56 protein-coding genes and 1 pseudogene (1 of these 57 running past the window's edge) are annotated in these 57671 nt (G+C 37.5%); 44 read left to right on the top strand and 13 right to left on the bottom strand.

What is annotated here, in order from left to right:
- Positions 1 to 783, top strand: partial view of a hydroxyacid dehydrogenase gene (locus JOC48_RS03725; RefSeq protein WP_338024225.1) — the 3' portion only. It extends 210 nt beyond the left edge of the window; only the last 783 of its 993 coding nucleotides appear in the window; its start codon lies off the left edge, out of view; the stop codon is at positions 781 to 783.
- 89 nt (positions 784 to 872) lie between these two features.
- On the opposite strand, the gene JOC48_RS03720 is transcribed toward JOC48_RS03725, so the two are convergent.
- Positions 873 to 1322 carry an Lrp/AsnC family transcriptional regulator gene (locus tag JOC48_RS03720; RefSeq protein WP_204497716.1) on the bottom strand — a complete coding sequence of 150 codons (450 nt, stop codon included), beginning with the start codon at positions 1320 to 1322 and terminating at the stop codon, positions 873 to 875.
- Positions 1323 to 1628: 306 nt separating this feature from the next.
- Between JOC48_RS03720 and JOC48_RS03715 the strand changes: the two genes are divergently transcribed.
- The 3 genes from JOC48_RS03715 to JOC48_RS03705 all read left to right on the top strand — a co-directional run bounded on the left by JOC48_RS03715 (position 1629) and on the right by JOC48_RS03705 (position 3734).
- Entirely contained in the window at positions 1629 to 2228 is a 600-nt protein-coding gene (locus JOC48_RS03715) for a chromate transporter (protein WP_204497715.1), read from the top strand.
- Entirely contained in the window at positions 2225 to 2755 is a 531-nt protein-coding gene (locus JOC48_RS03710) for a chromate transporter (RefSeq protein ID WP_204497714.1), read from the top strand. Before JOC48_RS03715 ends, JOC48_RS03710 begins: the two co-directional genes overlap by 4 nt.
- Before the next feature lie 238 nt (positions 2756 to 2993).
- Positions 2994 to 3734 (top strand): SurA N-terminal domain-containing protein, encoded by a 741-nt coding sequence (locus JOC48_RS03705; protein ID WP_204497713.1) that lies wholly within the window; start codon positions 2994 to 2996, stop codon positions 3732 to 3734.
- A 277-nt stretch (positions 3735 to 4011) separates the two neighbouring features.
- Here JOC48_RS03705 and JOC48_RS03700 read toward each other — a convergent pair whose 3' ends face one another.
- From JOC48_RS03700 to pxpB, 4 genes are all read right to left on the bottom strand, one after another.
- On the bottom strand, positions 4012 to 4644 hold the full coding sequence (locus JOC48_RS03700) for a hypothetical protein (RefSeq protein WP_204497712.1): 633 nt from the start codon (positions 4642 to 4644) through the stop codon (positions 4012 to 4014).
- A 320-nt stretch (positions 4645 to 4964) separates the two neighbouring features.
- Positions 4965 to 5723, bottom strand: a complete 759-nt coding sequence (locus tag JOC48_RS03695; RefSeq protein WP_204497711.1) for a 5-oxoprolinase subunit PxpA — start codon at positions 5721 to 5723, stop codon at positions 4965 to 4967.
- Positions 5720 to 6688, bottom strand: a complete 969-nt coding sequence (locus JOC48_RS03690; RefSeq protein ID WP_204497710.1) for a 5-oxoprolinase subunit C family protein — start codon at positions 6686 to 6688, stop codon at positions 5720 to 5722. The genes JOC48_RS03695 and JOC48_RS03690 overlap by 4 nt, the downstream gene beginning before the upstream one ends.
- Positions 6670 to 7404 carry a 5-oxoprolinase subunit PxpB gene (gene pxpB, locus JOC48_RS03685; protein ID WP_239584174.1) on the bottom strand — a complete coding sequence of 245 codons (735 nt, stop codon included), beginning with the start codon at positions 7402 to 7404 and terminating at the stop codon, positions 6670 to 6672. Before pxpB ends, JOC48_RS03690 begins: the two co-directional genes overlap by 19 nt.
- A gap of 243 nt (positions 7405 to 7647) precedes the next feature.
- On the opposite strand from pxpB, the gene JOC48_RS03680 reads away from it, so the two are divergent.
- The gene (locus JOC48_RS03680) at positions 7648 to 8496 is read left to right on the top strand and encodes a hypothetical protein (protein WP_204497709.1); all 849 of its coding nucleotides are present in this window, start codon (positions 7648 to 7650) and stop codon (positions 8494 to 8496) included.
- 40 nt (positions 8497 to 8536) lie between these two features.
- Here the strand turns inward: JOC48_RS03680 and JOC48_RS03675 are convergent, their stop codons facing one another.
- On the bottom strand, positions 8537 to 9577 hold the full coding sequence (locus tag JOC48_RS03675) for an aromatic acid exporter family protein (RefSeq protein ID WP_204497708.1): 1041 nt from the start codon (positions 9575 to 9577) through the stop codon (positions 8537 to 8539).
- A gap of 299 nt (positions 9578 to 9876) precedes the next feature.
- On the opposite strand from JOC48_RS03675, the gene JOC48_RS03670 reads away from it, so the two are divergent.
- Entirely contained in the window at positions 9877 to 10320 is a 444-nt protein-coding gene (locus tag JOC48_RS03670) for an IDEAL domain-containing protein (RefSeq protein WP_204497707.1), read from the top strand.
- A 205-nt stretch (positions 10321 to 10525) separates the two neighbouring features.
- On the top strand, positions 10526 to 11521 hold the full coding sequence (locus JOC48_RS03665; RefSeq protein ID WP_204497706.1) for a Gfo/Idh/MocA family protein: 996 nt from the start codon (positions 10526 to 10528) through the stop codon (positions 11519 to 11521).
- A gap of 220 nt (positions 11522 to 11741) precedes the next feature.
- Here the strand turns inward: JOC48_RS03665 and JOC48_RS03660 are convergent, their stop codons facing one another.
- The gene (locus JOC48_RS03660; RefSeq protein WP_204497705.1) at positions 11742 to 12356 is read right to left on the bottom strand and encodes a class D sortase; all 615 of its coding nucleotides are present in this window, start codon (positions 12354 to 12356) and stop codon (positions 11742 to 11744) included.
- A 117-nt stretch (positions 12357 to 12473) separates the two neighbouring features.
- Positions 12474 to 13007 (bottom strand): phosphatase PAP2 family protein, encoded by a 534-nt coding sequence (locus tag JOC48_RS03655; RefSeq protein WP_204497704.1) that lies wholly within the window; start codon positions 13005 to 13007, stop codon positions 12474 to 12476.
- A 114-nt stretch (positions 13008 to 13121) separates the two neighbouring features.
- On the opposite strand from JOC48_RS03655, the gene JOC48_RS03650 reads away from it, so the two are divergent.
- The 5 genes from JOC48_RS03650 (at position 13122) to JOC48_RS03630 (ending at position 17975) form a co-directional block, all read left to right on the top strand.
- Complete coding sequence (locus tag JOC48_RS03650; protein ID WP_204497703.1) at positions 13122 to 13604, top strand: VanZ family protein; 483 nt, start codon at positions 13122 to 13124, stop codon at positions 13602 to 13604.
- 115 nt (positions 13605 to 13719) lie between these two features.
- Positions 13720 to 13857: a hypothetical protein gene (locus tag JOC48_RS03645; RefSeq protein WP_204497702.1), complete on the top strand. Its 138-nt coding sequence runs from the start codon at positions 13720 to 13722 to the stop codon at positions 13855 to 13857.
- Positions 13858 to 14196: 339 nt separating this feature from the next.
- Complete coding sequence (locus JOC48_RS03640; protein WP_204497701.1) at positions 14197 to 16728, top strand: phosphodiester glycosidase family protein; 2532 nt, start codon at positions 14197 to 14199, stop codon at positions 16726 to 16728.
- Positions 16729 to 16891: 163 nt separating this feature from the next.
- On the top strand, positions 16892 to 17443 hold the full coding sequence (locus JOC48_RS03635) for a hypothetical protein (protein ID WP_204497700.1): 552 nt from the start codon (positions 16892 to 16894) through the stop codon (positions 17441 to 17443).
- A gap of 58 nt (positions 17444 to 17501) precedes the next feature.
- The gene (locus tag JOC48_RS03630; protein ID WP_204497699.1) at positions 17502 to 17975 is read left to right on the top strand and encodes a hypothetical protein; all 474 of its coding nucleotides are present in this window, start codon (positions 17502 to 17504) and stop codon (positions 17973 to 17975) included.
- A gap of 40 nt (positions 17976 to 18015) precedes the next feature.
- Here JOC48_RS03630 and JOC48_RS03625 read toward each other — a convergent pair whose 3' ends face one another.
- The gene (locus JOC48_RS03625) at positions 18016 to 18924 is read right to left on the bottom strand and encodes an accessory Sec system S-layer assembly protein (RefSeq protein ID WP_204497698.1); all 909 of its coding nucleotides are present in this window, start codon (positions 18922 to 18924) and stop codon (positions 18016 to 18018) included.
- A gap of 32 nt (positions 18925 to 18956) precedes the next feature.
- Complete coding sequence (gene secA2, locus JOC48_RS03620; protein WP_204497697.1) at positions 18957 to 21332, bottom strand: accessory Sec system translocase SecA2; 2376 nt, start codon at positions 21330 to 21332, stop codon at positions 18957 to 18959.
- Positions 21333 to 21694: 362 nt separating this feature from the next.
- Here secA2 and JOC48_RS03615 point away from each other — a divergent pair, with 362 nt between their 5' ends.
- The 4 genes from JOC48_RS03615 to JOC48_RS03600 all read left to right on the top strand — a co-directional run bounded on the left by JOC48_RS03615 (position 21695) and on the right by JOC48_RS03600 (position 28370).
- Complete coding sequence (locus JOC48_RS03615; RefSeq protein ID WP_204497696.1) at positions 21695 to 23932, top strand: polysaccharide pyruvyl transferase family protein; 2238 nt, start codon at positions 21695 to 21697, stop codon at positions 23930 to 23932.
- Between the two features lie 26 nt (positions 23933 to 23958).
- Positions 23959 to 25410 carry a murein biosynthesis integral membrane protein MurJ gene (gene murJ, locus JOC48_RS03610; RefSeq protein ID WP_239584173.1) on the top strand — a complete coding sequence of 484 codons (1452 nt, stop codon included), beginning with the start codon at positions 23959 to 23961 and terminating at the stop codon, positions 25408 to 25410.
- 169 nt (positions 25411 to 25579) lie between these two features.
- Positions 25580 to 26752, top strand: a complete 1173-nt coding sequence (locus tag JOC48_RS03605) for an N-acetylmuramoyl-L-alanine amidase family protein (protein ID WP_204497695.1) — start codon at positions 25580 to 25582, stop codon at positions 26750 to 26752.
- 238 nt (positions 26753 to 26990) lie between these two features.
- Entirely contained in the window at positions 26991 to 28370 is a 1380-nt protein-coding gene (locus JOC48_RS03600) for an N-acetylglucosaminidase (RefSeq protein WP_204497694.1), read from the top strand.
- A gap of 60 nt (positions 28371 to 28430) precedes the next feature.
- On the opposite strand, the gene JOC48_RS03595 is transcribed toward JOC48_RS03600, so the two are convergent.
- Complete coding sequence (locus tag JOC48_RS03595; RefSeq protein WP_204497693.1) at positions 28431 to 29075, bottom strand: YigZ family protein; 645 nt, start codon at positions 29073 to 29075, stop codon at positions 28431 to 28433.
- Positions 29076 to 29558: 483 nt separating this feature from the next.
- On the opposite strand from JOC48_RS03595, the gene JOC48_RS03590 reads away from it, so the two are divergent.
- From JOC48_RS03590 to JOC48_RS03505, 17 genes and pseudogenes are all read left to right on the top strand, one after another.
- Entirely contained in the window at positions 29559 to 30701 is a 1143-nt protein-coding gene (locus JOC48_RS03590) for a sensor histidine kinase (RefSeq protein ID WP_204497692.1), read from the top strand.
- Positions 30702 to 30805: 104 nt separating this feature from the next.
- Positions 30806 to 31486 (top strand): response regulator, encoded by a 681-nt coding sequence (locus JOC48_RS03585; protein ID WP_204497691.1) that lies wholly within the window; start codon positions 30806 to 30808, stop codon positions 31484 to 31486.
- Positions 31487 to 31776: 290 nt separating this feature from the next.
- Positions 31777 to 32622 carry a DegV family protein gene (locus JOC48_RS03580; RefSeq protein WP_204497690.1) on the top strand — a complete coding sequence of 282 codons (846 nt, stop codon included), beginning with the start codon at positions 31777 to 31779 and terminating at the stop codon, positions 32620 to 32622.
- Between the two features lie 82 nt (positions 32623 to 32704).
- On the top strand, positions 32705 to 34165 hold the full coding sequence (locus tag JOC48_RS03575) for an ATP-dependent helicase ComFA (RefSeq protein ID WP_239584172.1): 1461 nt from the start codon (positions 32705 to 32707) through the stop codon (positions 34163 to 34165).
- Positions 34162 to 34842, top strand: coding sequence for a ComF family protein (locus JOC48_RS03570; RefSeq protein WP_204497689.1), 681 nt, complete (start codon positions 34162 to 34164; stop codon positions 34840 to 34842). The genes JOC48_RS03575 and JOC48_RS03570 overlap by 4 nt, the downstream gene beginning before the upstream one ends.
- 107 nt (positions 34843 to 34949) lie before the next feature.
- A complete protein-coding gene (locus tag JOC48_RS03565; RefSeq protein WP_204497688.1) occupies positions 34950 to 35366 on the top strand; it encodes a TIGR03826 family flagellar region protein in 417 nt (138 codons plus the stop codon).
- 66 nt (positions 35367 to 35432) lie between these two features.
- Positions 35433 to 35699, top strand: coding sequence for a flagellar biosynthesis anti-sigma factor FlgM (flgM, locus tag JOC48_RS03560; RefSeq protein ID WP_204497687.1), 267 nt, complete (start codon positions 35433 to 35435; stop codon positions 35697 to 35699).
- Between the two features lie 15 nt (positions 35700 to 35714).
- Entirely contained in the window at positions 35715 to 36203 is a 489-nt protein-coding gene (locus JOC48_RS03555) for a flagellar protein FlgN (RefSeq protein WP_204497686.1), read from the top strand.
- A 17-nt stretch (positions 36204 to 36220) separates the two neighbouring features.
- A complete protein-coding gene (flgK, locus tag JOC48_RS03550; RefSeq protein ID WP_204497685.1) occupies positions 36221 to 37807 on the top strand; it encodes a flagellar hook-associated protein FlgK in 1587 nt (528 codons plus the stop codon).
- 10 nt (positions 37808 to 37817) lie between these two features.
- Positions 37818 to 38729, top strand: a complete 912-nt coding sequence (gene flgL, locus JOC48_RS03545; protein WP_204497684.1) for a flagellar hook-associated protein FlgL — start codon at positions 37818 to 37820, stop codon at positions 38727 to 38729.
- 72 nt (positions 38730 to 38801) lie between these two features.
- Positions 38802 to 39392 carry a DUF6470 family protein gene (locus tag JOC48_RS03540; protein WP_204497683.1) on the top strand — a complete coding sequence of 197 codons (591 nt, stop codon included), beginning with the start codon at positions 38802 to 38804 and terminating at the stop codon, positions 39390 to 39392.
- A gap of 12 nt (positions 39393 to 39404) precedes the next feature.
- Positions 39405 to 39857 (top strand): flagellar assembly protein FliW, encoded by a 453-nt coding sequence (gene fliW, locus JOC48_RS03535; protein WP_204497682.1) that lies wholly within the window; start codon positions 39405 to 39407, stop codon positions 39855 to 39857.
- A gap of 2 nt (positions 39858 to 39859) precedes the next feature.
- Positions 39860 to 40090: a carbon storage regulator CsrA gene (gene csrA / locus JOC48_RS03530; RefSeq protein WP_204497681.1), complete on the top strand. Its 231-nt coding sequence runs from the start codon at positions 39860 to 39862 to the stop codon at positions 40088 to 40090.
- Between the two features lie 126 nt (positions 40091 to 40216).
- Positions 40217 to 40420: pseudogene (locus JOC48_RS03525) on the top strand (flagellin N-terminal helical domain-containing protein); the annotation flags it as partial.
- 286 nt (positions 40421 to 40706) lie between these two features.
- Entirely contained in the window at positions 40707 to 41765 is a 1059-nt protein-coding gene (locus JOC48_RS21465) for a flagellin N-terminal helical domain-containing protein (RefSeq protein ID WP_275580697.1), read from the top strand.
- Positions 41766 to 42088: 323 nt separating this feature from the next.
- Positions 42089 to 42223, top strand: a complete 135-nt coding sequence (locus JOC48_RS03510) for a flagellin (protein WP_420829206.1) — start codon at positions 42089 to 42091, stop codon at positions 42221 to 42223.
- A gap of 46 nt (positions 42224 to 42269) precedes the next feature.
- Positions 42270 to 42428, top strand: coding sequence for a hypothetical protein (locus JOC48_RS03505; protein WP_204497679.1), 159 nt, complete (start codon positions 42270 to 42272; stop codon positions 42426 to 42428).
- Positions 42429 to 42662: 234 nt separating this feature from the next.
- Here the strand turns inward: JOC48_RS03505 and JOC48_RS03500 are convergent, their stop codons facing one another.
- On the bottom strand, positions 42663 to 43601 hold the full coding sequence (locus tag JOC48_RS03500; RefSeq protein ID WP_204497678.1) for an endonuclease: 939 nt from the start codon (positions 43599 to 43601) through the stop codon (positions 42663 to 42665).
- A 213-nt stretch (positions 43602 to 43814) separates the two neighbouring features.
- Here JOC48_RS03500 and flaG point away from each other — a divergent pair, with 213 nt between their 5' ends.
- The 8 genes from flaG (at position 43815) to yfkAB (ending at position 50757) form a co-directional block, all read left to right on the top strand.
- On the top strand, positions 43815 to 44192 hold the full coding sequence (flaG, locus tag JOC48_RS03495; protein WP_204497677.1) for a flagellar protein FlaG: 378 nt from the start codon (positions 43815 to 43817) through the stop codon (positions 44190 to 44192).
- Between the two features lie 17 nt (positions 44193 to 44209).
- Positions 44210 to 45811, top strand: coding sequence for a flagellar hook-associated protein 2 (locus tag JOC48_RS03490; protein WP_204497676.1), 1602 nt, complete (start codon positions 44210 to 44212; stop codon positions 45809 to 45811).
- Positions 45812 to 46034: 223 nt separating this feature from the next.
- Positions 46035 to 47312, top strand: coding sequence for an MFS transporter (locus JOC48_RS03485; RefSeq protein WP_420829205.1), 1278 nt, complete (start codon positions 46035 to 46037; stop codon positions 47310 to 47312).
- A 143-nt stretch (positions 47313 to 47455) separates the two neighbouring features.
- Positions 47456 to 47854 carry a flagellar export chaperone FliS gene (gene fliS / locus JOC48_RS03480; protein WP_204497675.1) on the top strand — a complete coding sequence of 133 codons (399 nt, stop codon included), beginning with the start codon at positions 47456 to 47458 and terminating at the stop codon, positions 47852 to 47854.
- The gene (fliT, locus tag JOC48_RS03475) at positions 47854 to 48207 is read left to right on the top strand and encodes a flagellar protein FliT (RefSeq protein WP_204497674.1); all 354 of its coding nucleotides are present in this window, start codon (positions 47854 to 47856) and stop codon (positions 48205 to 48207) included. Before fliS ends, fliT begins: the two co-directional genes overlap by 1 nt.
- Before the next feature lie 9 nt (positions 48208 to 48216).
- The gene (locus JOC48_RS03470; RefSeq protein ID WP_204497673.1) at positions 48217 to 48600 is read left to right on the top strand and encodes a DUF8042 domain-containing protein; all 384 of its coding nucleotides are present in this window, start codon (positions 48217 to 48219) and stop codon (positions 48598 to 48600) included.
- A gap of 234 nt (positions 48601 to 48834) precedes the next feature.
- Positions 48835 to 49389: a ribosome hibernation-promoting factor, HPF/YfiA family gene (hpf, locus tag JOC48_RS03465; RefSeq protein WP_204497672.1), complete on the top strand. Its 555-nt coding sequence runs from the start codon at positions 48835 to 48837 to the stop codon at positions 49387 to 49389.
- A gap of 243 nt (positions 49390 to 49632) precedes the next feature.
- Entirely contained in the window at positions 49633 to 50757 is a 1125-nt protein-coding gene (gene yfkAB / locus JOC48_RS03460; RefSeq protein ID WP_204497671.1) for a radical SAM/CxCxxxxC motif protein YfkAB, read from the top strand.
- A gap of 525 nt (positions 50758 to 51282) precedes the next feature.
- Here yfkAB and JOC48_RS03455 read toward each other — a convergent pair.
- Entirely contained in the window at positions 51283 to 52350 is a 1068-nt protein-coding gene (locus tag JOC48_RS03455; protein ID WP_204497670.1) for a LysM peptidoglycan-binding domain-containing protein, read from the bottom strand.
- Between the two features lie 313 nt (positions 52351 to 52663).
- Here JOC48_RS03455 and JOC48_RS03450 point away from each other — a divergent pair, with 313 nt between their 5' ends.
- From JOC48_RS03450 to JOC48_RS03440, 3 genes are all read left to right on the top strand, one after another.
- On the top strand, positions 52664 to 55399 hold the full coding sequence (locus JOC48_RS03450) for a GTPase domain-containing protein (protein ID WP_204497669.1): 2736 nt from the start codon (positions 52664 to 52666) through the stop codon (positions 55397 to 55399).
- A gap of 214 nt (positions 55400 to 55613) precedes the next feature.
- Positions 55614 to 56483, top strand: coding sequence for a mechanosensitive ion channel family protein (locus JOC48_RS03445; protein ID WP_204497668.1), 870 nt, complete (start codon positions 55614 to 55616; stop codon positions 56481 to 56483).
- A 63-nt stretch (positions 56484 to 56546) separates the two neighbouring features.
- Complete coding sequence (locus JOC48_RS03440; RefSeq protein WP_239584171.1) at positions 56547 to 57497, top strand: DMT family transporter; 951 nt, start codon at positions 56547 to 56549, stop codon at positions 57495 to 57497.
- Positions 57498 to 57671 lie beyond the last annotated feature (174 nt).

The raw sequence follows: 57671 nt of genomic DNA, 5'->3' as shown, positions 1-57671 counted from the left end.
CCTAATTTGAAAGCGTTGTTTTATGCAGCTGGTTCAATTAAACAAGTTGCAACAGATGAGTCTTGGGATCGTAATATTATTATTACGAATGCTGCTGATGCGAATGCGATCCCTGTCGCAGAATTTACAATATCCCAAATTTTATTTTGTTTGAAAAATGGGTGGCAGTTTGTCCGAGGAATTCAACAGGCGAAAAGTTTTCCACCAAAGCCTTTTGATATAGTCGGGGGATATGGAAGTACAGTTGGTATTATTTCGTTAAGCATGGTTGGTCGTCATGTGATTCGGTTATTAAAAGCCTATGACATGAAGGTGCTTACGTACGATCCGTTTGTTACAGAAGAAGATGCCAATCAATTAGGTGTCACCCTTTGTTCGCTGGAGGATATTTTTAAGCAGTCTGATCTTGTCTCTCTTCATACTCCGCTACTTAAGGAAACGGTCGGTATGATAACTGGAGAGCATTTTGACTTGATGAAACAAAACGCAAGCTTTATCAATACGGCAAGAGGTGCAATTGTTCGAGAACAAGAAATGGTAGATGTCTTGAAGCGTCGAGACGATATTACCGCTGTGTTAGATGTAACTGATCCAGAACCACCTGAAAAAGATTCACCTCTATATACACTTTCAAATGTCGTGTTAACACCGCATTTAGCAGGAAGTGAAGGAACTGAATGTGGCAGAATGGGTGCTTATATGTTGGCGGAGTATGAACGATTTTTGAAAAGTGAACCGCTTCAATGGCAGGTCACAAGAGAGCAGTTTAAAGTGATGGCATAAGTGAAAAGGAATGATGATTGATTACAAGAAGAAAGTAATGGTTCGTGAAAGGAAAACCGGGAGAAGTTTCCCCGGTTTTTTTTATAATATTATAGCTTCAACCCCGTGCGACTTTTGAAACGACGAAGCAATATATGACTTTCAACACGAGAAATCCCTTTTAAAGCGTAAAGCTCCTCATTTATAAAGGTCTCTAATTGGTTGAAATCATTCACGAGTACATGCATGTGTAGGGTGCTTGGCCCGGTCATTTGGTAACAGCTAGCGACGGCAGGATGATTGACTAAATTCTCTGCGACTTCCACTAGAAATGCAGGCTCACAATCCACTTCAAAAAAAGCAGATACCTCTTTACCGACTTTTTCACTATTTACGACACATGTGAATTTTTCAATAATACCTTCTTCCATTAATTGATTCACACGCGAACGAACCGCAACTCTTGATAAATTTAATTCCTTTCCAATATCTGTGTAGGATAGCCTACCATCTTCTACAAGTAATTCAATAATTTTTTTATCTGTGTAATCTAATTTCATTATCTTATCCCTCCTTTCCTTTTATGAAAAATTAAAATATTATGAATACTATGTTTATTCTTTATTTTAACTCACTTTTCGTATATAATCATTAAAAGAATACAATTGTTAATGAAAAATAATCAAATAATTAACAAAAGTAATTATATTTAATATTTTTAAATAGTTAATTATATTAAAAGTGAATTTTTTCTAATTTTTGGTTGTTGGTAGATGGAACTGCGCATGTGAAGGTACTAAGATGTATAAGATAGCTATCAACGTGTATGGATGTACAATCGACTATATAATAAAGGGATGAATGGAATGAAAGAACATTGGCATATTTTTTTAGCCTTCTTCCGAGTAGGCATGCTGGGGTATGGTGGCGGTCCGTCGTCCATCCCATTGGTTAAAAAAGAAGTAGTAGAAAAGTATAAGTGGATGGATGATGAAGAATTTGCAAACATCCTCGCATTAGGTAACTCGTTACCAGGCCCGATTGCAACAAAGATGGCAGGTTATATCGGGTATCGAGTTTCAGGAATTGTCGGTATGATTAATGCAGTGTTAGCTACAATTGTTCCAACGATTGTTATTATGATTATTTTATTATCTTTTCTATCATCTATGAGTGAAGTAGCCTGGGTCAAAGGAATGACGTTAGCTGTTGTTCCTGTTGTTGGAGTGATGCTTGCAGTATTAACCTATGACTTCTTAAAAAAATCTAAAGGTGGCCTTGGTTGGACGGTTACGATTATCTTGGCAGTAGCTTCTTTACTACTTATTGAGTGGGCGGGAATGCATCCGGGAATATTAATTGCAGCTTTACTTATCTATGCGATAGCTAAACCGGATAAATCAGAGAAATCGGATAATCAAAATAACCAATCTCATGTTCCACAGAAAGAGGGGCAATCATCATGACTTATTGGGAAATTTTTCTTGCATTTTTTATACCTGGGATAGTAGGCTATGGCGGTGGTCCTGCTTCGATTCCGTTAGTGGAAAAGGAAGTAGTCGATCGATATGGATGGCTGACAGTTAACGACTTTAGTGAAATGCTGGCAATGGCGAATGCATTACCAGGGCCAATAGCGACCAAAATGGCTGGATTTATTGGATACCAACAAGGTGGTATATTAGGTGCTGGTGTTGGCGTTTTTGCAACGGTTGCTCCTTCACTAATTTTAATGGTTGTTTTATTAAGTATTCTACTTAAATTTAAAGATTCACCACGAGTGAAAAATATGAGTATGTTAATTAGACCAACGATAGCTATTTTATTAGGAGTTATGGCTTTTGATTTTTTCCATACTTCTTACCTAGATGCTGGAGCTTGGCAGATGATAGGTATTGCGCTCGTCAGCTTTTTATTGATGGAAAGATTAAAGGTTCACCCGGCGTTTGTGATTATTGGAGCATTAGTATATGGTGGGATTTTTCTAGGGTGATGAATAGCGAATACGTATTTAAAAAGCAGGGAAACCTGCTTTTTTTGTTGCAAAACTTTTTTGTAAATCTCATCAGGCTCCTGTTTATTGTGTCACCGAACTGTAAATGAAATGTAAAATACATGGTTTAAGCCTAGAATAAGTGTGATTGTAGCTGATTACCTTTATTTGCTCGATTTGAAATGAAAGGACGAGCATGTTTAAATGTAGGGACAACAATCGAGAAAAGAGGGTTAACATGAAAAAACTTACAATCTTATTCATTGCAATTACATTAAGTTTGTTGCTTACTGCCTGTGGAGGCGAAGAAGAACAAGAACAGACAACTGATCCAGGTACGGAAGAAAGTCCTGAGCAAGGAACAGATGAAGGAGCAGAAGAACCCGCACCTGCGGTTGATGATAGCGAAACAGTAGATGAAAATGAAGTAGTTGCAACAGTTAATGGTGAAGAAATTAGTGGACAAGAGTACAACATGATGTACGCACAAACGAAAATGATGCTACAGCAATATGGACAAACAGAAAGTGATTCAGAACAATTAAAGGAACAAACATTAAATGAATTAATTAATCAAAAATTAATTCAACAAGATGCTAAAGAAAAAGGAATTGAAGTTCCAACAGAAGAAGTAGATTCGAATATTGAACAAATCAAGTCCCAGTATGAAACTGATGAGCAGTTTGAAGAAACGTTAGCAAGCCTTCAACTTACTGAGGATTCATTACGCGCACAAATTTCATTCGAAGTACTTTTACAAGAATATTTAGAACAAACAGTGACAGACGTGGAAGTAACAGATCAAGAAGTAGAAGAATATTACGAACAAATTGCTAGTCAAGGTGGAGAAGACGTACCAGAACTAGATGAAGTTAGAGATCAAATCGAAGAGGAGCTATTGAATCAGCAAAAGCAAAGTAAGATAGGTGAAATTGCTGAACAATTAAGAGAAGAAGGCTCTGTTGAAACATTAATTTAATTTTATAAAATAAGTAAATGGCCAGGATCTGAAAAAGGTCCTGGCTTTAATATCCTATAATAAGAGATGTGCTCCTTTTTTAATGCGAGTCCTGGATACATATAACATGTTAAGGTGGTAAAAAAAAGAAGTTGAAGCGTTGCCCGCGGAAAGCGAGTGTTTTTCCACAGCGGTGGTCAACCACTCTTATCGTCCGTCAATAAACTTCAAAGTATTGCGCATTAATCGTATACTGCGTATTATAGCTTTTTGCAATTGGAACAAGGTGCTAGTTTTCTTATGAAAACCGAAGCCGATAGATGGTTGTTGGGTGGACATATAGGCCATGAAGTAAGGAATTATAGTAACCGGAAATAAGGGTGAATTGAAGATAAGAAAGTCTTTTATTAACAGCTAGCTCGTAATAATGAAGTTTCTCTGCTTTGGGAATTTCTGGGTGTAAGTAGATACTGTTTATTAAACGACTACTGTTTGATTTAATCGCTCTTTCTTTATAATAATCTGGAATCTCTTGATAAATCATATAGTTTAAAATATATGCTTTATTAACGTGTACATGAGTTGCTATCACATCGATATCGATCCCATAAGTTTTGGTTAATGTATGAATATAATAATACTTAAATCTCCAATTCGTCTTTTCTTTATGAATTCCTTGATCAAGAATCTTAAGCATTCGATTTATGTTAGAAACAGATGGTCTTGGATGAAGAAAACAGGGGACAGGATGATGGTAGTTTGTTCTGATAAGCTGATTAAATCGTTTAAATCCACCAATTAAGTAATAGACGCCATTATAATATTCAACTGTTAGGAAAGATGGCTGCTGATCTGGCTTATGATATTGTTGTATTTCATCAATAAAATAGGAGGTGATTTGATTTACTGTTAAGAATTTTAAGTTAATCATAAAAGAAACACATCCTAATATACCCACAAATAGTATTTTTCTACCTATTAATAATTATGTAGTGTATGGGTTGTCCTATGTTTGAAAGTGCGGCAGCTGTTCCTCTTCATATAAAAATAACGGTTGACTGAGCGGAGATCAGTCAACCGTGTTTCCGCCCAAGGAGATTGTATAAACCCTTTGGATTACGGATACCCCACAATATAATCTATGAAAAAGGTGAACAAGGGTATCAACACTTGTCTTGTATTGATAAAAATGATTGTTTTGTCTATCAGCAAAACAACTAGAGAGGAAGGAACACCATAAGGCGGTCGACACTATGATAGATTCCCTAATTTAATTCCTGAAGAAATAAAGTGTTGATAAAGCTGCTTTGCGAAACCAACTGCTTTAGGGTTATCACCGTGAATACAGATTGTGTCCGCTTTTAACGGGATGGTTTTACCGTCCACTGTTGTTACCGTTTGATGCTTAATCATTTGATCAATTTGCGTCATTGCAGCTTCCTCGCTCGTCAAAACAGCATTCGGCTCGCTCCTTGGTGTCAAGGATCCATCTGCCTGATAAGTTCGGTCCGCAAATACTTCATGTGCAACAGGAATTCCAAGTTTTTCCCCTGCTTTTGTTAATTCACTGTTTGATAGACCAAACAAGGTTAAACTAGTATCTAAATGATAGATAGCTTCGGCGATAGCATTAGCAATTGTTTTATCCTTTGCTGCCATATTGTATAGTGCACCATGCGGTTTTACGTGATTCAATTTAGCCCCATTTGCCTGCACGAACCCGTTAAGTGCGCCGACCTGATAAACGATTAATTGGTAGACCTCACTTGGAGTCAATTTCATCTCTCTTCGCCCAAAACCATTCAAATCTGGTAAACCAGGATGTGCTCCTATTCGAACGTTATGTTTGATTGCCAGTTGAACAGTGGTGTCCATTGTTGCTGGATCACCTGCATGATATCCGCACGCAATATTAACAGATGACACATACTTGATTACTTCTTGGTCATTTCCTAATGAGTAGCTGCCATAGCTTTCTCCCATGTCACAATTTAGATCTGTTTGGATCATGAATCGATTGCCTCCCATCGTAATTTAGTAGCAGACCTTATTTGGTTAAGTTCTGTTTCCGTAGCGAGTAGACGACGATAAGCATCTGATAAGCTGCACTTTTTAAAAGTGAAGGCTTTACTTGGACGCAGTTGACTGAATAGAGGAAGGTCTGCTTGTATTACTTGTCCAATTTTCGGATAGCCTCCTGTTGGTTGACGATCTGCCATTAAAACAATCGGATGACCACTTGAAGGAACTTGAATGGTACCAAAGCTTACTCCTTCTGTAATAAGCTCTTGCTGTTTTTTAAAATGTAAGGATGGTCCAGTTAAACGATAGCCCATTCGATCTGACTGCGTCGATAATTGAAATAGTTCGTTTTCGAAGGTTTGTTTGCTTTCTTCGGTAAACCAGTCATACTGTTTTCCTTCAATAAAGTGGATAACCGTTGGATTTTGATCTAGATAGCTAAACAATTTCTTCGATAAATACCAGTTGAATGGACGTGATTTCATCGGTTGATGGATTGGAATGACATCTCCAGTTTGAAGCTTTCTCCCTTGAAACCCACCCAGTTCCACTTTCATGTCGGTACTTTTACTATGTAAAACCTCCGGAATTTTAAGTCCACCCTTGACCGCTAAGTAACAGTGAATCCCTGTTTTAGCTGTCCGCAATTGAAGCGTATCTCCTTGGTTCACAGTAAGTGGTTTCCCGTTTGTAACAGGCTTTTCGTTTATAGAAGGTGACATATCTGCTCCTGAGAGGCAGATAATCATATCTTCTTCAAATTCAATACTAGGTCCAAGAAAGCTCATTTCCAATACCGCTTCCGTTTCATGGTTGTTCAATGCGATATTAGCCAGACGCATTGCCCAATTATCCATTACACCATTCACAGAAAAACCGAATGATTGATAACCATATCTGCCTAAATCTTGAATGGTTGTAATAAAGCCTTCCTCTATGATTCGTAATCCCATGTGACATCCTCCTGTTTCTGGTTAAAAAAGTCTTCTCTAGAAATGGAGTAAAACTGAACACGATCCCCTGGCTGCAGTAAGGTAGGGGATGGATTTTCTAATTGTAATAGCTTCACGGGCGTTCGCCCTATGATTTGCCAACCGCCTGGTGTGGTGCTTGGATAAACCCCTGTCTGTGACCCTGCAATACCAACAGATCCTGCCGGTAGTTGAAGGCGTGGTGTTTTTTTTCTGGGTGTTGCGATACGGGGGTCCATTCCACCTAGAAAAGGAAAGCCAGGTGAAAATCCTAAAAAGTAAACATCATAGATTTTCGCTGTATGTATGTCAATCACTTGCTCTCTTGTAAGCTGATTGTGCGAGGCCACTATGTCTAGATCGAGGCCAAATTCCTCCTCGTAGCAAACTGGGATTTTAACCGTTTTTTTCCGACGTACATCCTTGGTTGACCTAGTTAAATAATGATCGATTACCGAAATGATTTGATCATAGGGATTCTCTTTCATTTTAACTGGATCAAAATGAATGGTGATAGTCGTATAGGCAGGTACAGCCTCAATGAAACCAGGGAAAGGGTTGTTAACTAGATTCTTTGAAAGTTGCAATATTCTGTTATTTAAATGCAGATCGATGGTATCACTGAATTCAACGATAAGTGCTGATTCACTGATCGGGATATAGCGAACAGACTGCATGATTTCACCCTCTTTATTCATGTCTTTTCTTCATTCTAACCTAATTCCTTCCGTACAGTCACGGATTAATGCTATCAAACAAGTAAAAGTGGGTGTTCAAAAAGTCTTAAATAATTATGATTTTATGTATAAAAAATAGTTGCTAGTAATAGACTAGTAGAAAAGAAAATCTAATAGAGGTGTTCAGATAGTACGGTAAAATGACACGAATTGGAACAAGCGCGAATAGAAATTATTCATCTATGCTTAGATTGGAGGAATCCGATGTTTAAATATTCTTTCTTTGTTATTGTAGCTTGCTTGGTTTTATTAACTGCATGTGGAATGAGTATTAATGGTTTTAATAATGATGATGGTCAGTTAAAAGAAATGGAACAGTTATCTCTGAGTACAAAGAAGCTTCAATCCGAGACCGCCCCGAACAAAAAACAAATAAAGAGCTCTCAGGTCCAAGCTTCTGCTGTGAACGAAAGTACAGTTTCGCAGCAACAATTGGTGAAATTGTTAGAACAGATTGGGACTGTAGAACGTGACGTTATCGATACAATTGAGGCAAATGGCTGGTATGAATCAATAGAGGAAATCGAACCATCTGTCGAGCAATTTGAAAAAGCAATTTATCCAATTGTAAAAGACTATTTCACAGAAGAATTTATAGCTAGAGAAATCATGGACAAGATGGAGGCTTTTTTCTGTTTTTGTGATGCACCAAGTCCTTTAGTAGGGAAGATGCATTTGGATATACATGAAGAAATAAGACAATCAGATGATCAAATAACAATAGTGGCTTACCAACCAGCAAATCAAATTAATAGCGGATCAAAATTTAATGTTATGTTGAAAGAGGTAGATGGCACGTGGAAAATTGCCTCTTTGGAGCAGCTATTTGGCTCACATGAAGAATCCTTCGAATTGACAGTGAACGATGTCATAGCGTTTTATAACCAGAAGGAAATGCAATTAAACTATCTTGATACAAGGAAAGAACCAGCTTCTGGTACCAATGTACATCTTTTTGAAATAGAAAATAGTGGGGAGTGGATTGCTGTAAACGCTAGTAACTGGTACACGATAGAAGGAAAACAATACATTGAGCAAGTATATGAGGGATAGGATGAAAAAATAGAATCAGAGGAATACGATCCAACTGATTCTATTTTTTCGCATCTATTAAAAGTGATTCTACTAAATTATAAATCGATAAAAGTTCATATAAAATAATAATTTCCGCAGAGAACAGGTTACTATTTTGGGTTGTTTCCTGTTTTGTTTCTGCTACATTTTTACTGGCCCAAAACTGATCCATCAGTTCATGCACCTGTTCGCGATGCTTATTTAATCGGAAATGGCTAGGCTGCTTCATTGTATCAGCCAGTGAGGATACAGCCTGAATCAACTTATTACACTGATCTTGTTCCCATGATACTGTATGTAAAGGCGTACCAATTAAATTACCAATATGATAATGGATCAGACGAAGCTTAGAAAGCTGATCTTGTTCCGTGTTATATACCTTTTGTTCCTCTTCATCAAAACGATGATATTTCGATTCCTCTTTTTGAAACTGGAGCAGCATTTCCGTATGATCTAACTCTTTTTTTAGCAGGGAAAAGGTTTGACGAATACGATCATGATTCTTTTTCTTCCCTTCACTAATAAAGATTTCTTTTGTAAGTGTGTCTAATTCTTCTCCCGTCATTTTTAATAACGATTGAATATTCGACATGATCGTTTTGGAATAATTCGGCGGCAACACAAACATATTTACTAATGTCGATACAAGTAAACCAATAGATGTTGTACCAAGTCGAATAAAGAAAGCAATAAAATAATTGCTGTGAATTACTTCTATCATCGCAACCGAAGTAAGTGTTGCAACGAGCAATCCATCGCGTAAGTTCAATTTAAAGCAAGTAATAATTGTGCATAGTGCAGCCGCTGTATAGGTGAAAGGGGAGTTGCCAAATAAAAAGATAAATAAAACGGCATAGGCAGACCCAATAGCAGTAGCCGGAAACCGTACAAGCCCTTTTTTGATGGAATCGGAAACGGTTGGCTCAATCGTAACAATTGCAGTGATAACCGCAAAAACGGCGGGCCAGTTCAGCCATTGGCAAATAATTGATGTTAAGAAGACAGCAATCCCTGTTTTAACTACTCGACCACCTACAAATTTGATTGGAAAACTTTTCACGTCTAGTCACCTTCAGATTTCATTCTATTACGAGTATAACGGATATAAGCTTAGGAAAACAGGATAATTTCATAACATTGCCAAATCATGAAAAATATTTTCATAAATATGGGTGTATTAATTATGTAAACGCTATCATAATCTGTTATTATAGGAACATAATATATTTTCAGTTATTTTAGAAAATATATTAACTTATGGGGAAGTCCCATCATATAATACATTAAATCAAAAAACTCGTTCCTACAGTCACCAGGAAAACAGGTAATTTATCATTCTTCCTCAAAGGGGGTGAAGGGATGCTTTCTGTTAAAATGTTAAAGCCATATTACGTGAAAGAAGAAGAAAAATGTATCCGAGTCGTATTGGCCTATCAATATTTTTCTTTATCATTAGATGATAAGGTGTACCAATTCGTTCCTTTAGAGTCAAGAGAAATTCGAATAAACAGAGAGACACAAAAGGTGGAAAACGAGCAAGATGTGTTTGTTTTTCAAAAAGGTAAAGAATACAGTCGTGTTGCATTATCTGAACTATTAAAGCTAGATGATTTTATTACTCATTTAAATTCCATCATTCATCCTTATTTAAACGGTGATACGACACCAATTAAAGAAGAACAAATTGATAAAGTAATCATGCAATTGGAAAAAGAAAATTTAAAGCGTCTAATTGATAGAGCGTTAGAAAACAATAATTACGAACAGTTTATGAAATATACAAATAAATTAAATGAGATGTAAGTAAAGGCTGGTTATGCAAAACAGCAGAAGCCTCTGGTTTCTGCTGTTTTGCATGGTCTGTTTTCGGCTTTCAGCATTGATAAGTTTGATTTATATGATGAACCAAAATTGTTAAAAGGATTTTCGTAATGGACAACGAAATAATTAAGGATCGGGAGGAGAAATTGATATAATTCTCCCTTAAAAAGTGAAGGTGGTGTAAGGATTGAGAAAAGTAAAATGGGGAGTATTAAGTACGGCTAATATTGGACTAGAACAGGTAATTCCTGCGATTGAACGATCTAATAACTGTGAAGTTGTAGCGATAGCAAGTCGAGGCGAAAAAGCAAAACAGACTGCAGAAGAGCTCGGCATTACAACTGCATACACGAGCTATGAAGGATTGTTACAGGATCCAGAAATTGAAGCCGTATACATACCTTTACCGAACAGTATGCATAAAGAATGGGTTATCAAAGCAGCGGAGCATGGAAAACATATATTGTGTGAAAAGCCTGCTGCGCTTAACCTTAGTGAATTAGAGGAAATGTTAGCGGCTTGTGAGCAACATGGCGTTACGTTTATGGAAGCATTCATGTACCAGTTTCATCCACAGCATGAAAAAGTAAAAGCACTGATTCAAGATGGTGAAATTGGAGAAGTGGCCTCCATGCGTGCGAGTTTTTCTTTTGTGTTAAACGATGGGGAAAATATTCGATTAATTCCAGAGCTTGGCGGCGGCTCCATGTATGATGTAGGCTGTTATACAATACATGTTATTCGTAATATTTTAGACGAAGAACCTGTAAACGTATATGCCAGTTCGAAAATTCACCCACAATTTAATGTTGAAACGAATACAGCAGGAGTACTTACATTTGCTAATGGTGTACAAGCAACGTTTGATTCTAGTTTTGAAGCAATGTCAAGGCAAACGTATCAAGTGGTCGGATCAAAAGGAAAGATTGATGTAAATGGCGCCTTTCGTCCGGATACGTTGGAGGGGGGAGCAGGTATCATTCAATTAACAAAGGAAAATGGCGAAGTAGAAGAATTTGCGGTGGAGGGAGATCAATATAAGCTCCAAGTTGAGCACTTTGCACAATGTGTGATAGAAAATAAACAGCCTAGCTATTCCAAGGAGAAAATTAGGAATCAAATGAAGGTATTTGATGCTTCCCTTCAATCAATGAATAATGGTTCAAATGTAGCGTTGAAATAAATTAAGTATAGCCGGGCAAATGGTGCTCCGTCCTAGTCTTTTGGTTTGTAAGCAGACATTGAATCCTGGTATTACTAAAACGAAAAAACTGCCTTGCTAGTTTGCAATGGCAGTTTTTTTAACACTATAGGAAAGTATAAAATTTTAGCAATGAAGTTAATCGACGTAGTAAAAATTTTAAGGAACTAAGTATAAGCGCAACTAGGCGATCGCCTGCGCCTTAAGGCTTGGCACTAGCCAAGTTTTCTTTATCTACGGGTTTTGCTGATATGACGTATCGATCCGGTGCATCACCAACATAGGAAAATGGATAACATGTGGTGAGTAGCATTACTTCTTCAGGTGCAGTTGATTTAATAACGGTGCGATCATCCGCATCTACAATTCGATAATCGACCATTTCATACGTGAATGTTCCATAAGGTAAATGTACGAGGAATTGATCACCAATTTGCACTTCGCCTAATTTCCGAAACACTGTATCACGATGTCCAGATAAGACAATTTGATCCTGTTGGGTCGGAAAAGCACTTCCTTTAAAGTGGCCGACGCCCTTTTCTAGCTCTTCTGGGTCAGTTCCTTCGATAATCGGTAGCTCTGCACCTATGCTAGGTATTTCTAAAATACCTATCGTCTCCCCGACCTTTGGATTAAAATTTTCTATCGTTTCAATAGGATCTTTCTTTTCTTTTGGACTGGAAGCCGGTTTTTCGATTAGTGATCGTGCTTCTGTAAGACTATTTTTTTCTGCTGCTTTGGCTTGTAAGAATTGATATCCACCAATTCCTGAAATGACTAATCCCAAAAGGATAAATCCAATGGCTAACTTATTCATGAAATCACCTAGTTCATAGCTTATTATTAAGACTATTATATTCTTGCTCAAACTATATCATGCTATCGGTGTCAACTCAATTGGAATACATGATATTTAGAGTTTTTTTACATTACCTCATGCTGAAATTTTGGCTTTGGCCTGCTTATTTAAAATCTGCATACCTATTTTATGTACAATTGCAACAATGATGATACCAAGAAACATGCCAGCTACTACATCAGCAGGATAATGATGTCCAACAAATACCCGAGAAATGACAACCAATACAGCTAACGATATAGCAAGTAATCTTAATTTAAGATCCGCAAACCTCAAACAGTAGATTGTAACAAATACTCCTGCAATCAGGGCCTGATCACTAGGAAAAGATGGAGATGGTTCCTTTGGCACAAGAATGTCTATATCGTGATCGACAAAAGGCCTTGGTCTATCAATCATCCATTTCAAAATCCGGTTAAGTCCTAAAGTTATTAGCAATGCTAGAAAACCAAGCAATCCTAGTTTTCGCTTGCTCGGAAGAAATGGAAGTACAATGATTGCTAAAATAAAAGCGATGTATCCCCAGGTTGAAAGTGTACTCATAATGAAATCTAACGTTGAGTTTAAACGAGCCAGACCATGAATTTGTTGGAAAATGTTGTAATCCATCTAAAAACCCCTCCACAGTGACGAAAAATAAGTTATGATAGAATTATAGCAAAAATTTTCACGAAAATTGCAATTAATTTAGGTTTACATAAATTGATTAAGGTGAGAGCTACTATGAAAATATTTTTATTGCGAATCCTTCCTATTATATGGATGGGGATTATTTTTTTTGCATCTTCACAACCATACCAAGAACAAGACATAAAACCATTTTTATCTAATACACTAGATTTGTCTTTTTTAATCCCTTATTTTGATTGGATTGAATTTCATTATCACCATTCAGAGGTAAGTATTACGGAATTAGGGATAAATGGTTTGATAGAATTTTTCATTCGAAAGGGTGCCCATGTAACAGTTTTTCTAGTGCTTATGGTACTCCTATACTTTGCTTGTTTAACCTTTAAGACGAAACGAAAGCCAAGTATAATAGCCCTTTTTTTAACCGTGGCTTATGCCATTTTTGATGAAATACACCAAGGGTTCACGCCCAATCGAACTCCATTTACCGGAGATGTGGTACTAGATTCTATTGGTGCTTTACTTGGATTGCTTTTCATATTAACCATTCCTGCTAAGTACAAGCAGCGTATTTAATTGCATTTACATTTTTTTCTATTAAAATATGATATAGTAATTAAATTAACGGATAAAAAATTGTTTCATAGGATATAGTGGGTTGGTTTTAGTTGACATAAATGGGGTGAAAACTTTGAAGGAACAAGAAATATATGAAACTGTGTTAAAGAAGCTAATTGACCAAACAGAACGATTACAAATAAATAATACAGAGGAACTAATCCAACAGTTGATACGAGAGTTACGCTATTATGAATTACCTAAAACGTGATGATTATTTGGGGGAAGCATGGAATATTCCATGCTTTTTCTGACTTTAGCCTATTTTATTTATATGTTAAGAACCGGCGATAAAGAATAGGACATTTGTCGAATAGGATTGAACTGTGAATTATTTTATACTATGAATATATCAAATGACAAAAATATACAAATAGTGAATTGATTTTGAAACTTTCTAAGGACAAATTAAGTCTAATAGATAGAGGCCATTTTAAAAATGGGAAGGGGATAACGAATGGACAAGTAATGAATTCAAAACGATGAAGCGACGGATGTGATTTGTAACTAGTCTAATAGCCTAATTGTAAAAAAAGAAAGGACTGTAAAAATGAAACAAAAACTTCTGAGAGTAACAGCAATTTATGGACTCGTTTTGATGTTGTTTTTTTCGTGTATTCCAATAGAAATTCATGCGCAAAATAAAAGCTTTACCGTTTCACCAGGTATCACCTATGAGCAAACAAATACTACATATGATGGGATGAAGGAACAGGTAAATGTACTTAAAATTGATTTAAATAACGAATACGCAGGGGTTGAATTAGGTATTCCAGATCCCCTCGATAAATTAATGAGGACGACTCAGCAGGCAAGGATTAATCACGAGGATGGTCATCGAATTGTAGGTGCTATCAATGCTTCTTTTTTTACATTTGACCGTAAGCTTCCTATGTATTTATTAGCGCGAAATAACCAAATCTTAAATACCGGTATCCTATCAACGAATAAAGATAGTTATGTCAGTGAACCAATTGCATTTGGTGTTGATGCAGAGGGGAAAGCGAAGATTGATCATTTTGAATTAGATATGTCTTTTTCTCATAATAACGAATCGTATGAGTTTTATAGTATTGATTATCCTAGATTTGAGCAAAAAATATATTTATATACGCCCAACTACGGTGGCGAAAAACTAGATACGAACGAATATGGTATGGAGTTCTTAATTGAAAATACGGGTCCTACTCCGTTCGATTCAATGGAGATTGGACAGCCGATTGAAGGAAAAGTAACAGATATTCGTAAGTATGGAGAATCTCGTCAGTTCACTATTCCTGATAATGGTTTTATTATTTCTGCTGGTGGTGGTGCACTAGCAAGTGAATTAACCTCTATTAAAATAGGTGATCCAATAACGATTAACACGGCTATTGATGATGGCTGGAAAAATGGCGAGTTTATGCTTGGTAGTGGACCAATGCTTGTTAATGATGGAAAGGTAGACTTATCGATAAATCCAGATAGCTCTCGGGCAAAAGAGGTTGCTCCAAGGTCCGCAGTAGCGATTGATAAAGATAAAAATCAAGTATTTTTCGTTACAGTAGATGGCCGTAGTTCGACTAGTAAAGGAATGAACTTGACTCAGTTTGCGAATTATTTAAAAAGCTTAGGTGTGGACCAGGCATTGAATTTAGACGGCGGAGGCTCAACTACAATGGCTCTTCGACCGTATGGTTATGAGTATGTAACAGTAATGAACAAGCCTTCTGATGGTTATGAACGTTCAGTATCTGCGAGTTTACAGGCTATTTCCTACGCGCCGACAGGGAGCCCGCACACATTATTAATGGAGCCTTTTGTAGCAGGTTCCGTTTTAAAGGGTGCCACCATAACATTGAACCCAGAAACTATCTATCTATTGGACAAGTATTATAATAATCTTTCCGTTGATCCAAGTAAATTTCAACTTCGGTTAACGAATGGAATTGGGAGCCTGACAAATCAAACCTATCGTGCAACTTCAGAAGGGAAAGCAACGATTGTTGTTAATTACGAAGGTGCTTCAACAACACAGACGATTCAAGTTGTTTCACAACCATCCACAGTCAAATTACTAACGGAAAGTACCGTTTATCACGAAGAGGATGTAGCAGAGTTGGATGTGCAAGCACTGGATTCAGCTGGTAAAGCAATTCAATTCAACAGTGATCAAGTAAAGTGGAGCACTCCATCAGAGCTGGAGCAAATATCTCCAGGTAAGTTCCGAGTAACGACATCTAAGAAGAAAACTGTTCAAGTATCAGCAGAGTTAGGTGGAAAAAAGGCAACGATGAAGCTTTATCTTAATCCTACCAGTCTTTTAATGGAAGACTTTGAAAATGTAAAGGATTGGGAAGCAAAAGGAACTAACGCATCAACAAGTGTTAGTGATTCTAAAGGATTTGAGCCAGCAGCAGTAGGAGATGGTTCATTGAAACTAGTTTACAACTACCATACTGGAACTGGTACGGCAGCAAACTATATTACTCCTAACAATCCAATTCCTGTACAAGGAATTCCAGAGTATATTGGTATGTGGGTATATGGAGATAGTAATAAAGGTTGGTTACGTGGTAAGTTAATCGACAGCAATGGTAAGGAGCATTATTTGAACTTTACGGAGTATAACGATCTTACTTGGCAAGGCTGGAAATATGTAAAAGCACCAGTACCTGATTCAGTAGTTGGACCACTTAAGTTAAACAGTATTTATTTGGTACAGACAGATTCAGCTTTGAAGACAAATGGAAGTATTTTTATTGATCAAGTCGAATCCATATATCAGGAAAGCTATCAGCCGACTTTACAGGTGGATCGAGTATACAAAACAGCATCGGCAAATAAGACGTGGACAGTTGAATTTAATACAAGAATTGATGAAACGACATTAACTAGTGATCATGTTTATGTTGTTGATGAAAATGGCTCGAAGGTAAAAGTGACTGTACAGCTTGATGCAACCCGACAAAAACTAATGGTAAAGCCAGCTAGTAATTATGCAAAGCATGACTTTTATAAGCTAGTAATCTCTAAAAATGTACAGTCATTATCAGGTCTTCCAATGCAGGCTGATAAAGAAATGATTTTCCAAGTAAAATAATCGTTATTGGTGATTCCTGGAAAGGGCTTTGTAGGTCGAAAATAGCATTTTAATGACTAGACTTGTCTGCTATAATTAAAAAGACAAGTCTAGTTGATGGGTTGAATGTATAATAAACTTCAACACTTGATATTGAACACATACTTTTAGGGGGAGTGTCCGAGTGAAAAAGCAAGCCTGTTTTTTCTTTATGCTTGTTATGCTCGCCTTACTGACAACTGGGTGCTTTAACAACGAAGAAAAGACTGTAACGAATGCATCTGAAAATCAAGAACCAAAATTAAGTTCTAAAACGATATCATTTACGAATGGTGATGAAAACGAAGAAACCAATGATGTTCGAAGAGAGTTATCCAGCGATAAATTAGTTGACTCGAAAGATGAAGACTCTGCTGATAGAGAATCTGTTATTTCTTCAACGGATGAAAATGAAAACAAGGATGAATCAAAAACAGATTCCGATACTACCGAAGCTGATTCAGAAAATTCATCAAACGAGATTCCTGATTACCAAGTCGATGTTCGAAATGGAATTTTGGCACAACAGCGGCTTGTAGAAGTAAAGCTATTAACTGAGAATCCACAACAATTCAACGTGTCTGTATTCAACAAATTGCTCGATTATAGGCAAGAAGTCGATTTGTTTGTTGGATTGGTAGATTCAATGGATGTTGATGAGATAGTGGGATCGATACAAGTAAAGCATAAGAAGTAAGGGAAGCGATTTTATTCTAGCTTACCCAAACTACATACCGATGGAAAGGGGCACAAAGATGAAAACACAGTGGAAGGTTGTTTGTTTCATCGTTACTATTTTTGTTACGGTTGGATTAAGTGGACAATATTCCGTCACGGCAGCAAGTGTCACGGAAGATTATGTTATAAAAGTGGATGATCAATTTTATTCTTATAACAAAGAAAAGCTAAACGAATCATTCTTAAATCATACGTATGGTGGTGGAAGTGCAAGCCTTTATCTTGATTTTAAAGATAAATTAGAATCAGGCGATTTTCATGCGATTATGAACGCAGATGGAAAATACATCAGCTATACTGCGATTGAAGATGCGTTTATAGCTGATCAAGATAATTTTTCTTTATCTGAGTATTTAAATTCAAGCGGCGCATTAAAAGCAAGTATGCCTTCAGAAATTACTGTCGTAACGACAAATTCAAGTGGATCGATAACAACAACTTCAGTTGAAATTGATAATGGATTAGTACCAGAGGTTATAAATATTTTTTAAATGATGCAAAAAAGCTATCGCAATGTGCGATAGCTTTTTATTATTGTACCGGATACACTCTCCATTTTTTTAAATCTGGATTTTCCTTTTGTAGCAATGACTGCGGGAAAATAAATGTCCAAGGCTTACTAGTATTTGCTTTCACTTCAAATTTTTCCAATTTGAAGTTACCTTGTGCAACTAAATCTCCGCTAGCATCTTCAATTTTTAACGGTATTTGTTCAAAATACACGTTCTTTTCGGAGCCATTCCTCATAAGGATGGTTACAGATAAATCTTTGTTTTCATTAAATTTAGCATCGATACCCATAAAATTCATTTCTCCAGGCTTTAAAGGAGCTGCATTTGCAACAAGCTTTTCTAGGCTTTTAACGGATTCATCTGCTAATGATTTTTTCCAAGAGTCTGCTAAATCCAATTGATTTTTGCGGCTCGTTGGTTTTAGTTCAAAGGCTAATGACCAATTGTCAGTTGCTATGTCTTCTTCCTTGATATATAAGTCTTTTGGTTTAAAAACAAATTGCCATGGTCGACTACTATTCGCTGGAATGACACCTGCCTTTGATAAATCAAACACCTTTCGTCCTAGTTTTTCATTATCAGGGCCAATTAGTAGAATTGGTGTATCTTTTAATTTGATGCTTTTACTTAATGTTTGACGAATAAAAGCTGTTACAACATAGTTTTTTCCTTGTTTTTCAATATCGATTCCAGCAAGTGATAATTGATTTGGCTTTAATAGCGAACATTCACTGTTATGGAAGGCATACACATACCTTTGTTCAGTTGGAACCTTCCAGTCAGGGTGAAAGGAAAGCTCTGTTTCTATTAATTCTCCATCTGTATCTAAGCTTTCGTTTTCTTCTTTTAGTATCTGATCTGCGTCGATAGCGTTATCTTCTCGCGCTTTATTCACTTTTTCTTTGCTTTTTCTTAAGAATGGAAACATATAACTCTCCCCTTCGTTTAACTATTGTTTCGTCATTTCACGCTCACTTTTGTTTTCTTTTTTTGATAAGCACGAATCAATTGCGAAACATTGTCACTAAACTCTCGCTCAATCTTGTTGTACATAATACTAAACAGTTCAAGTCCTTCCTTTTGATAGAGCTGAATTGGATCCTCCTGTTGATAATGACGCATGCCGACTCCTTCTTTAAGACGGTTCATCGTATCTAAGTGTGCAATCCAATTTTTATCAATCACAGATAATGTCAGTCCTTTTAGACTTTTTGCGATTTGCTCGTTATCCGAATAGGCTTGTACGTTTTCCAAATGCGCTTCTATGAGTGGTTCAATTCGTTCAAGTACATCTGCCTGGCTTTCAAAATTGGCACTCAGGTCAATCGGCTGATTCACGATCAATACCTGATTTAAATGGTTTTGCAGCATTTCAAGGTTCCAATCCTCCACAATAGAATCAGCTGGACAATATGTTTCTACTAAATTACTTGGAACATTTTTGATATGCTTGATTAATAGAGACAACACATCATCAGACTCTAAAATGGAATCTCTTAACTGATAGATTACTTGTCTTTGATCATTAATGACATTGTCTAGTTTCAAATTGAATTCTCTAATTTGGAAGTGACTACCTTCGCTAATTTTTTGTATCTTGTCAATAAACTTTTCAATATCCTTATTTTGAATGAGACCAGTGTTATCTGCCTTCAAGGAAGGAAGCTTCCGTTCAACATCTTCCTTAGCATATCGATTCATCATATCGTCTTCCATCGAAATAATAAATTGAGTCGAACCAGGATCACCTTGTCGACCAGATCTTCCTTTTAACTGATTATCGATTCGTCTACTTTCATGACGCTCTGTACCCAATACATGAAGTCCACCTAGTTCAGCTACGCCTTCTCCAAGCATAATGTCTGTTCCACGGCCAGCCATGTTCGTAGCTATCGTAATTTGATGTGGCTGACCAGCTAAGGATATTAAATTTGCTTCTTGTTCGACACTTTTTGCATTCAACAGCTGATAAGATAATTGTTCTTCATCTAAATATTCTGCAACTTGCTCCGATTGAAGAATCGATGTTGTACCAATTAGTATTGGTTGTCCTTTTGCATGTCTTTCCTTTACTTCGTTGACCATCCGCTTGTATTTTTGTTCCTTTGTTAAATACACCTGATCAGGCAAGTCTTTACGGATGATTTCTTTATTCGTCGGAATCGATACAACATCCATACCATAAATGTGTTGGAATTCACTTTCTTCTGTTTTTGCTGTACCAGTCATTCCGGATAAGATCGGATACATACGGAAATAGTTTTGAATTGTAATCGAAGCCTGTGCTTTATTTTCTTCGGTAACCTTTAGATTTTCTTTCGCTTCAATTGCCTGGTGTAAACCATCACTTAATGTACGACCTTCCATAATACGGCCTGTGTACATATCGACAAGCTTAATTTCCCCATTATCGACAATATAATCAACATCTCGTTGAAACATAACATGTGCGCGTAATGCTTGCATCATGTAGTGATTTAACGACTGATGCTCTAAATCAAACAGGTTGTCAATCCCAAATGTTTTTTCAATTTTATTGATGCCATCCTCGGATAGACTGACCGACTTAATTTCTCGATCATAGGTGTAATGGACATTTTCCTTAAACGATTTAATTACTTTCGCACATACATTATGCAGACTCTCACTCGGCATTGTTTTCCCTGCAATAATGAGAGGGGTTTTTGCTTCATCAATGAGTACACTATCGATTTCATCCACGATTGCATAATGGTAGGCACGTTGTACTTTTTGTTCAGCAGAATATGCCATGTTATCACGAAGGTAGTCAAAGCCAAATTCTGTACCAATTCCATACGTAATATCTGTTTTATAGGCTTGTTTCTTTTCAAGCGGATGAAGGTTTGGTACATTTAATCCGACTGTCAAACCTAAGAAGTGATGTATTTTTCCAATTAATTCGTGGTCACGTCGTGCTAAGTACTCGTTCACAGTGATGACATGAACACCTTTTCCTTCCAATGCACGTAAATAACTAGGCAAGGCTGCAACAAGTGTTTTTCCTTCCCCAGTAGGCATTTCGGAAATATTCCCTTCTAGAAGAACCAATCCACCAATTAACTGTACATCATACGGTCGCAGGCCTAACACACGTTTGGAGGCTTCGCGAACGACAGCAAATGCATCAACTTTTATATCGTCAATCGTTGCGCCATTTGCTAATTGGTCTTTAAAATCTATCGTTTGCATCTTTAATTCATCATCAGAATAGCTTTCATAAACTGTTTCTTTACTATTTATTTTATCAATAACCTTGGAATATTTTTTAAGAATACGATCTTCTTTTCGTTGATTCCACATTTCAACAACATTCATGTTGATTACTCCCCTTATTTCTAATGACTAACATATATAATATCTGACTACCCATTAGTATATCATGAATAAATCATACAGACACCCATATCTCGAAGGAACCATATAATAACAGTTTTTTAGACTAGAAAAACGTTAGAAAAATCGAATTTACTATCTTACAACATGAAAATGTAATAATATCAGGAAAAAAGGTTGTGTTTTCACTATCATAAAACGTGGTACAATAATATAATGGTATGATGAACAAATGGTTTATATTTCGACATGATTTGAGACAATGGTAATCCACAATTATTTTTAGTTCGTGTTTTGAAAAACCTCTTAATACATACACAATTGATGATAAAGGATTGAAGTTTATGACGATGGCGATTGGCATTGTCGGGAATTACGGAAACAACAACAAAGGTGATGAAGCTATCCTCCAAGGAATTATTTTGCAGCTTGAAAAGCAATTCCGTGTGAGTCCAAAAGACATTGTTGTGTTTTCCAATCATCCTGAGCAAACAAGGAAAATGTATGGGGTCCAGACAGCCCCTCTATACTACAAGAAAAATAATAATTATTTAACGCTAGTAACAACGATGAGAAAGAACTTTTCTGTGATTAAAAAGTTGGATTTACTTATCGTTGGTGGTGGTGGAATTTTAATGGACTTATATGGAAGAGAAGCTTTTCTTTTTGGCATGTATGGCTGGCTCGGAAAGCTGACAAATACACCAGTAGTTATTTATGGTGTTGGAGCTGGTCCGATTCTTTCAAAGCAAGGGGAAGTGTTACTGCGTTCCTTAGCTCATATTGCAAAGCTAATCACGGTGCGAGATCCAGAATCAAAAAAATTATTGCAATCGATTGGTGTAAAGTCACCGATTCATGTGATTGGGGATCCAGCGTTTCAAGTGCCAATGCCCGACAATGTGATCAAAAACAATCGTCCACTAAAAATTGGAGTGACTGCCGTTCCTTTCTACCATGGGAGTTATTGGCCAGAGGAAAATTTACAGCTCTATCATAACTATATCAATGGGATGGCCCAAAACTTAGATGCATTAATAAAGGCGTATCCAGAGGTGGAGATAAACTTTTTTGCTACGAAATATCCACAGGACTTGCAGGTAACAGAGGAAATCAGGAAACTAATGGAGCACAAAGATCGTTGTTCCATTCATGAGCAAGTCATGCAGCCCAACGAAATCGTTGCTTTTTCAGCGGAGCAGGATATTATTATTGGCACGAGGCTACATTCCCTCATTTTATCATTAGTATCGGATACACCGGTGATTGCTGTATCGTATCATCATAAAGTGCTTGACTTTATGACGATGATTGGCTGTCAGTCCTATGTCATCCCAATTGATGTACTTCATGACCAAACAGATTTATTTCTGAAATCATTTCGAGAGATGGATGAGAATTGGGAACAGACGACTGTTAGCTTTAAGCATATTGCAGACGACATGAAGAAAAAGGCTGAAAAAGGGATGGAGCTCGTTAAGCAACGGACAAGCATGGAAAAGGCAACAAAAGTTTTGGTATTGAGTAATATGTATCCATCTCAGCATTCCAAAACGTTTGGGATTTTTGTGAAAAATCAAGTGGAGCTTTTGCAGGAGAAAGGTTTGGACGTAGATGTTGTAGCTATTACCGATCCTAGAAAAGGGAAAGGAAATGTCATCCGAAAATATCTCGGCTTTTTTCTGAGAAATATGTTCCGGTTCATTAGCAAAGGGAAAAGGTATGATGCGGTTCATGCTCATTACATTTTTCCAACGGGACTTATAGGACTTTTATACAAACGAATCTTAAATAAGAAGCTGATCGTGACGTCACACGGTGGTGATATTGATCAAATGATTCGGAAGAGCTCATGGTCAAGAAAGATGACAGATACCATTTTAGATGCATCCGATCACGTTATTGCAGTAGGGGACCGACTAAAGGAAGATATACATACAGGCTTTGACATTCCAAATGAAAAAATCTCTGTTATTAATATGGGGGTTAATCGTCATGTATTTCGTCCGATTGATCAGTCCGTTGCAAGAGATCAGCTAAAAATGAACCAGACGGATAAAATGTTGTTGTTTGTCGGAAATTTAATTGAAGCAAAAGGATTATTGGATCTTGTAGAAGCGTTTCAAATCGCTAAGCAAAAAGTGCCCCATTTAACATTGCATCTAATGGGTGAAGCAAAGGATGCCGGCTTTTTTGAAAAATTGAAGCGTGCAACAGCAGCGGATGATGCGATTACTATACATGAAGCATTGTCACAATCAGATGTAGCAATCTGGATGGGTGCGGCGGATATTTTCGTATTACCGTCCCATATTGAAGGATTTGGTCTTGTGGCTTTAGAAGCAATGGCATGTGAACGCCCTGTTATCGGAACCGACATTGGTGGGCTTACCTATTTGTTGGGTGAAGAATGTGGATTAAAGGTGAAGCCACATCATCCAGCTGATTTAGCTGAAAAAATAATGGCATTGATAAATGATGAACAACAACAGCAAACCTATGTAAACAATGCGTTGAAAAAGGTAGAGCAATTCGATCAAGATGTTTTAGTTGATCATGTGATTGATCTGTACCAGAGATAGGTCTTTGCGAAGAAAGAGGAGATAGTTTGCGGATCATAAAAATAATCGGGGTAGTAGCTGCGATAAATATGCTTGCTAGGCTTCTTGGTTTTTTGAGAGAGGTTGTAATCGGGTATCAATATGGCACGAGCTACCAAGCAGATAGCATTATTACTGCGTTTACGATACCAAATTTTATCTATCTCGTAGTAGGTGGAGCGATTACCACTGCGTTTATTTCTGTATATAGTAAACTTGGTGAAGGTCGAAGTACAGCATTCATGCAAACGATCTTTAGCCTTTTATGTGTAGTAATTGGTAGTGTGACGTTATCATTTATGGTGTTTCCAGACTATTGGATGGCGGTGTTTTTCTCAGGGATGCCAGCACATTCCTTTCAATTAACGAGTAAGCTGTTTCTTTGGATGGCTCCATCGACATTTTTCCTCGTGATAGGAATGTGGTTAAGTGGAGTACTAAACGTACATGAACGGTATCAATTAACGGCTGTATCCACACTGCTATTTAATGGCATGTTTGTTGCGGCTGGTGTCGTGTTATATCCTTGGTTAGATGCTTTTTCTTATGGAATAGGAGCGACAGTTGGTTCGATTGCGATGGTTGTTTTGTTACTCGTTTCAATTTGGAGATCGAAGCTAGTATCTCTGTCTTTCAGCTACAAGAAAATGCCAGAAATGAAACGTTTCTTTAAGCTGGCCTTACCGATTTTATTTGGAGGGGCGACGATTCAGTTTTATTTCTTTATTCAGCGTATCTTTGCCACGAACTTAGAGAATGGTGCCATTGCTGCGTTAAACTATGCTTCGAAAATGACCCAGTTTCCGCAGGCGGTGCTGATGACTGCCGTTACAACGGTGATTTACCCGATGTTAGCTAAAACCGCTACGAACGATAATCCTGGAAAACTGGAAGACCATTATCAAAAGGGAATCCGGTGGCTATGCATCTTGCTATTACCAGCAACCGGGTTTGTGTACTTTTATGCAAAGGAAATTATTGCCTTTATTTTTGAATATGGAAACTTTACAGCGGATTCTACCAATTTCACGTATCCACTATTGCAAATATTTGCCTGGTCCATGTTTGGATTAGCCGTCAATATGTATGTGACTCGCTTTTTCTATGCATTAGAAAATGCTTATTTACCAGTCTTGATAAACGTATTATCTGTGTTTGGGGTAAATATCCTTGTTATCTATCTGTTTTTGGATGAGATGGGAGCACGTGCCATTGCTTTAGGGACAACGGTAAGTACTATTTTTAATATGGTCTGTATGGTCATCTTAGCTAAACAAATGTACCATTTTCGATTATTCCAGCGAAAGCAAGGCTTAAAATTGCTCAGTTATGGCATTGCTGTACTACTTGTGATTGGGCTCGTTGCTTCCATCCAGTTTGTCGACGGCCTCACTTATTTACTAATTGGCGGAATCACCACTGCACTAGCAATATTAATCGGCTTTAAAAGCTTGAAGTAAAGGCTTGATTACCAAGCCCTTTTATGTGCACATATGAGCAAGGGGTCTGACCCCTTAATGATTAGGAATAAAAAAATTGAGTCTTCCTATCTATTTTTGCCATAATTTGTAGAAATGAATAATAACTTCGTGCTATTCTATGTTTAGTAGATTTTACGGAGGTATTGCTATGGCAAATATAAAAAGTCTTGCCGGCTTTTTGTTCATGCTTTTTCTATTATTTTTGTCACCTGTTTCATTTAGTGCTGATAGCTCGAAGTCGATTGCTTCCTATGAATCTGTAGAACCAACAAAGGTATGGACCGTTGAGTTCAATACAGAGATGGACAGTGAATCGATTAATAATGAAACAATTTATGTAATAGACAGCAATGAAAACAAAGTGGCTACAAGTATCTATTTAACCGAAGATAAAAGAAAAGCAAAGGTGAACCCTCCAGCTAACGGCTATAAGCAGGAGGAAAACTATCAATTAGTCGTTACAAACGATGTTTATTCAACAAACAAGGTATTAATCAAACAAGGATATTCGATTGACTTTACGATTAAGGCCGCTGACATTGCGTCGGATAATTCAGTTGTTTTTAATGGGACAGTAACTGCTGACATTTTAAATGTAAGAAGTGGTCCTAGTACGAATACAGAAGTACTTGGTAAGCTTAAGTACGGTGACGAAGTAGCCATTTATGAGGTGGATGGTCACTGGGTTCAAATTCATCATGATGGCAAAGTTGGTTACCTACATAAAAACTATTTGAAGCTGAGAAATGTTTCTGGGAGTATCCTTGAAAATTTGCGTATCGTAATTGATGCAGGTCACGGGGATGGCGATCCAGGCGCAGTATATGGTGATGTACAAGAAAAAGAAATTGTCTTTGACGTTTCTAACAGAGTTGGGAAGAAGCTGGAGGAATTAGGTGCAGTACCAAAGCTAACTAGAACAACGGACGAATTCTTAGAGTTGTATGAGCGTGTAAAATATACGGAAGAAAACTTTGGAGATATTTTTATAAGCATTCATGCTAACGCAGCTTCATCGGACGCATACGGAACAGAAACCTATTATTATAAAGACAAAGAATCGAATGAAAAAGAAAGCTATATACTAGCTGAGAAAATCCAAGAACAAATGGTGGCGCTGACGAAGATGAAAAACCGTGGCGTAAAGCATGGCAATTTCCATGTCATTCGTGAAACAGAAGTACCAGCTGTGTTGTTGGAATTAGGCTTTATTACAAATGACGAAGACCGTGAAAAATTAATGACAGATGAATACCGTGAGTTATTTGCAAAAGCAATTACTCAAGGAATTATCAATTACTATATGGAAGAAGTAGAATAGACTGGAAGCGTTGTTCAAGAGGCAAATACAAGCTTAATTGTGTTTGCCTCTTTTTAGTTGATTCAATGCCTATTTTTCACCTAGCTTACTAAGCTAAATTTCCTGGGAAATATTTGTCGGGAAAAAATAGAGATTTGTAGAATAGTGTGGGAATATGTGAATAATTACCCTATTAAATCGAATGGAATCATACTATAATGATAGATATGAATCTTGCAAGACAGGGGGAACGAACTACATGAAAAAGCCACTACTACTTGCACTGCTACTATTCATCTTTACTACCCTTCAACTTCCAGATGCAATCGTTGGTGCAGAAGATGAAAAGAATACGAATGTAAAGCAATGGGAGAAAAAATTTGGTGTTGCTGCGGACAAAGAGTGGAACGTTGCATTTAATACAAAAATGAATGCTAGTTCTTTTACGTCTGAAAATGTCTATGTTCTAAATAATGAAACAGAAGAGAAGCATCCAATTAGCTTTCAATTGTCAGAAGATCAAAAGGTATTAACGGTCACACCGGAAGAAGCATATGAGCTTCATGAAACTTATATTTTACATATTGGTGACTCCGTTGTATCAACAGAAGAAATTCCTATGGGGAAAGTTATAGAAATGCCGTTTTTTGTATCAAAAGAATATGTCGTTGCAGATATGGAGTTCACTCCAATAAATTCATTTGATAGATTGAAAGAGGCAGTCGATTATGCAGATGAAGAGTCACATGTGGTGTTGAAGAATGGGAAAGTTACCTGGGCAAAATCTGGGATTGTTCGAACCGATCGATTTACTAACATCTATAGTACCAATTTTTTAACCAACCATTTTACATACGTTGCTGGACAATCAGAACTGGAATATATCAGCTCGACGGAGCAAGCAATAGGAATTCGTGTGGCAGGTAAGCCTGGTTATGTTTCTCCAGATGATGTTAGTATTATTCCTACACAACTAATTAATGATCAGCGCTCCTATTATAAAAACATTGATGAAGAACTCTATCATTATGTTTTCGCAAATGGATCATTTGGTACATACAAATACGGGAAAGCACCAGATGTAATCGATAATGGAGAAAAGGTTTATAGCTGGGACGGTAAGACGTTTAAAGGGGAAACCTATTCCTTTTTTAATCAAATGAACCTTCGTGAGGAATCGTCCGCAACTGCTGAACAATTGGATGCATATATTAAAGCACAAAAGCCGGATAGTCCATTAATAGGCCTTGGTGAAACATTTGTAGCTATGCAGGAAAAACATCAGGTAAATGCGGTTTATTTAATGGCACATGCGATTCACGAAAGTGCCTGGGGAATGAGTGAAATTGCTCAAGATAAAAACAATTTATATGGGATTAATGCTACAGACAGCAATCCATATGGGAATGCTGATACGTATAAATCCTATGAGGCGTCGGTTCAATATGCAGCTGATTTTATCTCGAGTTATTATTTAACAGAAGGAAATTGGCGTTATCATGGCATGTATTTAGGAAACAAAAATACTGGTATGAATGTTCGATATGCTAGTGATCCGTTTTGGGGACAAAAAATTGCAGGACATATGTACCGAGCAGAGGAATGGATGAAAAACAATAGTGTGGTAGAAGAAAAATAGATAAAAATGGGCTACTCCTTGTCTGGTGTGGCCCATTTTTTGTTTTCTAATACGAAAGCATTATTCTTCCGTTACGTCCAATTCCATATATTTTTGCTCACCTTTTTCAATCGACACTTGGTCACTTGTTAAATCTACCATCCAATTGGTGAAGCGCTCCTCTTGACCATTTTCAACAGCTACTGTCAAAGTAACTTGCTCTAAATAATCGATGTTTTCTAATATATAGTCTTTGTTGTTTCGTAGTTCATTTTCTAGTTTGCCAAGTAAGGAATAATCAGCGGTCACTGTCATTTCCTGCATTAGCTGCCGTTTTACGATTCCTGTCGTTTGAATGGCCTGTGAGGTCGTACTCGCGTAGGCCCGAATCAATCCACCTGCACCGAGTTTTATCCCTCCAAAGTAACGTGTAATAACAACTGCTGTATCCTTTAGCTCTTTTTTCTTTACCACCTCAAGAATCGGCACACCAGCAGTTCCGCTAGGTTCACCATCGTCATTTGCCTTTTGAATTTGGTCATGCTCTCCAATCATATAAGCAGAGCAATTGTGCGTCGCATCATGATGCTTTTTCTTTATATTATGAATGAAGGCTTGTGCCTCATCTTCTGTTTCGACTCGCTTCACATAACCAATAAAACGCGATTTTTGGATGATTTGTTCATCAGATCCTTCTAGTTTTACAGTATAATAGTTATTAATCATAGTAGAACTTACCTCCTAAAATTTAATTATATAGAGTATCTATAATGACCGCAAATGTATTATACTAGTAGAGGATGTTCAAAAAGTCACCAAATGATAAGTGGCGCACCTCTTCGTTGGCCGCTCAGAAGCTTCGCCGCCTCGATCTGCTTGCTTCTAATTTACCGACAGTTTGAACACACACTAGTAGTGACATATAAATACGCACCTAAATTGATAAATTAAACTTTTCATATAATTAGAAGTTGCTCTTTTATTAATAGATTTGTTTTCCGTTTCCATAACTATTGCCTTTTACTAGGTATTATGACCCCCGGACTCTAGTTCTAGAGAAATCAGAAGGCAGGATGAAACAATTTTGACAGCTCCTTTTTAAGTTTCTTTTTCTATTCTAAAAAAAATCTAGGAAAAATTGATGGTGACCCCCAAGTTACATTGTGGGTAATACGAATGATATTTAGTAGAAAGACAGGTGGTGGATAAATGCCAAAAAAAACTGGTGAAAAAACCCTTGATCTCATTATTAATGAAATGGTTGATACGGTAGAGAATAGCAAGGATGAAATTTTCTACATCGGTGAAGAATCTCGTAAGGAATATGAAAACCTTCAAAGTGAATTAAACGAAATCAAATACGAAGTGATTCAAGTCATAGAAGAAGGTGACCAACTAGAAAAGAAGGTCCGAATGTCTCGTATTCGCTTGTCCGAGGTGAGCAAACATTTCAACGATTATTCGGAGGAAGAGATTCGTGCTGTCTATGATCAAACACATCGACTCCAGACAGAGCTCGCTATGAAGCAGGAAAAGGAAAAAACACTCCGTGAGAAACGAGACGAAATTGAACGTCGGTTGTTAGCCCTTGAACAAACGGTAGAACGTGCAGAAGGTCTTGTTGCCAAAGTATCGATTGTGCTAAATTATTTAAATGAAGATTTTAGACAAGTATCCGAACTAATTCAAGATGCACAGGAGAAGCAGGAGTTTGGACTTAGAATTATTGAGGCACAAGAGGAAGAACGGCGGCGTTTATCCAGGGAAATGCATGACGGTCCAGCGCAAATGCTTGCAAATATTTTACTCCGATCCGAGTTAGTCGATCGTACAATTAAGGAACGCAGCGTACAGGAAGCAATCACTGAAATAAAAAATGTAAGAACGATGGTACGTTCATCCCTTTACGAGGTTCGTCGAATTATATATGACCTTCGTCCAATGGCCTTAGATGACCTTGGCTTGATTCCAACAATTAAAAAATATTTAGCAACCACGGAAGAGTACAATCAAATTACCATTAATTTCGTCCATTTTGGTGTTGAAAAACGTCTGAATTCTAAATATGAAGTGGCATTATTTCGACTCGTACAAGAGTCTGTTCAAAATGCAGTCAAACATGCAGAGCCATCCAATATATCTGTGAAACTAGAGCAAAAGTCAGATAAAGTCATGATTGTTATAAAGGATGATGGAAAGGGCTTTGATGTCCAACAGAAAAAAGAAGATTCGTTTGGGCTTCTTGGAATGCGTGAACGTATCGAAATGCTCGATGGTGATTGGACGTTAGAATCATCGATTAGAAAAGGCACTACCATTTTCATTCAGGTTCCGTTAAACGGAGTAAAATAGCAATACAAAAAATGGATATTTTTAGTATAATAAAAAAAGTTTGACCGTTAGAAATAGAGAAATGCACATGTGCAATTTTTAATAGGGAAATAGGAGGTCAGAGGATGACAACGAAAATAGTTTTGATTGATGATCATAAACTTTTCCGAGAAGGGGTAAAAAGAATTTTAGAGTTTGAACCTTCATTTAGTGTCGTTGCAGAAGGGGACGATGGTTCAGCTGCTCTGCAATTAGTAGAGCAATACCAACCGAATGTGGTATTAATGGATATTAATATGCCAAATATCAATGGGGTAGAAGCAACTTCAGAATTAATCGAAAATTTCCCTGACATGAAAGTGATTATTTTATCTATTCATGATGATGAAAACTATGTGACACACGCGTTAAAGTCTGGTGCACAAGGATATTTACTTAAGGAAATGGACTCTAATGCACTAATTGAAGCCATTAAGGTAGTAGGTGATGGTGGCTCTTATTTACATCCAAAGGTCACGCATAACTTAGTCAAAGAATATCGTCGCTTAGTAGATGAGACCTCAAATAAATTAACGGATAAAATGATTGATTATCGTAAACCACTACACTTGCTAACACGACGAGAGTGTGAAGTGTTACAGCTATTGGCAGATGGAAAAAGTAATCGCGGCGTTGCAGAAGCCTTATATATTAGTGAAAAAACAGTAAAAAACCATGTAAGTAATATTTTGCAAAAAATGAATGTCAACGATCGAACACAAGCGGTTGTCTTAGCAATCCGCAATGGTTGGGTAGAAGTTTTATAATAAATACCGCATAAGACCACACATTGGGCAGTTATTAGTATAACTATTACGGTTTGACATCATTGTGTTGCACCCTTTTTTCGTGCAACACAATGCGGTAGCCCATCTATTTTTTACCTCAAGTAACTCCTTATTACCAATCTATTAAACTCTCATTACTATATTCTGTTCGATTATCCAAGCTTTTGGTTAAAGCCTTTTCATTTGACTATTCATTTCGTTCTTTATTCGGTAAAATAAAGGTAACATGAAACTAGAAAAGAATTTAGAAAAGAAAGGGTACGATTGAAATGAAGGTTGCTATTGTGACTGATAGTACTGCCTATATTCCTGCCGCTGTCCGGGAAGAATGGAAGATACATATGGTACCACTAAATGTGGTGTTTGGCGATGAATCCTACCGTGAAGAAATAGACATCGAAACAGGTGAATTTTACAACATGGTAAAACAAACAGAGGAGTTGCCAAAGACATCACAACCGGCTATCGGTGATGTATTAGAGACGTACGAATCACTTGCAAAAGAAGATTATGATGCGATTGTTTCGATTCATTTGTCTAGTGGCATTAGTGGTACGTATCAAGCAGCGGTTTCTGCAGGGAGTATGGTGGAAGGAATCAACGTACATTGCTTTGATTCAGAAATTAGTGCAAGAATTCAAGGATTTTATGTGATGGAAGCGGCAGAAATGGCTCAAAAAGGTGCATCAGTTGAGGAAATTTTAGATCGGCTACAAGAAATGAAGCAAACGATGCGAGCCTATTTCATGGTCGATGACTTAAGCCATTTACGTCGTGGAGGTCGGTTAAGTGGTGCACAGGCGATGGTTGGCAGTATGCTTCAAGTCAAACCTGTGTTGCATTTTGTGGAAGGTAAAATCGTTCCGTTTGAAAAAGTTCGCACCCGTAAAAAGGCGATGAAGCGGATCATAAGCTTGTTCGAGGAAGATGCAGCATCAGGCAAGCCGATTCGTGCTGTTGCTATTCATGCGAACCAGGAGCAAGAAGCGATCACGGTCAAAGAAGATTTAGAAAAGCGTTTTGATAATGTAGAGGTGTTAACTAGTTATATTGGTCCAGTAATCGGTACACATCTCGGAGAAGGCTCGTTTGGGTTTGGATGGTATGTTAAATAATACAATGACATTTTAACGAGCGGGCTGTCCCAAAAGTATGGTTCAGCCCCTTGTTTTGATCCATTAAAGGAGATGGTACTATTTGTTTCAAAAAGTCTTTTCTTCGTTTCAGTCACTTTTTAATTCCTCTTATGACTGGATACCTACTTATACTAGTCAAACCTCTCATCAACTAGATCCGTCAACCTCCCAGCTATTTGCAGGAAAATTACTTCTACGTCAAGATATTCCCCTCGATGAACAGGACTTTCAAGCGCTTTGCACAATGGATTACTTTCAACCCGTTCAGGCGATTGTTAAGCACCAGTTTAGGTTCACGTGTCGTAGGTGTGGAAACAACAAAAAAACTTTATTTAGTGAAATTCCTTGCAGCCGATGTCATCAACGCCATGTTTACTGTCGAAAATGTATCGAGATGGGACGTGTGCTAGCTTGTGAGCCGCTTTATGTTTGGACAGGACCAACAGCTGAATGGGAAAGACAAGAAACTCCATGTACATGGCAAGGCTCCCTTACAAACTCACAACAGCAGGCCTCTGACCGAATTACGAAAGCAATGGTAAATGGTAACGAAGAGCTGATGGTCTGGGCTGTTTGTGGTGCAGGAAAAACGGAGATGTTATTTGAAGGAATCGCTGCAGCTATTGCACAAGGGAAGCGGGTTTGTTTAGCAACACCACGCGCCGATGTCGTAAGAGAGTTATTGCCACGGTTTCAAGCCAGTTTTCCAGAAACGACAATGGATGGATTATATGGTGGCAGTGAAGATAAAAGAGGAACTGCCCAATTAATCCTTGCTACCACTCACCAATTGATTCGTTATGCGCATGCCTTTGATGTAGTTATTATTGATGAAATCGATGCTTTCCCTTACCATGGAGATCCTTCCTTACCCTTCGTCACCAATAGAGCCGCAAAAAGAGATGCGTCAATGATTTACTTAACGGCAACCCCAAGAAAACAGCAAAAAAGCAGGGTTCAAGCCAACAAACTAGCTACTGTGTTTGTACCCGTCCGCTTCCATGGGCATCCACTTCCTGCTCCAAAGCTCCACCTTTGTTTTTCCCTACAAAAGCAATTGAAAGCTGCTCAACTTCCAGAGGCATTGTTGAAATGGTATCGTAAGCGGGTTAATCCTAAGCGCCAGCTTCTCATTTTTGTCCCTACAATTGAACTAGCAGAAAAAATAGTACCAACGCTTGCAGAAAAACTGTCTATTTCATCGATTACCTCCGTCCATTCCTCTGATCCAGAACGTGAAACAAAAGTACAGCAGTTACGTCATAAAGAAATTTTTGTGCTTGTTACTACAACGATATTGGAGCGAGGGGTTACGTTTCCTTCTGTAGATGTCGTTGTATTGGATGCAGGTCACCGTGTTTTTGATGAAGCGGCACTCGTTCAAATAGCGGGCAGAGCTGGGAGAAGTCCTGATGATCCGACTGGAGAGGTGATCTTTTTCCATGACGGCAGAACGAACGCAATGGTGGAAGCAGTTCAATCGATAAAAGCGATGAACAAAAAAGGGAGGACGGTTAAATGAAATGTTTATGGTGTGAGGATGAAATTTCAATGGATATTACGTGGGTAAACGTGTTTTTTCCGGAACCGCCGAAAAAACTTTGTCCAAGCTGTGAACCAGACCTCGAACCGTTAAAAGACTCCTTGTGTCATCGATGTAGCAGGAAATCGGATACTTCCGTCTGTCCGGATTGTGAGCGCTGGGAACATCACCCAATGTGGAAGGGTGTACTTAGCTTTAATCGTTCTGTTTTTTCGTATAATTCGACACTGCAAGGCATGATTGCCAAATGGAAATATCGAGGTGATTATGTGCTCCGTGAAGCTTTTCAAGAGGTTAGTCGTACAACCTTCAAGCAAACATTTCAACAAATTGCGAAGGAAGCTATCCTTGTGCCAATCCCACTTAGCGAGGAACGACTATATGAAAGAGGATTCAACCAAGCAGAAGCTATTGCGGATTTACTTGGACATCCTTTTCAACAAAAGCTTGAGCGGATAGATGGTGGAAAACAGTCAAAGAAATCAAGAAAGGATCGAATAACGAGTGAGAATCCATTTCGGGTGGAAGGTTCCATCAATAAGCCGGTGATTCTAATTGACGATATTTATACGACAGGAATCACTGTCCGGCACGCAGCAATTCGATTGAAGGAAGTGGGCTGTCCAACCGTTTACTCTTTTACATTAGCAAGGTAACAAGTGATTAGTGCTCTATCAACTCTCTCTTAAACTATAAAATAGAGTATAGATGATAGTGCGGCTATGCTATAATGGACGAAAAAAGGGTTGCGGAGGGATAAGAAGTGGGAGAACTAGAAAACTGTCCCAAGTGCGGTACGTTATTTGTGAAAGCGAATCGGAATATCTGTCCTGATTGCTTTAAAGAAGAAGAAGCGGCGTTTCGTACCGTCTATGATTTTATGAAAAAACGAGTCAATCGACAAGCTACGATTCTTCAAATCGTTGAGGCAACAGGTGTCAAAGAAGAGTTGATTATAAAGTTCGTAAAAGAAAATCGCTTGCGTACATCAAATTTCCCGAATTTAACGTATGCTTGTGAACGTTGTGGCAATTCCATCAATTCCGGAAGACTATGTGGTGATTGTTCGGATGAAATCATTTCCGACTTAAAAACACAGGAAGAAATCGATCAGCTAGGGAAAAGAAAAGAAAGAAGAGCAGGTAATACATATTTTTCAATAGATAAAAAAAATCGCTAAACATTTATAGTTTTCTGCCGATATTATGAGTAAAGCATGTGTAATGACGGAAAGAGGTGATCGATCTTGAAAATTCAAGGTCCAAACCATACAAATTTTAATCCATATCAAAAACAACTGCAAAAGCAAGCACAGATAAGTAAAGAAACAAACAAAGAGGATCAGCTGCAAATTTCCGACCAAGCGAAAAAGCTGCAAGAAAAGGATCAGCCTGAAGCAGCTAGAAAAGCGCATGTCGATGAAATAAAGCAAGCCGTTCAGTCTGGAAATTATCGTGTTGATGCTAAAGAAACGGCAGAAAAAATGATTAATTTTTGGAATAAACAATCGTAGAGGGAGACATTGGTTATGTCTGTAAAACCAATCGTAGAAGCATTAGATAAATTAACACAGCTACATCAAAGCTTATTAAAGCTGTCGAAGGATAAAACAGAAAGCCTGAAGAAAGGTAGTATAGACCAGTTACAGGCTTTATTGGTTCAAGAGCGAAAACATGTACAAGCAATTAATCAGCTGGAAGAAAAGCGGATGAAGCTGGTTGAAAATTGGGCAATCACGAATCAATTAGATCCAGCAGCGATCAATGTTTCCAGTATGCTAGAAATATTGAAACAGGATTCTGATAAAGAGTTACTAAAAAACGCAACAACTCAATTAGCGGAAATAATGGTTGAACTAAAACAACAAGAAAAGTTGAACCAAGAATTAACCCAGCAATCGTTACAATTTGTTCAGCTAACGATGGACATGATTTCACCGACTTTACGAAACATGAATTATGGGAATAGTGCGAAACAACAATCAAACAATCGATCTGTTTTTGATTCGAAAGCATAGGGAGAGGAGATTCTGGTATGTCATCATTTCATGGTTTAGAGGTAGCTAAAAGAGCCTTGTTTACCCAACAATCTGCTTTACATACAACGAGCCATAATATTGCTAATGCAAATACAGAAGGGTATTCGCGTCAACGGGTTAATTTTGAGCAAACCTCTCCTTATCCTCCTGCATCTAGAAATCGCCCGCAAATTCCAGGTCAAGTAGGAAGCGGAGTCGAAGCTGGATCAATCGAACGTGTTCGGGATTTATTTTTAGATGTTCAATTTCGAGATGAAAATAGCAAACTCGGATACTACGAATCAAAAGCGGATGCGATGAAGCAAATGGAAGGGATTATGAATGAGCCCTCAGAAGAAGGATTATCTAATACGCTAGACCAATTTTGGCAATCGTTACAGGACTTATCTGTTAATCCTGAAGATTCCGGCGCCCGCTCTGTTGTACGGCAGCGAGGGATTGCAGTCGCGGAAACGTTCAATTATTTGTCGGATTCATTAGAGGGTGTTCGTTCAGATTTACATAATGAAATGGATGTCACAAAGAAAGAAGTCAATTCGTTAGTTAACCAAATTAATAATGTAAACCAGCAAATTGGTGAAATTGAGCCACATGGTTATTTGCCAAACGATTTGTATGACGAACGAGATCGATTGGTTGATCAATTGTCATCGATTGTCAATGTTAATGTATCCTATACAAAAAGTAATGGGAATCCGGATGCCTCAGCGGTGGGGAAAGCATCGATTGAATTAGCGGATCGTGAAGGAAAAGGTACTGGTGTAAAGTTAGTCGATGTTAAACAAAATGATGTCGACGTTATTAATGAAATGCATATCAGTTATGATGATAACAATAATGTAGAGAACGTTATGTTTTATAATCCGAATGATTTACAGGATTTAAATGATCGTACAGGTTCAGAAAACACTGCCGAGGAATTAGCTGATAGTGATTCATCACTTGTGACTGCTGTTTCAGGAAGTGATTTTAACTCTAGAGGTAAATTGACAGCTTTGATTGAAACAAATGGATATACCGAGGATGGCGAGGCAAAAGGTGTATTTAATGAAATGCTCGGTAATTTGGATGAAATGGCCGCTAATCTTGCAACTGAATTTAATGAAGTTCATGCACAAGGTACGAATTTGAAGGGTGAGACTGATTTAGATTATGACTTTTTCGTAGGTAATACGGCGCGTTCACTGGGTGTGTCTGATGAAATAAAAGAAAGTGGCGACAATATTGCAGCTAGTAAAAATGGCGATAGCGGGGACGGTACCAATGCGGAAGAGCTTGCTGATGTACTTCGAAAAAGCGATGTTGGTCTAGGTGAGGAAACGTCATTTAAAAGCTACTATGAATCTGTTATTGGTGAAATGGGAGTCGTTTCACAAGAATCGAAACGAATGGTAGAAAATGCAACAACTTTAAGACAGCAGGTAGAAGAAAATAGAGAATCGGTTAGTGGTGTTTCTTTGGATGAGGAAATGTCGAATATGATTAAGTTTCAGCATGCGTATAATGCCGCAGCTCGTAGTATGACAACCGTAGATGAAATGCTTGATCGGATTATTAACAATATGGGATTAGTAGGAAGGTAGGTGGCTAACAATGCGAGTGACACAAAGTATGTTATCAAACAATATGCTGCGTAATTTAAGCAATAGCTATAATAACCTAGGAAAGTATATGGACCAGCTTTCTACTGGAAAAAAAGTAAATCGACCTTCTGATGATCCGGTTGTAGCAATGAAGGGAATGAACTATCGCACACAGGTAGAGGATATTGAACAATATCAACGAAACATAACCGAAGTAAATACTTGGATGGATAATTCAGATGCAGCATTGGATGAGGCTACTCAGGCATTGCAACGGCTTCGCGAACTTGCTGTACAAGGGAGTAATGGAACCTATGAGGAAGGCCAACGTGACAATATTGCATCTGAAATTGACCAACTGAAAGAACACTTAGTAGATATTGCTAATACGAAGGTAAATAACAAATATGTTTTTAATGGAACGAAAACGACGGGAACTCCTGACACTAATGGCGATTTAGTTCCACCAGTAACTGTTGGTGAGGATGGAATGGTTACCCGGACTGCTTCAAGTGAAGGTCCAGTAAATATCGAGGTGTCAGATGGAGTAAGGATGAAGGTAAACATTAACCCTAATGAGGTGTTTGGAGAAAAGCTGTTTAAAGATATTGAAGCATTTTCTAGCGCACTGAAGAACGATGACCAGCAAGGAATACAGGAAGCTATTGCTAACATCGATAAGAATATTGACAACGTTGTCGATGAGCGAGCTGATCTTGGTGCACGTATGAATCGGGTAGAGTTAATCGAAAACCGAATTGCCGGTCAGGAAATTACGGCAAATGAAATGATGTCTGATAATGAAGACGCTGATATGGAAAAGGTGATTATGAATTTAACGAATCAAGAGACCGTTCATCGTGCAGCATTAGGAGCAGGTTCCAGAGTCATTCAACCAACCTTATTAGACTTTTTACGATAAGACTATAAGCACTTGTCACCAATAAGTGGCAAGGTTTTTTATTAGCCTTAATGAAAAGAAGGTGATGAAAAAATGCAATTGCCTCAAATTAGGCTGCAATCACAGATGGCTAACATTCAAATTAATCAAACACCTGCCCAGCAATCAATTCAACAAAATAACGCTATTCAAACGATTAAACAACCAAAGGCAGATTTGGATATCCAACGAACCCCATCTAAATTAACGATTGATCAAACACAGGCATGGGAAGACATGGATTTAAAGCCTATTTCAAGGAGAATAGAAGAAGCAGCACAGCTAGGTAAGCAAGCTGTTTTGAAAGGGATTGCTAGAAGAGCACGCCAAGGTGATGAATTAATGAAAATTGAAAATAACGGAAACCCAATCGCGAGACAGGCGAAGGAAAATGGCTTTGACGAACCAAAGCAGTTTAATATTGGTTGGATTCCGTCGGCAGGTGCAGTGAAAATAGATTATCAACCAAGTAGTGTAGAGGTTAATATCCAACCAAGAAAACCAATCATTGAATCAACGGTCCAAAAGCCTAACATTGACTATAAGCCAGGCGAGGTAGATATCAGTTTAAAACAAAGAAATGAGCTACATATTGATTTTATTAATCTTGATCTGGGCGGGGCTAATTTTGAAACAACAATTTAAGGATGGATGACTATGAATATTAATACGAAATATTTTGGAGAGATATCGATTAAGGATGAAGACGTTATTCATTTTCCACACGGAATACCTGGGTTCTTAGATGAGAAAGAATTTGCTTTGTTAGATTTAGAAGATAATCCAGTGTTTCAGGTGCTTCAGTCGATTTCAAATGTAAGTCTAGCGTTTATTGTTACGAATCCTTATCATTTTCTAAAAGAATATGAGTTCGAACTTGATCAAAATACAATGGAATTGTTACATATTGAATCGGAAAAAGATGTGGTCGTTTTATCGATTGTTTCTTTGAAAGACCCTTTTGAAGAAAGTACCGTAAATTTACAGGCACCAATAATTATTAATAATACTAAAAAAAGAGGAAAACAATATATTACGAATATAAATGAATTTTCTACAAAAGTAGCAATTTTTTCTCAAAATAAATCCTTCCAGGTAAAGGAGGATTAACAATGCTTGTTCTGACAAGAAGAATAAACGAGGCCATTAAAATTGGTGATGAAATTGAAGTAAAGGTATTGGGAATTGATGGTGATCAAATTAAGTTAGGCATTTCTGCACCAAAGCATGTTGATATTCACCGAATGGAAGTATACTTGGATATACAAGAGCAAAATAGTGAAGCAGCCTCGGTTTCGACAGATTTATTACATTTATTGAAAAATAATACAAAAAATGATTAAACATCTCATTATTCCTTCCGATATTATAAGTGTAAAGCTAAATGGTACTATCGGCGGCCGACTTTAGTACGTTAGTGATAACCACAAGGATGTGGGCAATTTATATAATCAGGGAGGAATTTTTAAATGAGAATTAATCACAACATTGCAGCACTTAACACATATCGTCAGTTAGGCGCAGCAAACAATGCACAAAGTAATTCAATGGAGAAATTATCTTCAGGTCTTCGTATTAATAAGGCTGGAGATGATGCAGCGGGTCTTGCAATCTCTGAAAAAATGCGTGGACAAATTCGTGGTTTGGATCAGGCGCAAAGTAACGCCCAAGACGGTAAACTAGAAATGCCGCTCTAAGCAGTAATGTTTAGATGAAAACTCCGTGAATTCGGTAGAACCCCAAACCAATCTCAGAGATGGATGGTGGGCAATACCGAGCCAAGCCTAATGAATTGGCGAAAAGTAATTAGGAAGGTGTAACGATCAGGTGATGAGGAGCCGTACCAATAAACCACCCACGAGCGCGGGGCATCCAAATTGGATGAAGATATGATCTGAACTTTATGGAAACGTAAAGAAGCAATGGTTAAAATCCACTGCGATAACAAAATTGATTTCTATGATTCAAACAGCTGAAGGTGCACTTAATGAAACTCACAGTATCCTACAACGTATGCGTGAACTTTCTGTTCAAGCATCAAATGATACATTAAACGACTCAGACCGTGGAGAAATACAGAAGGAAGTAAATCAATTAGTTGATGAAATAGATAGAATTGGTAATAATACTGAGTTTAATACTAAATCTCTATTAGATGGAACTCAAGGTCAGAGTGTGGCTCTAGACAATACCAATACTTCAGTATTAAAAGCTGAAGTTATGACAGATACAGAGGTTGGAACTTACGATTTAACTACTGCTTCCACTTCTATAGAAGCTGATAATGTTTCTGGTAACGGAACAGGTCTAACTGCTGCTGCTATAGATTTAACTGGTGGAGCTAACTTTGATGTGAATGAATCATATCAAATTAAGGTAGAAAATGGCTCAAACTCAGATAAAAAAGTTACACTAATGAAAAGTGACGGTTCTGTTATTGATACACTAGACGATCAAGCTGTTGGTTCTGACTTTGTTTTGGACAGTGGAAATGGAAACGAAATTACTATTTCAGGTGGAGCTATTACCGGTAACGGTACTACAGTATTCGAATCGGGAGTAAAGTCAACTTATTCTTTAACTAATAATGTTACAGGTGAAGTGACTAACAAGACTGTAACTTCAACAGACGGAAAAGTTGATCTTGGAGCTTTTCAATTATCAGTAGATAATACTTTATCTGATGGTACTGATAGTGCTGCATTTACAGTTTCTGGTGAAGCTTTAAAAATGCAAATAGGAGCTAACGAAGATCAATCAATGACAATTGCTATGAGAGATATGAGAGCTCAGGCTCTTGGAGTTGAGTCCATTGATTTATCTGATCATGAAAAAGCAAATGATGCTATTACTGACATACAAAATGCTATTGAATCAGTATCTGCGGAACGTTCTAAACTGGGTGCTTATCAAAACCGTTTAGATCACACAATCAATAACTTAGGTACATCTTCTGAAAACTTAACTGCTGCGGAATCGCGTGTCCGTGACGTAGATTATGACTTAGCTGCTGCATAAGCAGGAATAGTCACAGTCGTCCTAGCTGGTAACGGCTAGAGATTATAATCGGGTGAATTGCTGGAAACTCCTAAAGTTTTTCTTACCACAACGTAGTTGGAAACGACAGGCGTGATGGTTAAAAAAAGAAAAGATTGGGCAATCAGCAGCCAAGCTCCTGTGAGGAAACTCTGGAGAAGGTTCAACGACTAGGATAAACCATCTAAGGCGAAAGCTATGATGATGAAATCCATAGGTGAAAGCAATGTAGGTTCAACATTGTGAAGCCGAAGTGCCCGACCCCTACTAGAGTGCTAGAGGGTGAAGATATAGTCTAGTCATTTATGAAAATAAATGTTCGCACGATGGCGAAAGAAATGATGAACCAAACAAAGAATTCAATTCTTGGCCAAGCAGCACAAGCAATGTTGGCTCAAGCGAATAGTGCGCCCCAAGGCATATTGCAACTACTACAATAACTATTCGCAGGGCGTCTTATCTAGTAATGGATAAGAGCATAACTAGGTGAATTGCTGGAACTTCCTAAAACTCTATCCACCACAACGTAGTTGGAAAACAGCAAGCGTGATGGTTCAAAAAGGAAAGAGATACATGGATAATCAGCAGCCAAGCTCCTGTGCAGAAATGCTGGAGAAGGTTCAACGACTAGAGAACACGGTCTAAGGTGAAAACTATGACTATGAATCTCGTAGGGTGGCAAAAGCCATTCGAAGTGCCTAGCCCCACAAATGCAATGGTTGTGGGTGAAGATATAGTCTATTCTATGATCGAAAGACATAGCGGCAAAGCAAGCCAATCAACAACCACAAGGAGTACTTCAGTTACTTCAATAAAATTATTATAAAAAAAGATCATCTGAATTTTCAGGTGATCTTTTTTTGAATTATGGAAAGCTGTTTAAAGAATAAAGCATAATAAAGTAAGTTCACTATAAGTTAATCCTGTATATTTTTTTAGTAAATAAAGTAATTGAAAGTTGGATTTAGTAATTATAATTTGATAGGGAGAAACATGAATATTTACATTCTCATTATGATTGTCAATTAATTTGAAATAGACTTTTGGATAGAAGAGATCTTGTTTATATAAATCCCAAATATGTTGAAGTTTTTCTAATTTATGATTTATTTCTTTAGTGGGACTAATTACACGAATTTCTGAAGGTAAGTAAATTGTAGTTCTTTTTTTATCTATTTGGCTAGGACTAGTATCAGCAACTTTTATTTTTAGTTTTTTACGAATCATGCAAGGCTGTATAAAAGGCTTTACTAGGTATAAAAAATAAAATATTTCAGAAGCAGAATACAAAACTAACCGATTTTGATTATCTATCGAAAATTTAATTTTATACATGTTCAGTAAAAAATCTATTAACTGTAAATTTTCTGTTTTAGTAAAGCTATCCGTTGAAAGGATAATTTTTCTTGGAACACCGTTATCTATTTTTAGTGAACCATCATCCTGATACCACCATGCTAGTGAGACTGTATTAAAGTGTACATCTAATAAATCAAAAGGTATAACTTTATTTCTATTTTTGTACCATATTTTTTCTAATAGTGTAATAACATTATGTGTTTTTGACTGTACAATATATGATTCTGAGTATCCTTGTTTTATTCTTGAATCAGTTATTCTTCTGTACTTAGGTTTGTTTAGTGGTAAATAATATTTGAGTTCATTATAACAATGAATTGTCCAATCTAAATCAGTAATAGTGTGGCTGAATTGAAATCTTGGTTTTCTGCTTTGTTGAACTGTTATAGATCCATCTCCGAGTAACTTTCCGATTATTTTTGAAATCATGACTGGTTGATAATTTTCAAAATAACCCATTATAATAACACCTCCTTTAATAAGAATGTATGTTCTTATTTTAAAATAAAACAAGATAAATAGCTATTATTTTACTACGATGTGAACATGTCATTTATAATTTCCAAATGCAAAGGATTACACAGAGTGAAAAAAATTGATACAATCCCCTTTAAATTCCCCTCAAACCTTCCGATATAAAAAGAAACTATATTTTGAGGAGTTGCTTTTGCCATGAACGTTGGGAAAATAATCTCTGGATCCCAACTCCTGCAAAGAGCTGAAAACATCGAGTTTCCTACATCTGCAAGAGATAGATCCATAACTGAGAACCAAGTTATGAAAATACGTGAGGAGAATCTACAAGGAAATTATTCGGAAGAACTAAATCATGAAGAGGCTAAAACATTAGTAGAAAGCTTGAATAAATTTTTAGAACCAACATATACAGACTTGAAATTTGAATTTCATGAAAAGCTGGAGAAATATTATGTAACTGTCGTAGATCCCGAATCAGAAGAAGTAATTAAAGAGATACCACCGAGAAAGCTATTAGACGTTTATGCTTCGATGGCGGAGTTAATGGGATTTATCGTGGATGAAAAGGTGTAATTGAAAGGTGTGGTGATATGGCATATAGCGTGAATACCTCAAATCGTATTTCAGGTCTCGCTTCGGGAATTGATACCGAATCTATGGTCAAGGAACTGATGACTGCTGAACGAATGCCATTAAATAAAATGCAGCAGGATAAAACATGGATGACTTGGCAACGTGATGCATATCGTGAGATGAACAAGCTATTTTTTGACCTGGATTCGAAAATATTAGATATGAAGCTGCAAAAAACATATAATTCAAAATCAACAACTTCGACACAGTCAAATGCGGTTACAGCAACAGCTACCGCTTCATCATCGAATGGAACGTATGATATCAATGTAACACAGCTTGCTTCAAAAGCAGTTAATTTTAGCCAAACGGCAATATCTGCTGACTCTGAAAATAAAGTCGATCTAAATGGTGCGTTAAAGGATCAGAATTTTGCTAATGGTGATATTACAGATGGAGACCATTCCTTTGAATTTTCGACCTTTGATAAAAATGGGAATGAAACGGTCCATACCGTTAATTTTACTGGTGATAATACCCTTAATGAAGTATTTGATATGATTTCAACAGAATCTGACGGTAAGGTTCGTGCTTTTTATGATGACGAAATGGATAAAGTGATTATAGAAAGAACAGAAACTGGTAACTTTAATCAGTCGGATACATATTTAGGAGCAGAAATTGGTTTTAACGGTCAAACTAATTCTGCATTTTTAACTGAAACCTTACAGATTAAAAATGGAGAACAAGTTGAACAAGACGATGGCACATTCGAGTGGGAAAAAGTTGAAACTGGTGGTACGAATGCAAAGTTTACGTACAATGATGGTTATGATGTAGAAACGTTTAATAATTCCTATACACTTGATGGGGTTACCTTTCAGTTTAAAGATACGACTGATGGGAACGCGACCATTTCGGTTAACAACGATGTAGATGCGTCTGTTGAAAAAATAGTCGATTTTGTTGATCAATACAACAAATTGATTGAAGAGGTTAATGGAAAATTAAGAGAAGAACGCTTTCGGGATTACAAACCATTGACAGATGAACAAAAAGATGAAATGTCAGAAAATGAAATTGAACTATGGGAAGAAAAAGCAAAAAGTGGATTACTTCGAAGTGATAATATCCTTTCGTCTGGGATGTTTGATATGAGACAAAACTGGTATGGGCAAGTAGATAATTCTAGTGAGTTTAGCCATCTTGCTGAGATTGGTATTGAAACTTCATCAAACTATCTAGACAGTGGCAAATTGATTGTAAATGAAGATGAATTACGTCAAGCGCTCCGTGAAGACCCGGAATCTGTATACAAACTTTTTTCCAATGATGAGGAAGGGGCAAGTAGAGGTATCGTTAACCGCCTAGAGGACTCGTTGGAAGCTACAATCGGTAGAATTGAAGAACGTGCTGGAAAGAGTACCCATACATTGGAGCAATATACACTAGGAAAACGATTGAGAAATTTAGATAGTCGAATCGACTCCTTTGAAGACCGTTTAGTACAAATCGAGGATCGTTACTGGCGACAATTTACACAAATGGAAAAAGCAATCCAACAGATGAATCAGCAATCCAATTACTTAATGCAACAATTTAGTGGAGGAATGTATTAAAATTTACGGTAATTACATTCAAAGGGAGCCCCTCATCATAGAGAGGCTCCTTCCCTTTTTTCCGCCGAAGGTTTCAATCATTCTTCTTGTGTATCGTAGCAGAAGTGATATAGTAGTACATAGCAATCTTCTGTTTCTTCTGAATTTTTCCGCTCTTTCCCACATATGTTCCACAATAACAAAAAAATAGTAAGTTTTGCGACAACGAGATGGTGGTGTAATGATGACGAAAAAAGCTTTTTTTGAAAGGGTTTACTATGGCTGGGTGATTGTTTTTATCGCAGCATTAGGTGCCTTCTTCTCAGGACCTGGGCAAACCTATTCTAATTCTGCGTTTGTTGATGAATACATAAGGGATTTTGGCTGGTCACGGTCAGAAGTTTCTGGGCTATATTCGATCGCTACGTTAATTGCTGGATTTACAATGATGCTCGTTGGTCGGTTTATCGATCGATTTGGTCAGCGCTTGATGATGATTGTGGTAGGATCTTTATTGGCAGCAGCATGTTTTTATAACAGTATTATCACGTCGATGTGGATGTTTGTTGTTGGTATTTTTCTCATTCGTTTATTAGGGCAAGGAAGTATGATGCTAATTCCAAATACGTTGGTTGCTCAATGGTTTGTTAAAAAGAGAGGAAGAGCATTTAGCTTCATGTCGTTAGGGGGGTTCGCTAGTGCAACAACATTCCCGATTATCAATACGTGGTTGATTCAAACATGGGATTGGCAGTTTGCCTGGAGATTTTGGGGGATTATGCTACTGGTGCTTTTTGTGCCCATTGCTTTTTTTGGTGTGCGAAATCGACCAGAAGATGTTGGACTAGTTCCTGATGGTAACGTTGATACGAAGACGAAGGATTCAGATGAAAAGAAAGATGACTTTAAGCCTGAGGCGGAAGTGAATTGGCAATTAAATGAAGCCATAAAAACAAGAGCGTTTTGGATGATCTTAATCTGTGTTGGGATTCCTGCCATGATTAATACTGGTATTACGTTTCACATTATATCCATTTTTGGTACCAATGAGCTTTCCCCTGAAGTTGCAGCCATGGTGTTAAGCTTAATGGCGGTGATTGGTATCCCGATGTCGCTTGTATCTGGGTTTATTACGGAAAAAGTAAAAACAAAATATTTAATGCTTTTCGTTTTTGTTCTTGAAAGTACGATCCTTCTATTATTACTCGTGATGACCAATGTTTTCATGGCAATCCTAGTTGGTGTCCTATGGGGAATGTCTAATGGATTTGGTCGGATTGCATTTAGCGTGATTTGGCCTGACTATTTTGGTCGCAGATATATCGGAAGTATTACAGGGGTAGCAGCAACAATGGGGGTTATGTCCTCTGCATTTGGTCCGCTTCCGTTTGGTATAGGTTTTGATATTTTCCATAGCTATACGCCGGTATTGTTAATCTCGTTAATTTTTCCAGTGATTGGCATTGTTTGTTCTTTATTGGCTACAAAGCCGGTCAGGGAGACAGTGAAAGAGAATGCTTAATGGAAGGAATAGACTGTTAGATTGGTAATTTTATAGAAAATCAATCGAATCCCTACATTTTTTGTCGTATGTGCCGATATAATAATTAGCAAACAGAACAATAACTTTCCATCATAGATAAAAAATAGGGGAGTGTACAATTCATGTCTTATCAACAGTACCAAGCTTATAAAAATAATGCAGTAACTACTGCGTCACCAGGTGAACTAACATTAATGCTTTATAACGGATGTCTTAAATTTATTAAACTAGCAAAGCAAGGGATGGAGCAGCAGGATTACGAGCTGAAAAACACTAATATCCAGAAAGCTCAACATATTATTCAGGAGCTAATGGTGACACTGGATCAGGATGCGCCGATTGCCAAGGATGTTATGCCTCTTTATGATTATATCAACCGCAGATTACTGGAGGCGAATGTTCAAAACGATCCATCAATACTTGAGGAAGCGAATAACCTGGTGATGGAGTTTCGTGATACATGGAAGGAAGTTATGAAACGGAATCGTCAGCAGCAATACGGGCAAGGAGCTCAAATTTAATGAATCGAATGGAACAAGTCTATGAAACAACAATGGAGCTCCATCAGCTTTTAGACGGAGAAAAAATCAAAGAAAACAGAGATGGAACGATTGATTCAATCAACAAGCTTCTTGGGAAACGTAGTGACTTGCTGAAAGGGATTGAACCCCCTTATACCGACCAAGAAAAGGAAGTTGGCCAACAAGTGGTTCAGTTGGATCGAGTTATCCAATCGAAAATGGGCATGTTGTTTCAAACGATTAAAAGTGAAATAAAAACAGTAAAAAAACAAAAACAATCGAATCAAAAGTATAAGAATCCATATCAAAATCTATCTAATTTTGACGGAATGTTTTTAGATTCAAAGAAATAGGGTGATGATTTGCCGGAATTAACAGAAACACAACATCTAATGCTAAGGGAATACGCTGAGTTGTTGCCAACGATGAGTGAGGGATTTGAGTACATTGAAGCGAACCTAACAGATGATACTCCTCCTCAGGTACTGAATGTTTATCAAGATTTATTAAAGGCGTTTGAACAATTGGATGCTTGTCATCAACAAATGACAGAGATATTTTCAGATCAAGCATTCGTTCAATCTTTGACAGAAGATTTTAATAACATTATTCATCTATTATTCGGTTGGCATACGACAACAACCAATGTAGAGAAAAAAGAATTATTAAATCATCAGGTTATCCCAGCATTTGAAGATTGGAGAACGAAAATAAATCATTTTCTTTCCGCTCATATCGTACAATAAGTTAACCCTCTAACTAGACAAATAGTTAGAGGGTTTTTACATGTTTAATTAATACATTGGCAGGGAATAAGTATAGAAAGGTAAATAAGGTTCAACGATTCCTTTTATCCCGTCAATTCTGACAAAAATGTGTCAAATTAACTCGGAAGAAATCAAAAAAATATTTGTTTAAGCAGGAATTGTACAGGGTATTCTAGAATATTAAATACAAAGGATGAAAGGAGGACACTTTATATGAATTACAACATCCGTGGTGAAAATGTTGAGGTGACCAATGCAATTAAGGAATATGTGGAAAAGAAAATTGGTAAACTGGAACGATATTTCGATACGCCCCCAACATCCGATGTCAACGTAAACATAAGTGTCTATAATGACGAACAGCAAATTGAGGTAACCATTCCGATGACAGATTTATTACTTCGAGGAGAGGAACGACATTTAGATTTATATGCTGCCATCGACCTTGTCGTTGATAAGCTAGAGCGTCAGATCCGAAAGTATAAAACGAAGGTGAATCGCAAATTCCGTCACAAAGGTTCTCCAAAGCATATTTTTGCTGAGATGGAAAGAGAAGCACTTGCAGTGAAGGAAGCACAAGCCGAAGATGAGTTAGAAATTGTTCGTACGAAGCGATTTGACTTAAAACCAATGGATTCGGAGGAAGCCATTTTACAAATGGATCTGCTGGGTCATTCATTCTATGTATTTACGAACGCCATAACAGGTAATACAAACGTTGTATACCGACGCCGTGATGGACGTTATGGTTTAATAGAACCTAGTTAAATAGATTTATACATGAAAGATAAGGTGATTCCGTCATGGGATCACCTTTTTTGGTGGGGGATGATAAAGTTGGAGACATCTTTTAATAAGTATGTTCAAGTGGTTTTCCGCAAACAGGCATTTTGTGGAATAAGTTTAGTGAAAACCGTGATAGAATAATGTGAAATTTCATATGTTAGTATTGAAGTTATATTATTCTTTCACACTAGATCGATATATTCATACCGAAAGGAAGTTTCATAGATGGATACAAAAAATGAATTTTTTCATGACCTTTCCTCAAATGATCCATGGGAAGCGTATATGGATGTGGAAGAAAACGGGAAGATGGTCTTATCAAGTATCGAATTTACAACGACAACACTTTGTAACATGCGGTGTAATCACTGTGCTGTCGGTTACACCTTACAAAACCGAGATCCAGAGTCTCTACCAATGGACCTCATTCTTAAACGACTGGATGAAATTCCGAATTTGCGGACCCTAAGCATCACGGGCGGGGAGCCTATGATGTCCAAGAAGTCAATAAGAAACCATGTCCTACCTCTACTTGAATACGCTCATTACCGAGGAATTAAAACGCAAGTTAATTCCAATATAACCCTTCCATATGATAGGTATAAACCGATTGTTCCTTATCTAGATGTACTACATATTTCACATAATTGGGGGACGGTAGAAGAGTTTGTAGAGACAGGGTTTGCTCAAATGGAGAGAAAACCAACAGTAGAACATAGAAAAGATTATTTTAAGCAGATGGTTAAAAATGCTAAACAACTCTCAAGAGAAGGGGTGATGGTGTCAGCAGAAACGATGTTAAATCAGCGTACTTTTCCTTATTTAGAGCAAATTCATGATCATATTATGGAAATGGGCTGTACTCGTCACGAGATTCACCCGATGTATCCTGTGGATTTCGCTACCAACCTTGCAACGCTTAACCTAGAAGACATTCGTTTAGCTATTAGACGTCTACTTGATCATCGCAGCGAACAAATATGGATGCTTTTTGGAACCTTGCCTTTTTATCCGTGTAATTCTTCTAAGGAAGATTTGGAATTACTTCAACGTCTTTACAATGATAAAAATGTTACCGTAAGAAACGATCCAGATGGACGCTCTCGCCTGAATGTTAATATTTTTACAGGTGAAGTCACAGTTACTGACTTTGGTGATGTCCCTCCATTAGGCAACATTCAAAATACGCCTTTACAGGAATCTTATTCGCGGTGGATGGAGACAAAAATAGCTAAAGAATTAAATTGCCATTGTCCAGCAGTTAAATGCTTAGGTCCAAACATTTTAGTTAAAAATACATATTATCAAAATGTGAATTTTCAACAAAGACAAGCGAATATTAGTAGATAGAAAACGGAATACCTAGTAAATAATGTTATACCAGTTTGTAGGGGTCCTTTAATAGAGTTATTTTTCAAAAATAACTTATTCAGAAAACGAGGTGCTTTTTAAAAAGAGTATTTGGTTGTAGAAAGTTACTAGCTGTTCATATTGACTGGAAAAGTGACATAAGGAGGAGAAAAGACAAAAAATTAAGTGCCGGCTTCTTTTCCGGCACTCATCAGGAGAGGAAAGACACTTCATCCTAGTTACCAAACTTTATTTTCCATTTCGTTTTATTGTTGCGATAATCCAAATTGTTTGGAAAAGTGATACAACCATAGAAATAATAGTCATAAATGCGTGGTTCCTTTTTCTTACTTTTTTATTAATAAACATTTTAGCAACACCGTCCCTTTTTATTATTAAAGTAACCATTTGATGTTATTTTATGTCGGAATGTGTGAGGCTCCATAATTGAATGGGGTTTTATTCTCATAAATAAAGAATGGCCACTAGAACGGTGGCCATTCGTTTTTCAGAGAAAAGCGAGTATTATCGAGGAATCGATAACTTTTGCCCAATCCTCAAATAAGCACGCGGATTCAAGTTGTTCACCTTGATAATCGTATCGATACTCACGTTATAATTTTGGGCAATTCTCCATAAAGTGTCACCGGACTTCACCGTATAAGGTATTGTTCCAGAAGGTACTCTTAATCGATTGCCGACTTGAAGATACGTATTTTCCAAACCGTTCCATTTGACCAGGGTATCGACGCTAATCCCATATTTTTGCGCAATTTCCCACAATGTATCTCTAGACATCACCGTATACATCGCGGGTATTCTCAATGTTTGCCCAACTTGTAAATAGCTACTTGAATGCATGTTATTGAATGTTGCGATGTCATGAATGGTTACCCCATACTTTTTAGCAATTGCCCATAAGGTTTCGCCTTTTGTCACGGTATGTTTTTGAGAAAAATCAACACTCGCCCAAGTAAACAACTTCCCGGGATCTGTTTTTCTGTTTGGGGCGTATTCTTCGTGACCTACAATATAATTTCTATCCTTTTTAATGAAAGGGTGACGGTCAAGAATATCATCCAATAATCTATTTAGGGAACGATACTGGGCTTCTGTAAACCCGATGTCAGAAAGGGAAATCGAATCATATGATTTTGCAGGTATCACGGGTAGCATCTCATCTCGCGTTCCAATGGCTAATAATTCAATCCCAATAGAATAATCATTCATGTTATTGGAATACGCTGGGAACCTCGGTAAACTTCCTTTTCCGGCATGAAAGGCAACGCGGTCTTCATTGACCATTTTATATATTTCCCCATTTCTTCCAATCATGTAATGAGTAGAAACTCCGTAGTCAAGAAAAATACGATAAACGTCATTGACATTGTAAGGATCTTGCGGATTGTTGGCAGCATTTGAGATAAAGTGAATCATTACATGGGTAATTTTTTCTGCTCGTTCTTTTGAATACGCTATTGGCAGGTGCAAATCATTCGTTTGGACACGGGCTTGAGAGCTATTAGGATTAACTATCCAGCCAAGAATGAGAACACTAACAAATAACAATTTAAAAACAGATTGCAGCTTCATAATTATATGCCCCTTAACTCCAATGGTTTTGGGGTTATTTTCATCTAGAAGAACATGGATTATGCATGGTTATTCACTGGGACAAGGGGACAGGTTCCTTGTCCCATTCTCTGGGACAAATGACCTGACCCTTTGTCCTACATGGTTATTCACTGGGACAAGGAACCTGACCCTTTGTCCCAAAATTACAAAGCTGTATTAAAAATGATAGAGAAATGAAACATTGCTGGTGAAGTATTTTTGTTACGATAAAGAGGACGAATTGTACAACTCGATATGAATTTTTAAATTTTATTCACTACGGGGGATTAAGATGACATTGGAGAAGCAACTGATTAGGAAATCCTATTATGAAATGTTTATGGAAGGTATTGAAAATGTACATCCAATCAAGGTATTGAGTGAAATGTATTTGGATGAAAAGCAGAAAGAAATGCCCGATTTATCTTATATTCGCTTCGCTCAGGGAGAGGTTTACTTTCAAAATAAAGATTTTGAAGTGGCCATATTTAAATGGGAACATATATCGAATGAGTTCAAGCCCTGGGCTCAGAAAAATATCGCAGATGCTCATTACGAACTGGATTTGCTCGCCATTGCCGAGGACTATTATAAAGCAGTGGAAACCGAATCAGACGTATTAAAAACGGAAGTGCTTCTGCAGTTATTTTCACTATACATACAGCGTGGAAATCTAGAAATGGCAGTTGATTCGATTAAGAAAGCGGTTGATTTAAACCCGGATTATCCAGATGTGACTGACATGGCGAGAGCTTTCTTTGAAGATAATCAGGATTGGGACAATGCCGTTAAGCTTGCTGTCAATGAAGCGATTCGAACCGAGTCATTATCATGGTTTGAGATTTTGGAAGCTTATGTAGATCGAGGACAGACTGCGCATTTGGCACCGAACTATTTTAGTGAGGCGCTGATGACTTTATTTCACCTTGATCAGCCGCGCTTTGAAAGTCTATCGAAAGCACTTTGGCATAGTTACAAACCCAATGATTTGTATTTCCCATGGTTGAAGGAGATTAACCATCTTCTCCTGAACATCGAGTTGGGGGACTCCCATGTATGGAAGGAGCTTTCTGTCCTATATAAAGAAACATACGTTGAATTAATTAGTGGAAAATTTTTAATAAGGGACTTGTCCCCGTTATTACCGAATCATTTAAGCAATTGGATGAAGATATCTACAGCTTCAGATGCGTTGGTTTCTTCATCAGCTGTCCTGGCTTGGGGCGAGATTTTTCCGTCCGATATGGAGGATTCCGTGTTAAGTGAGGCAGAAACGATGTTAAGTCAGTCTGCACGTTATCAAGATGGATTGGAAGATGGCTTTAGGCTTTTTGAATCGATTGTTAACTGGGCGGAAAGGGAAGGATTGTCATTGGGTGAACGATTCAAATGGATTGTTCGGGAGCTTCTGGATTTAAATCATTATCATCTGTTCATTGCAGGTTCTGTAACGAGTGGAAAAACGGCCATTATGAACACGATGCTGGATGAGATGCTTTTAGAAGACTCTAATTCAGCTGCCGTTCTGTTTAAAGATGCTGATGAAGCAGAAATGCGTGCCATTACGGATGAAGAGGTCAGAAGTATATCCGATTTTGATGATTTTAGGCAGTCTTCCAAAGATGAACAGACACTTATTCATTGCAGCATGCCGATATCATTTTTGAATAAAAACAGGCTTTCCCTGCTTGATATTCCTGGGCCTCCAGAGCAGAGTAACACTCCATATCTGCGTTTGGCTGACTGCTTGTTGTTTGTTTTGAATACTGATTCATATCTTGTCGAAAAGGAGCTTGATCAAGCTATTAAGCTAAGCGAGCAGGCACCAGAGATACCCGTTCATTTTCTTTTATTCAAAATGGATCGGATAGCGAACAGTCAAGAAACTATGGATCTAGTAGAGCAAACAACCTCCAAGATCGATGCTTATTTTCCTGATGCAAAGGTCTTTGCTTTATCCGCGTATGAAGAGAGCGAACGCCAGTTAAACGAGTTGTCTTCCATCGCTAGGTCGATAATGAAAGAGCACAGTCTGGAAGGGGAGCGTACGTCTAAAATCCTATCTTATATAAAGAAATCGATTAAGCTTCTGTTTGAAAAGCGAGTGGAAATGGAAAACTCTTTCCTTAATAAAATAAAATGGAACGAAGAGATTGTCGCTAAACTTCAGGGTGCCCATCATCAGTTGAGTGATATGGAAGAGGAAAAAGTTCAAGTCATTCAAAATTCATACAGCAAAATTAAACAGGAATGGAGAGAGGATTTGCTGACAAAAATACCGGAACTGCTTCGAAATTGTTCTGAAATGGTAAGCGAAGATTCTAATTTTGGTAGAATTCATATCGAAATTAATGATGAAATGAATAAGCGAATGACTGATTATTTGGAAGAAACAGCCCTACCTGATTTTCGTGCAGCAATCCAAGGATGGATGGCTGGTTGTGAAGCAGAGTTCAGGGACAGCCAAACATACTTTGATGAAATGAGCGAGAGTTTTAATCATTTGTATGGGGATGAAAAGTTAGCGTTGAACTGTGACTTTAAGGTACTCGATGACTGGCGCCGGGATGTCGACCGGATGACGAGGGGGAACATACAGCTGGGAAAAGTTAATATCCTGACACAATTTACTCCATCACAGTTTTTGCTAAAAAGCGCAGGAAAGCTGTTTGGTCCAATATCGAAAAATAAAGAAATGCTGCATAATAAATATAAGCAGTTTATTGAAAGAAAAGACTACAGTGAGACAGCTAAATCGGTTACCGATACATTCATGCAGCAATTTGAGTTATTCGAAAGATCGTTGGAAAGGGATATTAGTATGTTTTTCGCGTATCCATATCAAGTGCTAAATAAAACCCTAGAAGAAACCCAAAATAGGATTGAAGAAAATAAAGAATCTCTTAGCGATATGCGAAAAAATCCTGAAATCTTCCGCGATCCACTGACCCTGTTCAAATTACAACTTCGCCAATATGAGTGGATGAGGGACGGAGGGACAGGCTCCTTGTCCCAGGTTGAGGTTTAGGAAGCATACATACCTGTATTCTTGGTGTGGCTCGGTACCAGGTACTGTCTATGGACAAATGTCCACAAGCAGTATCTGGTACTATTTTTTTAGCAAAATAATATATTGTTGCCTCATTCATAGTTTATATTCGATATAGGCTCTATCAGTAATCTAATCTATTAAAATTTGGTATGATGTAAGATAGTTAAGTTGAGAATTGGGAGGAATCAATTTGAATAGCTTATTTGAGAAAGCTTCTTCCATGATAGAAGTGGATTGGGGGAAAATCCAAGACTATGGCATTTCTTTATCAATAACTATTATCATAACCTATGCCATTGTTTTTGCTATACGCTTCATCTTTCATCAAATTTTCAAAAGAACGGACATACTTAGTGATAAAAAAGAACAAACGATAGAATCTGTGATTAGAAATACATCTCATTATATCGCTTTTTTCATCATTATAATCGCCGCGATCAGGCCTTTTGTGAATATACAAGAGCTTCTATTAGCAGGTGGCGTTATTGGAATTGTCATCGGTTTTGGTGCACAAAAACTTATCCAGGATATTTTAGCAGGTGGTTTCTTTCTTTTTGAAAAACAATTTCAAAAAGGAGATTTCGTTCATGTTAATGGGGAGGTTAATGGTGGTACAGTAGAAGAGTTAGGGTTTCGTGTTGTGAAAATACGATTGTTAAATGGAAAGCTAATGATTGTGCCAAACGGAGAAGTAAGAAAGCTTGAAAATGGAAATGTTGAGAAAAGAAGAGTATTTGAGAGTGTAATCGTTAGCTTTGAGGAGAATCCATCTGTAATAAAAGATATGCTGATGGAGGTTTGTGATGAATTAAATCAACTTCAGGAAGATTATCTAAAAAAAGATAAGATAACCGGTGAATTTGTGGAAGCATATCAAGTGCACGGGCTCTCATCTTTAGATGCAAGTCCTCTAGGCTATCGTTTTTCGATTAAAGCTACGGTAATCGATGATCATTACTTACCAGCCGTTCAACAAGCCAAAGAAATACTAGCTCAAAAAATATATGATAATAAAGTGAAAATGCCAACCCAAAACATGGCGATCCAACGTTCAAAATAGGGACAAGGGGACAGGCACCTTGTCCCTATTTTATCTAGCAAGAGACTTTTAGAGACTCGGGGGATGACAGCATTGAAAGGCATATTTATTAATAAATGGTCGGTAATTGGAGTTGCCGTATTCTGTTCAGTTTTATGGGGAAGTGCATTCCCAGTACTTAAAGTGAGTTATGAGGAGTTGCAAATGGCTCCAGATGATGTGATTGCCAAGATTGTCTTTGCAGGAATGCGTTTTTTGCTTGCTGGACTATTGGTGCTTGCTTTTTTATTAGTGATCAATCCGAAAAAGATCAAGATTACCCGCAGGCAGTTGCTTGTATTGTTTGTTCTCGGTATTGTCCAGACGGCGCTACAATACTTTTTCTTTTATAACGGGTTAGCAAAAGTTTCCGGTATGCAAGGGTCTATTTTGGCTTCTAGTGAAACATTTTTTACTGTGATTCTCGCTCATTATTATTATAAAAATGATCGATTGAATTGGAAAAAGACAGTTGGAATGCTTGCAGGGTTTACTGGTATCGTTGTTGCGAACTGGGGGCAAGAGCTCCAGTTTATTTTTCGGTGGGACGGAGAAGGGTTTATGATTCTGGCTGCGATCACAAGTGCAATCGCAATGATTTTGGCAAAAGAACTTGCAGCAGGAATCCATCCATTCGCGGTAACTGGCTGGCAGTTATGTTTAGGTGCCATATTGATGCTGCTTATTGGTGTTCCACAGATGAGTGCTGGTGCTATCGTATTCACACCCTTAGGTTGGGGGTTATTAGTTTACTCTGCATTACTCTCAGCCATTGCATTTGCACTTTGGTATTCGTTATTAAAATATAATCATGCAGGAGAGATAAGCATGTACAAGTTTATCGTTCCTGTCGCAGGTACAGTATTATCTTCCATCTTTATACCAGGAGAAAACTTGAATATATTTATTTTTGTAGCAATTGCAATGGTTGCAGTTGGGATTATTGCGGTCAATTACAAAGGAAAAAATATCGCTTATGCGAAGAAGGTGCAATAAAGGGACAAGGGAAACCTTGTCTCTTTTCGTGCGACAGGAAGTCTTACCGTTTCACGCGCTTACTTAGCTGAGGGGGTCAGTAAGCGTACCCCTGTCAAGTAGACACATAAGGTTTGGGGTCATGCTGCCAATTTGTTTTTATATTGAACTGGAGCTGATCCTAAGCCTTTTTGT

The sequence above is a fragment of the Aquibacillus albus genome (genome assembly GCF_016908325.1).
Lineage (GTDB): Bacteria > Bacillota > Bacilli > Bacillales > Amphibacillaceae > Aquibacillus_A > Aquibacillus_A albus.
The sequence above is the reverse complement of the archived record's forward strand: the minus strand, read 5'-3'. Positions and strand labels throughout refer to the sequence as shown.

What these genes read in the sequence shown, in the direction of transcription:
- JOC48_RS03510 (WP_420829206.1), top strand. Translation starts at nt 42,089, where the DNA reads ATGAAAATAAATGTTCGCACGATGGCGAAAGAAATGATGAACCAAACA.
- JOC48_RS03625 (WP_204497698.1), bottom strand. Translation starts at nt 18,924, where the DNA reads ATGTTTCCATTCTTAAGAAAAAGCAAAGAAAAAGTGAATAAAGCGCGA.
- pxpB (WP_239584174.1), bottom strand. Translation starts at nt 7,404, where the DNA reads ATGAATAAAGAGGGTGAAATCATGCAGTCTGTTCGCTATATCCCGATC.
- fliW (WP_204497682.1), top strand. Translation starts at nt 39,405, where the DNA reads ATGAATATTAATACGAAATATTTTGGAGAGATATCGATTAAGGATGAA.
- flaG (WP_204497677.1), top strand. Translation starts at nt 43,815, where the DNA reads ATGAACGTTGGGAAAATAATCTCTGGATCCCAACTCCTGCAAAGAGCT.
- JOC48_RS03680 (WP_204497709.1), top strand. Translation starts at nt 7,648, where the DNA reads ATGTTTAAATATTCTTTCTTTGTTATTGTAGCTTGCTTGGTTTTATTA.
- JOC48_RS03615 (WP_204497696.1), top strand. Translation starts at nt 21,695, where the DNA reads ATGACGATGGCGATTGGCATTGTCGGGAATTACGGAAACAACAACAAA.
- JOC48_RS03540 (WP_204497683.1), top strand. Translation starts at nt 38,802, where the DNA reads ATGCAATTGCCTCAAATTAGGCTGCAATCACAGATGGCTAACATTCAA.
- JOC48_RS03500 (WP_204497678.1), bottom strand. Translation starts at nt 43,601, where the DNA reads ATGGGTTATTTTGAAAATTATCAACCAGTCATGATTTCAAAAATAATC.
- JOC48_RS03715 (WP_204497715.1), top strand. Translation starts at nt 1,629, where the DNA reads ATGAAAGAACATTGGCATATTTTTTTAGCCTTCTTCCGAGTAGGCATG.
- JOC48_RS03655 (WP_204497704.1), bottom strand. Translation starts at nt 13,007, where the DNA reads ATGGATTACAACATTTTCCAACAAATTCATGGTCTGGCTCGTTTAAAC.
- secA2 (WP_204497697.1), bottom strand. Translation starts at nt 21,332, where the DNA reads ATGAATGTTGTTGAAATGTGGAATCAACGAAAAGAAGATCGTATTCTT.
- flgK (WP_204497685.1), top strand. Translation starts at nt 36,221, where the DNA reads ATGTCATCATTTCATGGTTTAGAGGTAGCTAAAAGAGCCTTGTTTACC.
- JOC48_RS03450 (WP_204497669.1), top strand. Translation starts at nt 52,664, where the DNA reads ATGACATTGGAGAAGCAACTGATTAGGAAATCCTATTATGAAATGTTT.
- hpf (WP_204497672.1), top strand. Translation starts at nt 48,835, where the DNA reads ATGAATTACAACATCCGTGGTGAAAATGTTGAGGTGACCAATGCAATT.
- JOC48_RS03695 (WP_204497711.1), bottom strand. Translation starts at nt 5,723, where the DNA reads ATGATCCAAACAGATCTAAATTGTGACATGGGAGAAAGCTATGGCAGC.
- flgL (WP_204497684.1), top strand. Translation starts at nt 37,818, where the DNA reads ATGCGAGTGACACAAAGTATGTTATCAAACAATATGCTGCGTAATTTA.
- JOC48_RS03640 (WP_204497701.1), top strand. Translation starts at nt 14,197, where the DNA reads ATGAAACAAAAACTTCTGAGAGTAACAGCAATTTATGGACTCGTTTTG.
- JOC48_RS03490 (WP_204497676.1), top strand. Translation starts at nt 44,210, where the DNA reads ATGGCATATAGCGTGAATACCTCAAATCGTATTTCAGGTCTCGCTTCG.
- JOC48_RS03630 (WP_204497699.1), top strand. Translation starts at nt 17,502, where the DNA reads ATGAAAACACAGTGGAAGGTTGTTTGTTTCATCGTTACTATTTTTGTT.
- JOC48_RS03605 (WP_204497695.1), top strand. Translation starts at nt 25,580, where the DNA reads ATGGCAAATATAAAAAGTCTTGCCGGCTTTTTGTTCATGCTTTTTCTA.
- JOC48_RS03570 (WP_204497689.1), top strand. Translation starts at nt 34,162, where the DNA reads ATGAAATGTTTATGGTGTGAGGATGAAATTTCAATGGATATTACGTGG.
- yfkAB (WP_204497671.1), top strand. Translation starts at nt 49,633, where the DNA reads ATGGATACAAAAAATGAATTTTTTCATGACCTTTCCTCAAATGATCCA.
- JOC48_RS03705 (WP_204497713.1), top strand. Translation starts at nt 2,994, where the DNA reads ATGAAAAAACTTACAATCTTATTCATTGCAATTACATTAAGTTTGTTG.
- JOC48_RS03660 (WP_204497705.1), bottom strand. Translation starts at nt 12,356, where the DNA reads ATGAATAAGTTAGCCATTGGATTTATCCTTTTGGGATTAGTCATTTCA.
- JOC48_RS03600 (WP_204497694.1), top strand. Translation starts at nt 26,991, where the DNA reads ATGAAAAAGCCACTACTACTTGCACTGCTACTATTCATCTTTACTACC.
- fliS (WP_204497675.1), top strand. Translation starts at nt 47,456, where the DNA reads ATGTCTTATCAACAGTACCAAGCTTATAAAAATAATGCAGTAACTACT.
- JOC48_RS03455 (WP_204497670.1), bottom strand. Translation starts at nt 52,350, where the DNA reads ATGAAGCTGCAATCTGTTTTTAAATTGTTATTTGTTAGTGTTCTCATT.
- JOC48_RS03710 (WP_204497714.1), top strand. Translation starts at nt 2,225, where the DNA reads ATGACTTATTGGGAAATTTTTCTTGCATTTTTTATACCTGGGATAGTA.
- JOC48_RS03700 (WP_204497712.1), bottom strand. Translation starts at nt 4,644, where the DNA reads ATGATTAACTTAAAATTCTTAACAGTAAATCAAATCACCTCCTATTTT.
- JOC48_RS03650 (WP_204497703.1), top strand. Translation starts at nt 13,122, where the DNA reads ATGAAAATATTTTTATTGCGAATCCTTCCTATTATATGGATGGGGATT.
- JOC48_RS21465 (WP_275580697.1), top strand. Translation starts at nt 40,707, where the DNA reads ATGATTCAAACAGCTGAAGGTGCACTTAATGAAACTCACAGTATCCTA.
- JOC48_RS03720 (WP_204497716.1), bottom strand. Translation starts at nt 1,322, where the DNA reads ATGAAATTAGATTACACAGATAAAAAAATTATTGAATTACTTGTAGAA.
- JOC48_RS03580 (WP_204497690.1), top strand. Translation starts at nt 31,777, where the DNA reads ATGAAGGTTGCTATTGTGACTGATAGTACTGCCTATATTCCTGCCGCT.
- JOC48_RS03440 (WP_239584171.1), top strand. Translation starts at nt 56,547, where the DNA reads ATGACAGCATTGAAAGGCATATTTATTAATAAATGGTCGGTAATTGGA.
- JOC48_RS03690 (WP_204497710.1), bottom strand. Translation starts at nt 6,688, where the DNA reads ATGGGATTACGAATCATAGAGGAAGGCTTTATTACAACCATTCAAGAT.
- JOC48_RS03555 (WP_204497686.1), top strand. Translation starts at nt 35,715, where the DNA reads ATGTCTGTAAAACCAATCGTAGAAGCATTAGATAAATTAACACAGCTA.
- fliT (WP_204497674.1), top strand. Translation starts at nt 47,854, where the DNA reads ATGAATCGAATGGAACAAGTCTATGAAACAACAATGGAGCTCCATCAG.
- JOC48_RS03585 (WP_204497691.1), top strand. Translation starts at nt 30,806, where the DNA reads ATGACAACGAAAATAGTTTTGATTGATGATCATAAACTTTTCCGAGAA.
- JOC48_RS03670 (WP_204497707.1), top strand. Translation starts at nt 9,877, where the DNA reads ATGCTTTCTGTTAAAATGTTAAAGCCATATTACGTGAAAGAAGAAGAA.
- JOC48_RS03485 (WP_420829205.1), top strand. Translation starts at nt 46,035, where the DNA reads ATGACGAAAAAAGCTTTTTTTGAAAGGGTTTACTATGGCTGGGTGATT.
- JOC48_RS03595 (WP_204497693.1), bottom strand. Translation starts at nt 29,075, where the DNA reads ATGATTAATAACTATTATACTGTAAAACTAGAAGGATCTGATGAACAA.
- csrA (WP_204497681.1), top strand. Translation starts at nt 39,860, where the DNA reads ATGCTTGTTCTGACAAGAAGAATAAACGAGGCCATTAAAATTGGTGAT.
- JOC48_RS03590 (WP_204497692.1), top strand. Translation starts at nt 29,559, where the DNA reads ATGCCAAAAAAAACTGGTGAAAAAACCCTTGATCTCATTATTAATGAA.